Source organism: Microbulbifer sp. SE14, from assembly GCF_059834885.1.
This window is the reverse complement of sequence record NZ_JCBAJA010000008.1, coordinates 115,343-173,013: the sequence shown is the minus strand read 5'-3', so window position 1 is coordinate 173,013 and position 57,671 is coordinate 115,343. Positions and strand designations below refer to the sequence as shown.

The 57,671-nt window shown below is 62.1% G+C and carries 51 protein-coding genes (2 of these 51 running past the window's edge); 38 read left to right on the top strand and 13 right to left on the bottom strand.

The window, feature by feature from the left end:
• Positions 1–46, top strand: partial view of a 23S rRNA pseudouridine(955/2504/2580) synthase RluC gene (gene rluC, locus AC6R19_RS08340; protein WP_500579341.1) — the end only. 962 nt of this gene lie to the left of the window's left edge; only the last 46 of its 1,008 coding nucleotides appear in the window; its start codon lies beyond the left edge, outside the window; the stop codon is at positions 44–46.
• Positions 47–62: 16 nt separating this feature from the next.
• Complete coding sequence (locus AC6R19_RS08335; RefSeq protein ID WP_500579333.1) at positions 63–707, top strand: HAD-IA family hydrolase; 645 nt, start codon at positions 63–65, stop codon at positions 705–707.
• Here AC6R19_RS08335 and AC6R19_RS08330 read toward each other — a convergent pair.
• Positions 665–1,309 (bottom strand): Maf family protein, encoded by a 645-nt coding sequence (locus tag AC6R19_RS08330; protein ID WP_500579332.1) that lies wholly within the window; start codon positions 1,307–1,309, stop codon positions 665–667. The genes AC6R19_RS08335 and AC6R19_RS08330 overlap by 43 nt on opposite strands.
• A gap of 107 nt (positions 1,310–1,416) precedes the next feature.
• Here AC6R19_RS08330 and AC6R19_RS08325 point away from each other — a divergent pair, with 107 nt between their 5' ends.
• The 21 genes from AC6R19_RS08325 to AC6R19_RS08225 all read left to right on the top strand — a co-directional run bounded on the left by AC6R19_RS08325 (position 1,417) and on the right by AC6R19_RS08225 (position 19,444).
• The gene (locus AC6R19_RS08325; protein ID WP_500579331.1) at positions 1,417–1,959 is read left to right on the top strand and encodes a YceD family protein; all 543 of its coding nucleotides are present in this window, start codon (positions 1,417–1,419) and stop codon (positions 1,957–1,959) included.
• 92 nt (positions 1,960–2,051) lie between these two features.
• On the top strand, positions 2,052–2,243 hold the full coding sequence (gene rpmF / locus AC6R19_RS08320) for a 50S ribosomal protein L32 (RefSeq protein ID WP_237065110.1): 192 nt from the start codon (positions 2,052–2,054) through the stop codon (positions 2,241–2,243).
• A 3-nt stretch (positions 2,244–2,246) separates the two neighbouring features.
• Positions 2,247–3,272 (top strand): phosphate acyltransferase PlsX, encoded by a 1,026-nt coding sequence (gene plsX, locus AC6R19_RS08315; protein WP_500579330.1) that lies wholly within the window; start codon positions 2,247–2,249, stop codon positions 3,270–3,272.
• 88 nt (positions 3,273–3,360) lie between these two features.
• Positions 3,361–4,305: an ACP S-malonyltransferase gene (gene fabD / locus AC6R19_RS08310; RefSeq protein ID WP_500579329.1), complete on the top strand. Its 945-nt coding sequence runs from the start codon at positions 3,361–3,363 to the stop codon at positions 4,303–4,305.
• A 35-nt stretch (positions 4,306–4,340) separates the two neighbouring features.
• Positions 4,341–5,096, top strand: a complete 756-nt coding sequence (gene fabG / locus AC6R19_RS08305; protein WP_500579328.1) for a 3-oxoacyl-ACP reductase FabG — start codon at positions 4,341–4,343, stop codon at positions 5,094–5,096.
• Positions 5,097–5,334: 238 nt separating this feature from the next.
• Positions 5,335–5,571, top strand: coding sequence for an acyl carrier protein (acpP, locus tag AC6R19_RS08300; protein WP_067080870.1), 237 nt, complete (start codon positions 5,335–5,337; stop codon positions 5,569–5,571).
• Positions 5,572–5,765: 194 nt separating this feature from the next.
• On the top strand, positions 5,766–7,007 hold the full coding sequence (fabF, locus tag AC6R19_RS08295) for a beta-ketoacyl-ACP synthase II (protein ID WP_500579327.1): 1,242 nt from the start codon (positions 5,766–5,768) through the stop codon (positions 7,005–7,007).
• Between the two features lie 62 nt (positions 7,008–7,069).
• Positions 7,070–7,840 (top strand): aminotransferase class IV, encoded by a 771-nt coding sequence (locus tag AC6R19_RS08290; RefSeq protein WP_500579326.1) that lies wholly within the window; start codon positions 7,070–7,072, stop codon positions 7,838–7,840.
• A 51-nt stretch (positions 7,841–7,891) separates the two neighbouring features.
• Positions 7,892–8,962 (top strand): endolytic transglycosylase MltG, encoded by a 1,071-nt coding sequence (mltG, locus tag AC6R19_RS08285; protein ID WP_500579325.1) that lies wholly within the window; start codon positions 7,892–7,894, stop codon positions 8,960–8,962.
• Between the two features lie 2 nt (positions 8,963–8,964).
• Entirely contained in the window at positions 8,965–9,588 is a 624-nt protein-coding gene (tmk, locus tag AC6R19_RS08280; protein ID WP_500579324.1) for a dTMP kinase, read from the top strand.
• A 48-nt stretch (positions 9,589–9,636) separates the two neighbouring features.
• Positions 9,637–10,653 (top strand): DNA polymerase III subunit delta', encoded by a 1,017-nt coding sequence (locus tag AC6R19_RS08275; RefSeq protein ID WP_500579323.1) that lies wholly within the window; start codon positions 9,637–9,639, stop codon positions 10,651–10,653.
• 190 nt (positions 10,654–10,843) lie between these two features.
• The gene (locus tag AC6R19_RS08270) at positions 10,844–11,197 is read left to right on the top strand and encodes a PilZ domain-containing protein (RefSeq protein WP_500579322.1); all 354 of its coding nucleotides are present in this window, start codon (positions 10,844–10,846) and stop codon (positions 11,195–11,197) included.
• 7 nt (positions 11,198–11,204) lie between these two features.
• Positions 11,205–11,981, top strand: coding sequence for a TatD family hydrolase (locus AC6R19_RS08265; RefSeq protein ID WP_500579321.1), 777 nt, complete (start codon positions 11,205–11,207; stop codon positions 11,979–11,981).
• A gap of 27 nt (positions 11,982–12,008) precedes the next feature.
• Positions 12,009–12,632, top strand: coding sequence for a dUTP diphosphatase (locus tag AC6R19_RS08260; RefSeq protein WP_500579340.1), 624 nt, complete (start codon positions 12,009–12,011; stop codon positions 12,630–12,632).
• Between the two features lie 133 nt (positions 12,633–12,765).
• Complete coding sequence (locus tag AC6R19_RS08255) at positions 12,766–13,746, top strand: malate dehydrogenase (protein WP_500579320.1); 981 nt, start codon at positions 12,766–12,768, stop codon at positions 13,744–13,746.
• A 425-nt stretch (positions 13,747–14,171) separates the two neighbouring features.
• Positions 14,172–14,693 carry a DUF2244 domain-containing protein gene (locus tag AC6R19_RS08250; RefSeq protein ID WP_500579319.1) on the top strand — a complete coding sequence of 174 codons (522 nt, stop codon included), beginning with the start codon at positions 14,172–14,174 and terminating at the stop codon, positions 14,691–14,693.
• 79 nt (positions 14,694–14,772) lie between these two features.
• Positions 14,773–15,249 (top strand): thioredoxin-dependent thiol peroxidase, encoded by a 477-nt coding sequence (gene bcp, locus AC6R19_RS08245; RefSeq protein ID WP_500579318.1) that lies wholly within the window; start codon positions 14,773–14,775, stop codon positions 15,247–15,249.
• A gap of 444 nt (positions 15,250–15,693) precedes the next feature.
• Positions 15,694–16,140 carry a helix-turn-helix domain-containing protein gene (locus tag AC6R19_RS08240; protein ID WP_500579317.1) on the top strand — a complete coding sequence of 149 codons (447 nt, stop codon included), beginning with the start codon at positions 15,694–15,696 and terminating at the stop codon, positions 16,138–16,140.
• A gap of 121 nt (positions 16,141–16,261) precedes the next feature.
• Positions 16,262–16,594, top strand: coding sequence for a preprotein translocase subunit YajC (gene yajC, locus AC6R19_RS08235; RefSeq protein WP_500579316.1), 333 nt, complete (start codon positions 16,262–16,264; stop codon positions 16,592–16,594).
• 71 nt (positions 16,595–16,665) lie between these two features.
• Positions 16,666–17,676, top strand: coding sequence for a D-cysteine desulfhydrase family protein (locus AC6R19_RS08230; protein WP_500579315.1), 1,011 nt, complete (start codon positions 16,666–16,668; stop codon positions 17,674–17,676).
• A gap of 109 nt (positions 17,677–17,785) precedes the next feature.
• Positions 17,786–19,444 carry an alanine/glycine:cation symporter family protein gene (locus tag AC6R19_RS08225; RefSeq protein ID WP_500579314.1) on the top strand — a complete coding sequence of 553 codons (1,659 nt, stop codon included), beginning with the start codon at positions 17,786–17,788 and terminating at the stop codon, positions 19,442–19,444.
• 297 nt (positions 19,445–19,741) lie between these two features.
• Here the strand turns inward: AC6R19_RS08225 and AC6R19_RS08220 are convergent, their stop codons facing one another.
• Positions 19,742–21,880, bottom strand: coding sequence for a M4 family metallopeptidase (locus AC6R19_RS08220; RefSeq protein WP_500579313.1), 2,139 nt, complete (start codon positions 21,878–21,880; stop codon positions 19,742–19,744).
• A gap of 540 nt (positions 21,881–22,420) precedes the next feature.
• Positions 22,421–23,755 carry a glutamine synthetase family protein gene (locus AC6R19_RS08215; RefSeq protein WP_500579312.1) on the bottom strand — a complete coding sequence of 445 codons (1,335 nt, stop codon included), beginning with the start codon at positions 23,753–23,755 and terminating at the stop codon, positions 22,421–22,423.
• A 209-nt stretch (positions 23,756–23,964) separates the two neighbouring features.
• On the opposite strand from AC6R19_RS08215, the gene AC6R19_RS08210 reads away from it, so the two are divergent.
• The 4 genes from AC6R19_RS08210 (at position 23,965) to AC6R19_RS08195 (ending at position 29,488) form a co-directional block, all read left to right on the top strand.
• Positions 23,965–25,272: an NAD(P)/FAD-dependent oxidoreductase gene (locus tag AC6R19_RS08210; RefSeq protein WP_500579311.1), complete on the top strand. Its 1,308-nt coding sequence runs from the start codon at positions 23,965–23,967 to the stop codon at positions 25,270–25,272.
• Positions 25,273–25,440: 168 nt separating this feature from the next.
• Complete coding sequence (locus AC6R19_RS08205) at positions 25,441–27,774, top strand: TonB-dependent receptor (protein ID WP_500579310.1); 2,334 nt, start codon at positions 25,441–25,443, stop codon at positions 27,772–27,774.
• Between the two features lie 131 nt (positions 27,775–27,905).
• Complete coding sequence (locus tag AC6R19_RS08200; protein ID WP_500579309.1) at positions 27,906–28,586, top strand: TetR/AcrR family transcriptional regulator; 681 nt, start codon at positions 27,906–27,908, stop codon at positions 28,584–28,586.
• Positions 28,586–29,488 (top strand): 5'-nucleotidase, encoded by a 903-nt coding sequence (locus tag AC6R19_RS08195; RefSeq protein ID WP_500579308.1) that lies wholly within the window; start codon positions 28,586–28,588, stop codon positions 29,486–29,488. Before AC6R19_RS08200 ends, AC6R19_RS08195 begins: the two co-directional genes overlap by 1 nt.
• Positions 29,489–29,832: 344 nt before the next feature.
• Here AC6R19_RS08195 and AC6R19_RS08190 read toward each other — a convergent pair whose 3' ends face one another.
• Complete coding sequence (locus AC6R19_RS08190) at positions 29,833–30,540, bottom strand: helix-turn-helix transcriptional regulator (RefSeq protein WP_500579307.1); 708 nt, start codon at positions 30,538–30,540, stop codon at positions 29,833–29,835.
• A 69-nt stretch (positions 30,541–30,609) separates the two neighbouring features.
• Positions 30,610–31,029, bottom strand: coding sequence for a VOC family protein (locus AC6R19_RS08185; RefSeq protein WP_500579306.1), 420 nt, complete (start codon positions 31,027–31,029; stop codon positions 30,610–30,612).
• 219 nt (positions 31,030–31,248) lie between these two features.
• On the opposite strand from AC6R19_RS08185, the gene cysB reads away from it, so the two are divergent.
• Positions 31,249–32,220 (top strand): HTH-type transcriptional regulator CysB, encoded by a 972-nt coding sequence (cysB, locus tag AC6R19_RS08180; RefSeq protein WP_500579305.1) that lies wholly within the window; start codon positions 31,249–31,251, stop codon positions 32,218–32,220.
• A gap of 75 nt (positions 32,221–32,295) precedes the next feature.
• On the opposite strand, the gene AC6R19_RS08175 is transcribed toward cysB, so the two are convergent.
• The 3 genes from AC6R19_RS08175 to ppsR all read right to left on the bottom strand — a co-directional run bounded on the left by AC6R19_RS08175 (position 32,296) and on the right by ppsR (position 35,086).
• Positions 32,296–32,595 carry a hypothetical protein gene (locus AC6R19_RS08175; protein ID WP_500579304.1) on the bottom strand — a complete coding sequence of 100 codons (300 nt, stop codon included), beginning with the start codon at positions 32,593–32,595 and terminating at the stop codon, positions 32,296–32,298.
• 223 nt (positions 32,596–32,818) lie between these two features.
• Positions 32,819–34,150 (bottom strand): aminodeoxychorismate synthase component I, encoded by a 1,332-nt coding sequence (gene pabB / locus AC6R19_RS08170; protein WP_500579303.1) that lies wholly within the window; start codon positions 34,148–34,150, stop codon positions 32,819–32,821.
• A gap of 108 nt (positions 34,151–34,258) precedes the next feature.
• Positions 34,259–35,086, bottom strand: coding sequence for a posphoenolpyruvate synthetase regulatory kinase/phosphorylase PpsR (gene ppsR, locus AC6R19_RS08165; RefSeq protein ID WP_500579302.1), 828 nt, complete (start codon positions 35,084–35,086; stop codon positions 34,259–34,261).
• Positions 35,087–35,331: 245 nt separating this feature from the next.
• Here ppsR and ppsA point away from each other — a divergent pair, with 245 nt between their 5' ends.
• From ppsA to AC6R19_RS08135, 6 genes are all read left to right on the top strand, one after another.
• Complete coding sequence (gene ppsA / locus AC6R19_RS08160) at positions 35,332–37,695, top strand: phosphoenolpyruvate synthase (RefSeq protein WP_500579301.1); 2,364 nt, start codon at positions 35,332–35,334, stop codon at positions 37,693–37,695.
• A gap of 301 nt (positions 37,696–37,996) precedes the next feature.
• On the top strand, positions 37,997–38,569 hold the full coding sequence (locus tag AC6R19_RS08155; protein ID WP_500579300.1) for a L,D-transpeptidase: 573 nt from the start codon (positions 37,997–37,999) through the stop codon (positions 38,567–38,569).
• Positions 38,570–38,702: 133 nt separating this feature from the next.
• The gene (rraA, locus tag AC6R19_RS08150) at positions 38,703–39,182 is read left to right on the top strand and encodes a ribonuclease E activity regulator RraA (protein ID WP_500579299.1); all 480 of its coding nucleotides are present in this window, start codon (positions 38,703–38,705) and stop codon (positions 39,180–39,182) included.
• Positions 39,183–39,240: 58 nt separating this feature from the next.
• Entirely contained in the window at positions 39,241–40,083 is an 843-nt protein-coding gene (locus AC6R19_RS08145; RefSeq protein WP_500579298.1) for an EamA family transporter, read from the top strand.
• Positions 40,084–40,166: 83 nt separating this feature from the next.
• On the top strand, positions 40,167–42,398 hold the full coding sequence (locus AC6R19_RS08140) for an acyl-CoA dehydrogenase (protein ID WP_500579297.1): 2,232 nt from the start codon (positions 40,167–40,169) through the stop codon (positions 42,396–42,398).
• Between the two features lie 54 nt (positions 42,399–42,452).
• A complete protein-coding gene (locus AC6R19_RS08135; protein ID WP_500579296.1) occupies positions 42,453–44,660 on the top strand; it encodes an acetyl-CoA hydrolase/transferase C-terminal domain-containing protein in 2,208 nt (735 codons plus the stop codon).
• A gap of 21 nt (positions 44,661–44,681) precedes the next feature.
• Here the strand turns inward: AC6R19_RS08135 and pta are convergent, their stop codons facing one another.
• From pta to AC6R19_RS08120, 3 genes are all read right to left on the bottom strand, one after another.
• Positions 44,682–46,799 (bottom strand): phosphate acetyltransferase, encoded by a 2,118-nt coding sequence (pta, locus tag AC6R19_RS08130; protein WP_500579295.1) that lies wholly within the window; start codon positions 46,797–46,799, stop codon positions 44,682–44,684.
• A gap of 4 nt (positions 46,800–46,803) precedes the next feature.
• Positions 46,804–48,012: an acetate kinase gene (locus AC6R19_RS08125; RefSeq protein ID WP_500579294.1), complete on the bottom strand. Its 1,209-nt coding sequence runs from the start codon at positions 48,010–48,012 to the stop codon at positions 46,804–46,806.
• Between the two features lie 271 nt (positions 48,013–48,283).
• A complete protein-coding gene (locus AC6R19_RS08120; protein ID WP_500579339.1) occupies positions 48,284–48,502 on the bottom strand; it encodes a cellulose binding domain-containing protein in 219 nt (72 codons plus the stop codon).
• 421 nt (positions 48,503–48,923) lie between these two features.
• Between AC6R19_RS08120 and AC6R19_RS08115 the strand changes: the two genes are divergently transcribed.
• The 4 genes from AC6R19_RS08115 to AC6R19_RS08100 all read left to right on the top strand — a co-directional run bounded on the left by AC6R19_RS08115 (position 48,924) and on the right by AC6R19_RS08100 (position 53,682).
• Complete coding sequence (locus AC6R19_RS08115) at positions 48,924–49,829, top strand: trypsin-like peptidase domain-containing protein (protein ID WP_500579293.1); 906 nt, start codon at positions 48,924–48,926, stop codon at positions 49,827–49,829.
• Positions 49,830–50,020: 191 nt separating this feature from the next.
• Positions 50,021–51,604: an MAC/perforin domain-containing protein gene (locus AC6R19_RS08110; RefSeq protein ID WP_500579292.1), complete on the top strand. Its 1,584-nt coding sequence runs from the start codon at positions 50,021–50,023 to the stop codon at positions 51,602–51,604.
• A gap of 207 nt (positions 51,605–51,811) precedes the next feature.
• Positions 51,812–52,894 (top strand): glycosyltransferase family protein, encoded by a 1,083-nt coding sequence (locus AC6R19_RS08105; RefSeq protein ID WP_500579291.1) that lies wholly within the window; start codon positions 51,812–51,814, stop codon positions 52,892–52,894.
• Positions 52,879–53,682, top strand: coding sequence for a sulfotransferase domain-containing protein (locus tag AC6R19_RS08100; RefSeq protein WP_500579290.1), 804 nt, complete (start codon positions 52,879–52,881; stop codon positions 53,680–53,682). Before AC6R19_RS08105 ends, AC6R19_RS08100 begins: the two co-directional genes overlap by 16 nt.
• 759 nt (positions 53,683–54,441) lie before the next feature.
• Here the strand turns inward: AC6R19_RS08100 and aceA are convergent.
• Both aceA and AC6R19_RS08090 read right to left on the bottom strand, forming a co-directional pair.
• Entirely contained in the window at positions 54,442–55,776 is a 1,335-nt protein-coding gene (aceA, locus tag AC6R19_RS08095) for an isocitrate lyase (protein WP_500579289.1), read from the bottom strand.
• Positions 55,777–56,222: 446 nt separating this feature from the next.
• Positions 56,223–57,671: the 3' portion of an isocitrate lyase gene (locus tag AC6R19_RS08090; protein WP_500579288.1), read on the bottom strand. 150 nt of this gene lie beyond the right edge of the window; only the last 1,449 of its 1,599 coding nucleotides appear in the window; its start codon lies beyond the right edge, outside the window — the gene reads right to left on this strand; the stop codon is at positions 56,223–56,225.

The window sequence follows — 57,671 nt, the reverse complement described above, 5'->3', positions numbered from 1 at the left end:
CTCCGCAGAGCTGGAGTCAGTGCTGGCGGCGTTGCGCGGGCAGTAGGGTTGGAGGAGCAGTTATGTTGGTAATCCTCGATTGGGACGGCACCGTGTGCAATTCCGAAGCGCGTATCGTGTCCTGCATGCAGCGCGCGGCCGAAAGGGTGGGGCTGCCGGTGCTGGCGCCGGAGGCCATCGGCAATATCATCGGCCTGGGGCTGCCGGAGGCGATTTCGTCCCTGTTTCCGGAGGCGACCAGCGAGCAGCGCCAGCAGCTGCGCGACTGCTATTCCGAGGAGTGGATGGTCGCGCGCAGGGAGCCGTTGCCGCTGTTCGATGGCGTGCTGGAGACGCTGGACCAGTTGCTCGGCACCGGTCACCAGTTGGCGGTGGCCACCGGCAAGAGCCGCCGCGGGCTGAACCGGGAGTTCGAGGAGCACGGCATCGGCGGGTTGTTTATCGCCAGCCGCTGCGCTGATGAGACGGCCTCCAAGCCGAACCCGTTGATGCTGCGCGAATTGCTGGATGAAACCGGCTCGGCGGTGGCGGATGCGGTGATGGTGGGCGATACCGTTTACGACCTGGAGATGGCGGCTTCGGCGGGTATGGCCTCTGTCGGTGTCAGTTACGGTGTGCACAAGCCGGAGCGGCTGCAGGTCTTCAGGCCGCGGGCGATCATCGATCACTTCTCCGAGTTACTGCAGTGGCCGCCCCTCATACCTTGATGGCTGCCTTGATCCGGGGGTGCCAGCGGGCTGATTCCGAATTCCCCCAGCAAATCAACCAGTCGAATTAATGGAAGACCGATCAGTGAATTAAAGTCTGACCCTTCCATTTTTTCGAAGAGTGCAATCCCCAGGCTCTCTACTTTAAACGAACCCGCGCAATCGTAGGGCTCTTCCAGCTCCACGTAGCGTTGGATCTGCTCATCGCTCAGTCGCCGGAAGTGGACACTGAATGTCTCCACCTCGGTGCGCTGCTTTCCGCTGCTTGTGTCCAGCAGGCTGATGCCGGTGTAGAAGTGCACTACCTGGCCGCTGCAGGATCGCTGCTGTGCTATGGCTCTTTCGCGATCACCGGGCTTGCCCAGTGCGCGCCTGTTGCATTCCGCCACCTGGTCCGAGCCGATGATCAGTGCATACGGGTGTCTGTCCGCCAGCGCGCGGGCCTTCTCCTGTGCCAGTCGCCGGGCCAGCTCGGGGGCCAGCTCACCGGGCATTGCTTCTTCATCTATATGGGGGGATGCACATTCGAAGGGCAGTCGCAGCTGCTCGAGCAGGGCTCTTCGGTAGGGGGAGCTGGAGGCTAGAATCAAGGTGCGGGCCATGGATAAGGGTGTCCACTCGAGTTGTCTGGAAGGGCTGTCGGGGCCCGATACTGCGGCGGTTGATTTGTTTTGACAAGGGTAGGGCTTGTCCATAGAATTGCGCGCTTATGTCGATACCCCCCTCTAAAGCCGCGCTTCCGAAGAGCGTCGATGCACGCAAATTGGCGCAGCGCGAGCAGCAGTTGGCCGGCATACTGCCGCACGCAGGGCTCGAGCGCCTGAGTGCTGCGGTGGAGTCGGTCGACGGGGATGTCCGCGTCGAACTTGCATTCGGGCGAGACCTGCAGCGCCACCTAATGGTGAGCGGAAAACTGAATTGCAGGGTACAGCTGCAGTGCCAGCGCTGCCTGCAGCCGATGCCCGAGCAGGTCGAGGCGGAGTTCCACTGGGGGATAGTGTGGTCCGAAGAGCAAGGCAAAGCGCTGCCCAGGGATTTGGACCCGGTGGTGCAGGAGGGCGATGAGCTGAACCTGCACCAGGTGCTGGAAGATGAGATTTTGCTCAACCTGCCCATGGTGGCATACCACGAAGAGGAGTGTGTCGCCCGCGACCGCTTCCACTACGGGGAGGATACCGATGAGGCGGGTGAGCAACGGGAAAACCCCTTTAAAGTGCTGGAACAGTTGAAGGGTTCATCGAAGAAGTCCTGAGCTTGGCATTAAGCAGGGGGTTCTTGGATGAGTTTGGGCTCGCCGGTAGGCGCCCCGGTTCCAGTGTAATTTGTTGATTTTAGGAGCAAGCCATGGCTGTTCAGCAAAACAAAAAGACCCGTTCCCGTCGCGGTATGCGTCGCTCTCACGACGCCCTGGGCGCCGGTGCGGCACTGTCCGTCGATCCGACTACCGGTGAGAAGCACCGTCGTCACCATGTGACCAAAGACGGTTTCTACCGCGGTCGCAAGGTGATCGAAGTCGGCGGCTCTGAAGAAGAGTAAGCTTTGTCCAGCCAATTGCGATTGGCCGTGGATGCGATGGGCGGGGACTTAGGTCCCCGCTCTGTCGTTCCGGCCTGTGCCAGATTCCTCAAAAGATTCCCCGAAGCGGAGCTGAAGCTGTTCGGCCCCCGCACCCAGCTCCAGGCCCTGATCGACGAAGAGCACCAGCCGCAGCTCGCCTCCCGGCTGGAAATAGTGCCCTGCGAGCAGGTCATCACCCAGAGCTGCAACCCCCTCCAGGCAGTCCGCCACAAGCGCGAATCCTCCATGGCGCTGGCCCTGCAGGCCGTGGCCCGCGGTGAGGTCCAGGCGATGGTCACCTCCGGCAATACCGGCGCCCTGCTGGCGCTGTCCCGCAGTATCCTCGGCAACATCGAGGGCGTGCGCAAGCCGGCACTGGGTAAGTCCCTGCCGACGGAGAGGGGCTCCTGCTTCCTGCTGGACCTGGGCGCCAATATCGACTGCAGCGCCGAGGACCTACTGCAGTTTGCCCGTATGGGCATCGAGGCCCAGCGGGTGCACACCGGCAGGCGGGATCTCCAGGTGGCACTGCTCAACATAGGTGCTGAGGCGCACAAGGGCACCGAGGAGATACGCCGCGCGGCCGAGCTGTTTGAGGCAGACTCGAAGATCCACTACGCCGGATTTGTCGAGGGGCACGACATCTTTACCGGGGTGGTGGATGTCGTGGTCTGCGACGGCCTGATGGGCAATGTGGCAATGAAATCCGCCGAGGGCGTCATCAGACTGATGGGTCAAAAGGCGTTCACTATCGAGAAAAAGGGTGCTTTTAAGCGCTTTTTTGGCCAGTTAGCCATAAAGCTGTTGCGAAAATGGCGTACACAGGTGGAACCCGCCCGCTATAATGGCGCCAGCTTTTTAGGGGTGAAAGGCAACGTGATCAAGAGTCACGGCGGTGCCAGCAGCGAGGCATTCTACCGGGCGATGATCACCGCCAAGGAGTGCGCCGAGGCCGATCTGGCCGCGAGAGTCGGCCGCGCCATGGTGCAGACTGCCGCCGAGGCCTGAAGGTCCATCGGTGGCGGGGCCGCCCCGGTGCCTAAATCGGACCCGGAATCACCCTCCGAATACTGCCAACCAGGTTTAAGGATGTTCCATGACCAATGCAAGGCTCGCATTCGTCTTCCCCGGCCAGGGTTCCCAGCAGATAGGTATGCTGGCGGACACCGCGGCTGAATTTCCCGAGATACGCTCCACCTTCGCCGAGGCGTCCGACGTGCTCGGCTACGACCTCTGGGACCTGTGCCAGACCGGTGAACAGGCCGACATCAACCTGACCGAACGCACCCAGCCGCTGCTGCTGACCGCCAGCGTCGCCCTCTATCGCACCTGGTGCGCCAAGGGTGGCGCACACCCCGCGCGCATGGCCGGCCACAGCCTGGGCGAGTGGTCGGCGCTGGTGTGCGCCGGGGTCCTGGCCTTTACTGACGCGGTGCGCCTGGTGCGCGAGCGCGGCCGCCTGATGCAGGAGGCGGTGCCGGCGGGCGAGGGCGCCATGGCCGCGGTGATCGGCCTGGATGACTCCGCGGTGGAGAAGGCCTGCGCCGAATCCGCCCGGGGCGAGGTGGTCGCCACGGTAAATTACAACTCCCCCGGCCAGGTTGTCATCGCCGGCGGCAGTGCTGCGGTGGATCGCGCCATCGAGGCCTGCAAGGCTGCCGGCGCCAAGCGCGCCATGCAATTGCCGGTCAGCGCGCCCTTCCACACCGAGCTGATGCGCCCGGCGGCGGAAAAGCTCGCGCCGCAGATAGAAGCCACTGTTTTTCACGCCCCGGAAATCCCGGTCATCCACAATGTGCACGCCAGGCCGGAGGCGAATCCGGAGGCAATCAAGGCGCTGATGGTGGAGCAGATCTACAGCCCGGTGCGCTGGACCGCCTGTGTGCAGGCCATGGCGGCCTCCGGCACCGGTCAGTTGGTGGAGTGCGGCCCCGGCAAGGTGCTGGCCGGCCTGGCCAAACGCATCGATCGCGGCCTCGGCAGTCTCAATATCGACACGCCAGCACAGTTTCACGAGGCGCTGATCGCCACCGCCGGATAGGTGGGGGCCCTGCGCCGAAATACCCTGGAGAAACAATGACACTAACAATTTCACTGAATGACAAGGTGGCGCTGGTAACCGGCGCCAGCCGCGGCATTGGTGCCGCCATCGCCGACACCCTCGGCGGCCTGGGTGCCACTGTGATCGGCACCGCCACCAGCGAAACCGGTGCGGAAAAGATCAGCGCGCGCTTTGCAGAAAAGGGCATCAAGGGTGCGGGCAAGGTGCTGGACGTGACCAGCGCCGAGAGCCTGGCCGGGCTGCTGGAGTCCGCCAAGGGTGAGTTCGGTGCGCCGACCATCCTGGTCAACAACGCCGGCATCACCAAAGACAACCTGCTGATGCGCATGAAGGACGAGGAGTGGGATGCGGTCATCGACACCAACCTCTCCGCTGTCTACCGCGTTACCAAGGCCTGCCTGCGGGATATGACCAAGGCGCGCTGGGGTCGCATCATCAATATCAGTTCGGTGGTGGGCAGTATGGGCAACGCCGGCCAGAGCAACTACGCGGCCACTAAGGCCGGGGTCGCCGGCTTTGCCCGCTCCCTGGCGGCGGAAGTGGGCTCGCGCGGCATCACCGTCAATACTGTTGCCCCCGGCTTTATCGACACCGACATGACCAAGGTACTGCCGGAAGCGCAGCGCGAGGCACTGCTGGGCAAGATCCCGCTGGGGCGCCTGGGTGCGCCGGAAGAGATCGCCTCGGTCGTTGCATTTTTGGCCAGTGATGCCGGCGGTTATGTCACCGGTGAGACGATTCACGTCAACGGCGGCATGTATATGGCGTGAGATTTTTTTTCGAAAAATCGCCATAACTGATTGATTATTAAGAGTTTTTTATTCAAGCTAACGGCGGTGAAAGGCGGCGCATTACATCCCGAAAAAGTTGGGGTACAATGCCGCCTCGCATTAACCAGAAGCTGTGTGAGCCGGTCGTTATCTCCGCAACTCAATGCGGCCCAATCCCAAAATCAGGGAACAATAACGACTACAACAGATTTTTATCCACTAGGAGTTAAATTGAATCATGAGCAGCATTGAAGAGCGCGTTAAAAAGATCGTTGCTGAACAACTGGGCGTGAAGGAAGAAGACGTTAAGCCTGAAGCCTCTTTTGTTGAAGATCTGGGCGCTGACTCCCTCGACACAGTTGAGTTGGTAATGGCTCTGGAAGAGGAATTCGAGACCGAAATTCCCGACGAGGAAGCCGAGAAAATTACTACTGTTCAGTTGGCCATTGATTACATCAAGGAAAACCTTGGTTAATTCCCGCTGGGTAGTTTAGGGCTCGAATAGCCGTCTGCTGTTCGGGTCCGTAAATCGTGAGAGCCGTTCTATGTTGCATAGTACGGCTCTCCTTTTATCAGCGCTAAAAAAATGTGACTGCTGTATCGGACTCCGTCCGACTGTTCCGGAAGGGCGGTTGCGGCAGCGCAGGAATGAATTTCGGGGGAACACGAGTGTCGCGTAGAAGAGTTGTCGTAACCGGAATGGGTATGGTGAGTCCGCTGGGCAATACTGTGGACGATACCTGGTCCGCCATGCTCGCCGGCACCAGCGGTGTAGCGCCGATTGAAACCTTTGATGTTTCGGCATTTTCCACCCGCTTTGCGGCCACGGTGAAGAATTTCGATCCGACGCCCTATATGCCGGCCAAGGAAGCGCGCAAGATGGACGTGTTTCTGCAGTACGGCATGGTGGCGGGCATCCAGGCCGTCGAAGACAGCGGCCTGGAAGTGAGCATTGATGATGCCCCGCGGGTCGGCGCCTGCATAGGTTCCGGTATGGGCGGCATCGCCGAGATCGAGCACAATGCGATGCTGATTGCGGAAAAGGGCCCGCGCCGCGTGTCCCCCTTCTTTGTGCCGGGCGCCATTATCAATATGGTCGCCGGTAACCTGTCGATCAAATACGGCATGCGGGGCCCGAATCTCTCCACCACCACCGCCTGTACCACCGGCACCCACGCCATAGGCCTGGGCATGCGCGCCATCCAGTACGGCGACGCCGATGTGATGGTATGCGGCGGTGCGGAAATGGTCACCACCCCGGTGGGCCTCGGCGGCTTTTGTGCGGCGCGCGCCCTGTCTACCCGTAACGACGACCCGCAGGCGGCGAGCCGCCCCTGGGATGTGGATCGCGATGGCTTCGTACTGGGCGAGGGTGCCGGTGTGCTGGTGCTGGAGGAGTATGAGCGGGCCAAAGCGCGCGGTGCCAGGATCTATGCGGAGCTGAGCGGCTTCGGTATGAGCGGCGACGCCTATCACATGACCTCTCCGCCGGAAGACGGCGCCGGCGCGGCCCTGTCGATGCAGAATGCCCTCAACGACGCGGGCCTGGACCCGAGCGGCATCCAGTACATCAACGCCCACGGTACCTCCACCCCGCTCGGTGACAAGGCGGAGATCAAGGCGGTGCACTCGGTATTCGGCAGTGCCGCCGACAGGCTCGCGGTCAGCTCCACCAAGTCCATGACCGGCCACCTGCTGGGTGCCGCCGGCGCCATCGAGGCGATTTTCTCGGTGCTGGCCCTGCGCGACCAGGTGGCGCCGCCGACCATCAACCTGGACAACCCGGACGAGGCCTGCAACGGCATCAACCTGGTGCCCATCGAGGCGCAGAGGATGACCATCGATGCGGTCCTGTCCAACTCCTTCGGCTTCGGCGGTACCAACGGCTCGCTGATCTTCAGGCGCGTCTGATTCGTTGCGCCAGCCACCAGGCTTCGGCTGGGGCGGGCGCTTCTCTCCTTTTCGGGGGCACCATGTCAGCACTCCCGCGCTTTTTCCACTGCGGCAAGACCGCGACCTCCCTGCCGCCGGACGATGACTACAGCGACGGGCTCCTGGAGACGATGCGCTGTCAGTCCGGCCGCCTGCCCCTGTGGCCCCTGCATCGCGCGCGCCTGCTGCGCAGCGGGCAGATCTCCGAGGTGGAGATGGCCCGGATCGAGACCTTTTTGCCGCAGATCGCGGCTTCTTGCCCTGGGAAGTCGGCCAAGGCGCGCTTTCGCTGGGGAACTATCGATGGCCGGACGCAGTGGGACCTGAGCCTGCTGCCGCTGGAACCCACCCCCGAGCTGGAGCGGGGGGCGCGCCTCTTTCTCTGCAACACGCGGCTGCAGACTCTCGAAACTGCCAACCCGGGCTGCAAATGCCTGCAGCGCGCGGGATATAATCGCGCCAAGGCAGAGCTGCCAGCCGGAGAGCCCTGCGACGGCCTGTTACTGGACGCAGAGGGGCGGGTCATCGAGAGCCTGCGCTGCAACCTGCTGGCCTGGCTGGGCGGCGATTGGGTCACGCCGGACCTGCGCCGCTGCGGGGTCCGCGGCGTGATGCGCGACTGGCTCGGCAGTCGCATACCTCTGCGGGAGGCCGATATGGACCTCGAAACGCTGTGTGCGGCGCAAGAGGTGGCCCTGTGCAACAGCCTGCGCGGTGTTATGCCAGTGCGGGAACTGATCGGTCGTCACAGCTGGCCCCTGGGGCCTGAGACGCGCCGGTTGCAGGTGCTGGTGGCGGAACACTTGTGGTGAAGTTCGCTGTTAAGCTCGTTATCTAAGCTCGTTGTCGAAGAATGTATCGTGGTGAAAAAGAAACAAGCAAAGCCCCGTAAACGCATCTGGCGCTACCTTCTCGGTGGAGTCTTTCTGGTGCTGTTGTCGGCAGCTGCCGGCCTCTGGGCGCTGCAGACTGCCCTGGTGCAGCCGCTGGCGGTCGGCGAGGATGGCCTGCGTTTCGATGTGAGCAGTGGCAGCAACCTATCGGCGGCACTGCGGGAGTTGGAAGAGCAGGGGGTGCTCAAGTGGCGCCGCCTGGTGCTGGCCTACGCCTACTGGCAGGGCCAGACAGGCATTCACGCCGGCGAGTACCTGTTGCCCCAAGGCAGCAATGCGATGGACCTGGTGGGACGCTTGAACCGCGGCGATGTGACCCGCTACCGCCTGACCCTGGTGGAGGGCTGGACCTTCCGTCAGGCACTGGAGCAGGTGCGCGCGGGGCGCAATATCGTTCACTCCGAAGCCGGTAACAGTGTGGACAGTGCGGCCCGCGCCCTGGGTTTCGACAGCGCCAATGACGAGAGCCCCGAAGGCTGGATCTTCCCCGATACCTATATCTACCGCTCCGGCACCACGGATATCGACCTGTTGCACCAGGCCTACCAGCGCATGCAGCGGGTGCTGGACGAGGAGTGGCGGGCGCGCGCCGACAATCTCCCCTACGGCTCGCCCTATGAGGCCCTGATCATGGCCTCCCTGATCGAGAAGGAGACCGGCCAGCCGTCAGAGCGCAGCGAGATTGCCGGCGTCTTTGTACGGCGGCTGGACAGGGGCATGCGCCTGCAGACGGATCCGACGGTCATCTACGGCCTGGGCGAAACCTTCGACGGCAACCTGACCCGCGCTCACCTGCGCCAGTCCACCCCCTACAACACCTATGTGATCGACGGCCTGCCGCCCACGCCCATAGCGTTGCCGGGGCGGGAGGCCATACGCGCAGCGCTGAATCCCAAGGAGGGCAACAGCCTCTATTTTGTCGGCAAGGGCGACGGCTCCCACCACTTCTCGTCCACACTGGCGGAACACAACAGGGCGGTGCGCGAATACCAGATGAAGCGGCGCGCCGACTATCGCTCCAGCCCCGCGAAAGGAGACTGAGGGTGCAGCGCGGAAAATTTATCGTCCTTGAGGGCGGCGAGGGGGTAGGAAAGTCCACCAACCTGCAGTTTGTGACCGACTGGCTGCGCGCGCGGGATATTTCCTTCGTGCAGACCCGCGAACCCGGCGGCACGCCGCTGGCCGAGGAGCTGCGCGAAATGCTGCTGCGCAGGCGCGAGGAATCGGTGGACCCCACCGCGGAACTGCTGATGGTCTTCGCCGCCCGGGCCCAGCACCTGGCCCAGGTGATAGTGCCGGCGCTGGAGCGCGGTGACTGGGTGGTTTGCGACCGCTTTACCGATGCCACCTATGCCTACCAGGGCGGCGGCCGGGAGCTGGACCGCGAGTTGATCGCACAGCTGGAGCAGACGGTGCAGGGGGGCCTGCGCCCGGACCGGGTGCTGCTACTGGACCTGGACCCGCAGACAGGCCTTGAGCGCGCCGCCAATACGGGTGCCGCGGACCGCTTCGAGAGTGAGCAGCTGGCATTTTTCCAGCGCGTGCGCGCCGCCTATCGCGAGCGCACCGAGGTCGCCCCGGAGAGGTACGCGGTGATCGATGCGAGCCGGCCGCTCGAAGAGGTGCAGCGACAGCTGCAATCAGAACTGGAAAAGCTTCTCCCGTAGGAGCGGCCAACGGCCGCTCTTACAAACTTATAGAAAGATCGACAACCAGTGCCCGAAACCGAACATTCGACAGTCCCCTCACCGCTGCCCTGGCAGGCGGATCAGTGGCAGCGCCTCGGCGCCCAGTGGCGCGCCGGCCGATGCCCGCACGCGCTGCTGTTGAGCGGCCAGGCGGGTCTCGGCAAGCGGCGCTTTGCCGAGGCCTTTGCCGCACTGGTGCTGTGCGAACAGCCGCAGCAGGGCCTCGCCTGCGGCCATTGCCGCGGCTGCCGACTGTGGCAGGCGGGCTCCCATCCGGATTTCCTGCGCGTGGAGCCGGAAAAGCCCGGCGGCCCCCTGAAAGTGGAGCAGATTCGCCAGTTGGGCGGCTTCGTCGGCCGCACCAGCGGCCGTGAGGGCGCGCGGGTGGTGTGGCTGGCGCCGGCGGAGGCGATGAACGTCAATGCCGCCAATGCACTGCTGAAAAACCTGGAGGAGCCGGCGGCCTCGGTGATCTTCCTGCTGATTACCGATTCTCCGTCTGGCCTGTTGCCGACCATTCGCAGCCGCTGCCAGTCAGTGGGATTTCCGGCACCCAGCGAGGAGTCGGCGCTGCGCTGGCTGCGGGAGGGCGGACTGGACGGCCAGGTCGCCCGGCGCGCCCTGGCCCTGTCCGGCGGCGCGCCGCTGCTGGCATTGGCGCTGGCGGAGCCGGAAGCCCGCGAGGCCCGCGAACAGTTTCTCGCCGATCTCACCTCACTGGCCCAGGGCGGCGCCAGTGCCGTGCCCCTGGCGGGACGCTGGGAAAATCCGCCGGAGGGCGTGGAATTGAGCCAGCTGTTGCAGTTCTGGCAGCAGTGGCTGGCGCAGATGCTGCGCGCGCGCAGCTGCGACCTGACCGCCGAAGGGCAGGTGATGGCGCTGTTGCAGCGGCTGCCGGGCACGGGCGAGGAGAGCCTGCGCCCGCTGTTCAATTTCTACGACCAGCTGCTGCAGGCGCGCCAGGCTCTGGTCGGCGGCGCCAACCCGAACAAGCGGCTGTTGGTCGAGGAGCTGATGATCCGGTGGGCCAAACTGTACAAGTAGGGTGCGCCGTGCGCACCATTTGACCTTGTTGGTGCGCGCGGCGCACCCTACCCGAGTCCCGAGTCCCGAGTCCCGAGTCCCGAGTCCCGAGTCCCGAGTCCCGAGTCCCGAGTCCCGAGTCGCGGAATTCTGGACACAACCGGTACGCTCAGATAAGTTACCGTCAAATCAAGAACAACGAGGTCCGGCCATGAAAGCCATGGGTGGCGGTGCCCGCAACGGCATCCTTTCGCTGAAGATCCAGGACAAGTCCGTGCTCTACGCGGCTTATATGCCGTTTGTGAAGAACGGCGGCCTGTTTATCAGCACCGACAAGTCCTACAATCTCGGCGACGAGGTATTCCTGCTGCTGAGCCTGATGGACGAGCCGGAAAAGGTGCCGGTGGCCGGCAAGGTGGTGTGGATCACTCCGGGCGGCGCCCAGGGCAACCGCACGCCGGGTATCGGCGTGCAGTTCAGTGACAAGGACAATATCGCCCAGAACAAGATAGAGACCTACCTGGCGGGCTCACTCGAATCCAACCGCCCCACCCACACGCTGTAATGTTTTCATGCTTGTAGATAGCCACTGCCACCTCGACAGACTCAAACTGGATAAATTCGACGGCGACCTGGACGCTGTACTGGACCTGGCCCGCAGCCGCGGCGTGGGCAAGTTCCTGTGTGTGGGCATCAGCCTGGAAAACGTCGACCGGGTAGTGGAGCTGGCGGGCCATTATGGCGACGTGGTCTGCTCCGTCGGCGTGCACCCGCTGGATGTGGACTCCGGTCTCGCCGATGTCGACAAACTGCTGGAAATGGCGCAGAAGCCCAACGTAGTGGCCCTCGGCGAAACCGGGCTCGACTACTACTACAGCACCGAGACGAAGGAAGTCCAGCAGCAGAGCTTTGTCGCTCACCTGCGGGCGGCCGACCGCGCCGGGCTGCCGGTCATAGTCCACACCCGCGACGCCCGCGAGGACACCATCGAGCTGATCCGCGAACATGGCAGCCGCGAGCACGCCGGTGTGCTGCATTGCTTTACCGAAAGCTGGGATATGGCCAGGGCCGCGCTGGATCTCAATTATTATATTTCCCTGTCCGGCATCGTGACCTTCAAGAATGCCGGGGAGCTGCGCGATGTCGCGCGCAAGCTGCCGCTGGACCGACTGCTGGTGGAAACCGATTCCCCCTACCTGGCGCCGGTTCCCTACCGCGGCAAGCCGAACATTCCGGCCTACGTGCGTGAGGTCGCTGAGTTTATCGCCGAGCTGCGCGGCATGCCGTTCGAGCAACTGGCCGAGACCACCACTGAGAACTTCTACCGATTGTTCCCCCGGGCCGCCTGAGCCCGTCAACTGGATTCAACCTCGATGATGAAACAACAATTGCAGACCATGCTGGCGCTGCAGGATGAGATCAATACGCTGGTCAACAACAACTGGCGCGCACAGAACTTTGCCTGGTACCGGGCCATCTGGGTCGAGAGCGCCGAGCTGCTGGACCACTACGGCTGGAAGTGGTGGAAAAAGCAGGAGCCGGATATGGACCAGGTAAAGTTGGAACTGGTGGATATCTGGCATTTCGGGCTCAGCCTGGAACTGCAACAGGGCAGCCCGGAGCAGGTGGCGGCCCATATGCTCGAGGAGCTTGGGGCAGCACAGCGCAGCGCAGGCGATTTCCGCGCGGATCTGGAAGCCTTCACGCTGAACACGCTGGCCAGCAAGCAGTTCGACCTGGTCGGCTTTGCCCAACTGCTGGCGGACGCGGAGATGTCCTTCGACGAACTCTACCAGCGCTATGTGGGCAAGAATGTGCTTAACCGCTTCCGCCAGGACAACGGCTACAAGGACGGCAGCTATGTAAAAAACTGGGCCGGTCGCGAGGACAACGAGCACCTGGCAGAGATTGCCGGGCATTTGGACACTTCTTCGCCAGATTACAGTGAACGCCTCTACACGGCACTCGACAGCCGCTATCGCGAAGTCGCCATTGCCTGAGTCACGCCTGCGCATCGATCAATAATTGCGCAAGTGCCATCCTACGACCAGGGTCTTTAATATCGCCGCGCGAGATGAAATTTGCTCGCAAGGCTCTATAATGCGGGCCGCTTACAAACGAGGGAGAACTATCGTGAAAGCACCTGTTCGTGTTGCTGTTACCGGCGCCGCCGGTCAGATCAGCTATTCGCTGCTGTTCCGTATCGCTTCCGGCGAAATGCTGGGCAAAGATCAACCGGTTATCCTGCAGCTGCTGGAAATCACCCCGGCCCTGGAAGCGCTGAAGGGCGTTGCCATGGAACTGGAAGACTGTGCCTTCCCGCTGCTGGCGGGCATCGTCCAGTCCGACGACGCCACCGTGGCCTTCAAGGACGCCGATTATGCGCTTCTGGTAGGTGCGCGCCCGCGCGGACCGGGCATGGAGCGCAAGGACCTGCTGGAGGCCAATGCCGCCATCTTCTCCGCCCAGGGCAAGGCCCTGAACGACGTTGCCTCGCGCAATGTGAAAGTACTGGTTGTCGGTAACCCGGCCAACACCAACGCGCTGATCGCCCAGCGCAATGCGCCGGACCTGGATCCGCGCAACTTCACCGCCATGACGCGCCTGGACCACAACCGCGCCCTGTCACAGCTGGCCAACCAGACCGAGTCCAGCGTGAACGACATTTCCCATATGACCATCTGGGGCAACCACTCCTCCACCCAGTACCCGGATCTGCACCAGGCCAAAGTGGCCGGCGAATCCGCGATGGACAAGGTGGCCCAGGACTGGTACGAGAACGACTTTATCCCGACCGTGCAGCAGCGCGGTGCCGCCATCATCAAGGCCCGCGGCGCTTCCTCCGCGGCCTCCGCTGCCAACGCCGCCATCGACCATATGCGCGACTGGGCACTGGGTACCAAAGAGGGCGACTGGACCAGCATGGCCGTGTACAGCGACGGTTCCTACGGCATCCAGGAAGGCCTGATCTACTCCTTCCCCTGCACCTGCAAAAACGGCGACTGGGAAATTGTCCAGGGCGTCGACATCAATGCGTTCTCCCGCGAGAAGATGACCGCCACCGAGCAGGAGTTGGCGGAAGAGCGCGACGCAGTGGCGCATCTACTGCCGTAAAATCGCGAACTTTATCGGCTTGTCGATATAAGACCCGCACCTCGGTGCGGGTTTTTTATTGACTGGGTGTCGAGTGTATGGTGTCTTGCGGATTGGCCAGTTATTTCAGCAATTCTAGAGTATGGGAGATATATACAGCGCTCCCAAAAGCGATCTGATGATCGATAAGTGTCAATCTATTGCAGACGAATTTGCCAGGGAAGAGAGCTACATTCTCAGCATCTTCTTCTGCCGTGCTCTTACGAGCAGGAAAAACCCCTGTATCGTATAAGGCACAATATCAAACCCCGTAAACAGGCGGTCTGCGGTGGCAGTCAGGTCGGTAGTTGAACCGGCGGCGGAATAGCTCTCATTATATTTTCATATCGGGAAACAGGAGGGCCGATGCTACACTTTTAAAAGTGCAGTATCCGGACCAGCCCCCTATGGTTACTCAAGTCGGCCGCACCTCGCCCCGCAGCGCCTGTATCCTGCTGCAGCCCAATCAATCCCTGTCCCTCTCCGGCAATCTGTGGGTATTCATCTCACTGGTGGCCGTGTCACTGGGAATCAGTCTCGCCTTTGCGCTGGCCGGCGCCTGGATGATACTGCCGTTTGCCAGCCTGGAGCTGCTGTTGCTGGCGGTATTGTTCGGCTATGTGTACATGGAGGGTACCCGTCGGGAGGTGATCCGCATCAGTGGCGAGCGGGTGGTGCTGGACTGCTGCAAGGGGCATCGACAGCAGAGTGTGTATCACCGGGAGTTCGCGCGGGACAGCCTGGCGGTGCTGGTGCGCGTGGGGGGCAGTGCCACCGAGCCGGCCTCGGTGAGTTTCAGCGGCCCCGAGGGCTGCCTGGAGGTGGGGGACTTCCTGACCGACGCAGAGCGGGCCGACCTGGTGCAAAAGCTCAACCAGTGCGGTATCTGCGCCCGCCGGGAAAAGGGTTATCGGCTGCAGGAGTTTTGACTCCGGCTATCAACCCCCATTCTTTCCACACTTTTCGCTATAATCGCCCCTCATTTCGCAGCAGTTAACGGGGGGACTCATGGCATTTCCGAAAATCGGCAACCTGGCGCCGGCCTTCACTCTGACCAACCAGAATGGCGACAAGGTGTCGCTGAAGGACTTCCGCGACAAGCGCAATGTGGTGCTCTATTTTTACCCCAAGGCGTTGACACCGGGATGCACCACCCAGGCCTGCGGTATCCGCGACAGCGCCGCCGACTTCGCAAGGCTGGATACCGTCGTGCTGGGTGTGAGCCCGGACCCCGAGGCCAGGCTGCAGAAGTTCATCGACAAGCACGAGCTGAACTTTGACCTGCTCGCCGACGAGGATCACAAGGTCGCCGATAAGTACGGCTGTTGGGGCCTGAAGAAGTTCATGGGCAAGGAGTACATGGGCCTGCTGCGCACCACCTTCATCGTCGACAAGAGCGGCCGCCTGCGCCATATCATCGACAAGGTGAAGACCAAGACCCACCACGACGAGGTGTTGAACTGGGTTGCCGAAAACCTGGCCTGATCGCAGGCCGGGCTTCCCGGGCGGGGCGGCGCCGGAGCCCCCCCCCGACGCCATTTCCCTCCCGTTTCTGCGCGTAAAGCGTCATTTCATTACGTCAAAATGTACATTCGTACCATTTTGGCGCTGAACTGTCTTTGTGACAGGATCTAAAAAAACTGGTTGTCGCCCCTTGCATTCTGATTTCTTGGTCTATACTGGCTGATGTGAAGGAAAGGTGCGCCGGCATCGCAGTGGTATCCCCCTGGGAGGTTGCCGGTGCAGTTAGTGTAAAAAATGTACAGCTCTGTGAAGGATTCGATGTCTGTTTCAGGTGCATCCCCCGCACCCGGGTAGTAGCCCGCTCCTATAGAAGATGGTTTTGAGCAGGTTGAGGCGATAGGGGTTCGCAGGAGGCGGACATAGAAAAAATAACTGCGGCTCACGGAACTCAAAAGGAGCAGCTCGATGAACCAATTCCAACCCGACCAAGCCTCGCTTTCAGAAGACAAGCCGCTTCAGCAGGCCAGGATATCCGGAGATCCCAATATCCTGGACCAGTTGCTGGCACCGCCGGAGGCAACCAGCTTCGGCATTGCCGCGCGGGTCATAGACGTACTGGAGCAACGCATCGGCAAGGCGTCGCTGGCTATCCGCCCGGTGGCCTCCGACCTCAGCATGTCCACCCGCACTCTGCAGCGGCGCCTGCAGGAGCACAACCTCAGTTTTGCCTCGCTGCGCGACCATGTGCGCTTCCGCCACGCGGTGCATTTCCTGAAGGACACTGCGCTCAGCGTGGATGGCATTTCGCGGATCCTGGACTTCTCCGACAGGACCAGCTTTACCAGTGCCTTCAAGCGCTGGACGGGCATGTCGCCGACCGGCTATCGCCGCCAGGTGCGTCAGCGTTTCTGACCCCGGGCGTCGGCAGTGCGGGGTGATCACACGACCGACGATCGCCCCGTTGCGTTGCCTCGGCAGGGCAAACCCGTTAGAGTTGGGCGCAATTTTATAGGCTGACTCTTTGAGGATTTGCATGAGCTTCTTTATTCCCTCTGCTGTGGCACAACAGGCAGCTCCGGCGCCGCAGGGTAACCCTCTGGTAACCCTGCTGATGTTTGCAGGTCTGTTTGCGTTTATGTGGTTTTTCATTATCCGGCCGCAGCGCAAACGCCAGAAGGAGCACCAGGAGCTGGTCAGCGCGCTGAAGAAAGGCGACGAAGTCGTTATGACCAGCGGCATGCTGGGCCGTATCGACAAGGTGGACGACGATTACATCGTGCTGGAAGTTGCCGACAATATGTCGCTCAAGTTCCAGAAGGTAGCCGTCCACGCGATACTCCCCAAGGGTACCATCAAGAAGATCTGATGGATTGTTGCGATTAGAGATTGAAAACCCGGCAGCTGCCGGGTTTTTTATATTAGGAATAGGGAGCTACGATGGACGTCACTTATCCACCGCGGGTCGGGCTGGCCCATTTGCCTACCCCGCTGCAACTGCTGGACCGTATCACGGAAAAATTCTCCACTCCCCACGGCGGGCCGCGTATCTGGGTAAAGCGCGATGACCTGACCGAGACGGCCATGTCCGGCAACAAGCTGCGCAAACTGGAGTTTATCGCCGGCGAGGCCCGGGCACAGGGCTGCGACACATTGATCACCTGCGGCGGTATCCAGTCGAATCACTGCCGCACCACGGCTCTGGTGGGCGCCCGCCTGGGGATGCGGGTGCAGCTGATACTGCGCGGCGAGCCGGAGGAAATCCCCGACGGCAACCTGCTGGTGGACCAGATCGCCGGGGCCTCGACGGCCTTCTACCCGCCGCGCAAGTTTTTCGAAGAGCTGCCCGAGCTTTTCTCCCACTGGCAGGAATTTTATGCTGAGCGTGGCCACAAGGCCTTCTGCATCCCCACCGGGGCCAGCGACGGCCTCGGCATCTGGGGCTATATCGCCGGCGCCGAGGAGCTGCTGATGGGCTGCCGCGAGCACGGCTTCGAGCCGGAACATATCGTCTGTGCGACTGGCAGCGGCGGAACCCAGGCCGGGCTGACGCTCGGCTGTCACCTTCTCGGCTCGGAGGCCTGTGTAACCGGCTATGCGGTTTGCGATAACGCCGAGTATTTCCAGCGCAAGGTACGCGAGGATGTTCGCCAGTGGGCGAGCCTGAGCGGCAATTCCATTGACGAAAATGCACTCAATGTGCAGGTCAATGCGGACTATATAGGGCCGGGATACGGGGAAGCGGAAGAACCCGTGTACCGCGCCATCGCCCAAGCCGCCAGCCTGGAGGGCTTGCTGCTGGATCCGGTGTACACCGGCAAGGCTTTCTACGGCATGTTGCAGGAATTGCACAAGGGCAGCTATCAGGATTGCGAGAATCTGGTATTCGTCCACACAGGCGGTCAATTCGGCTTGTTCCCGCACCGTGAGATGTTCCCTTTCGTTTTATGATGGGACCATTACTGTTCTACTGTTGCGGAAACTGCTAACCTGCGCAGCAAATTACAGCTGCATCTGTATAGAAAACAATCAGAATTAATTTAGAGTAGTGGGGGTCAGTTTGGAATCCTTCAATCAACTGCTGTTATCGCTGGATGGCATGCTCGGTTCAGCGCCCTGGTTTCCCTGGGTGTTGCTCGGTGTGGGCCTCTTCTTCACCGTTTATCTTGGCTTCCCGCAGATCCGCTACTTCGGCCACGCGATAAAAATCGTTCAGGGCAAGTACGACAAGCCCGGCGATCCCGGCGATACCTCCCACTTCCAGGCGCTCTCCACCGCGCTGTCCGGCACCGTGGGCACCGGCAATATCGGTGGTGTGGGGCTGGCGATCTTCCTCGGCGGGCCGGCGGCCCTCTTCTGGATGTGGATGACGGCCTTCCTCGGTATGACCACCAAATTCGTCGAGGTGACCCTCTCCCATAAATACCGTATCAAGGCCGCCGACGGCTACTACGCGGGCGGGCCCATGTTCTATATGGAGCGCCGCCTGAACATGAAATGGCTGGCGGTGCTCTTTGCAATCGCTACCGTAATCAGTTCCTTCGGCACAGGCAGCCTGCCGCAGGTGAACAATATCGCCCAGGCCATGCACGACACCTTCGGCCTGGACAAGATGTTGACCGGCGGCGTCTTGGCCATTCTGCTGGGCATGGTGATCATCGGCGGTATCACCCGTATCGCCAAGGTCACTTCGACGATAGTGCCGGTTATGGCGGTGTTCTATATCATCGGCGCACTGGCGGTGATCCTCTACAACTACCAGAACATCATCCCCTCCTTCCTGGCCGTATTTGAGAACGCCTTTACCGGAAGTGCTGCGGCTGGCGGCTTCCTCGGTGCCACCTTCGCCTACGCCTTCAACCGCGGTGTCAACCGCGGCCTCTTCTCCAACGAGGCGGGGCAGGGCTCGGCGCCGATTGCGCACGCCGCGGCACGCGCCGACGAGCCGGTTTCCGAGGGTATGGTGTCCCTGCTGGAACCGTTTATCGACACCATCATCATCTGTACCCTGACCGGGCTGGTGATCCTGTCTTCCGGTGTCTGGACAGAAAAGTTCATGAACAAGTTTGAGCGCGCCGACCTGTTCGCCGTGGCTGGCAGTTACAGCGACAAGGACCCGGAAGACGTACAGGCACTGTTCAACTACCTGAACGGTCGCGAGAGCGATGTGAAGCCTTACAGCGGCTCAGTGGTCGTGGCGGACGGCCACGCGCTGAACCAGAAGGAGTTCACCCTGATTCACGCGCGCTCGGTGGCGGAGGATCTCGAATTCCGTGTTGGCGGTGACAATTTCAGCGGCGTGCTGACAGTGGTGGACGGCAACTTTGCCAACCCCAATGTGGATATCTGGGGCAACTCCCTGGTGCACTCCGTGGCCCTGACCAACAAGGCCTTCCAGCGCGGCTTCTTCGGCGATTACGGCAGCCTGATCGTAACCCTGGGGATACTGTTGTTCGCCTTTTCCACGGCTATCGCCTGGTCCTATTACGGCGACCGCTCGATGATCTACCTGTTCGGGCCCAGGGCGGTAATGCCTTACCGCCTGGTCTATGTTGTGGCCTTCTTCTGGGCCGCGATCGAGGACACTACCATCATCTGGAACCTGTCTGCGGTGGCGATTGTGATCATGACACTGCCCAACCTGTTCGGCATCATGGTGCTGCACAGGGAAATGAAGGATACGGTGAAGGAGTACTGGAAGGATCCCAGCCATAAATAGAATGATGACAAATTTGTCGGGAACAAATTTGGACAGCCCGAGGCTGCCCGCGAAGCGGGGGAGGCGCAGGGAAGTGCCTCATCAATGCGGAATGATGAATGCGCCATGAGGTGAGGCCCTGCTACCGGTGGCGGCTGGCAAATGTTTACCGATCAGGTTTTTTGCCAGCCTGCCACCGGTGGCAGGGCCGGGCCGGAGCTCTCAGCAGCGTGGATTCCGCAAGCATTGATAGGTCCGCACTTCAAAATGAAAGGGGCAGCCGATTGGCTGCCCCTTTTTTGTTGCATCAATTTAAAGTCACGGATTTGCCTGGGCCTCCAGGGTCACTCCCGAGTAGGAGGAGTAACCGCGGATGCTGATATACCAGGTGCCCGACTGCGGGTTGCTGAAGCTGCAGGTCTCGTCGTTGCCCCAGCGGTACGGACGGCAGTCCCAGCTGGAGGTCGTGGGCTGGGCACCGTAGCGCACATAGAGATCGCCGTCACCGCTGCCACCGGACATCTGCACGTCCAGGGATGACATGCCTGAAGACACGTCCAGGGTGAAGTGCTGCCAGGAGCCCTGGCTGCCGGAGAGGTTGGTCTCCACCCAGCCGTCGCCGCTGCCGCCACCGTCTTCATCGAAGCTGCCCACCAGGCTGACGCCGGAGAAGCTGCTGTAGGCGCGTACCATCACATAGTAGGTGCCGGCCTGGACGTTGGAGATGTTGCAGGTCTCGCTGTTGCCGTTCAGGTAGGGGCGGCAGTCGTAGCTGGAGGTGGTCGGGGCCGAGCCGAAGCGCACGTAGAGATCCGCGTCTCCGCTGCCGCCGGAGATCTGGAAGCTCAGGTTGCTGGCGCCGGCGGGCACCTCCAGGGTGTAGTGGATTTCGTCACCGGTGCTGCCGGACAGGTTGCTCTCCGCTACGCCGTTCTCAAGCTCACCACCCCCCGGGTTGCCGCCACCGCCACAGTTGGCAGTCGAGACGCCCACCGTATCGAAGGCGGAGGTTACCGCGGCCTGGTCGTAGCCCAGATCGCTGGTAGCGGAGAGAACACCGCAGGCGGCATCGATATAGTCGGAGGTTGAGCTCCAATACATCTGGTTGGCGAGCACGAAGATATCGAAGGCCTTGTGCGTATCCCAGCCGCTGGTGTTGGCGATCAGGTAGAAGGCGCGGTTGTAGACCCCGGAGCTGTAGTGCACGTCCATGCCCGAGTAGTAGTCCGAGGCGTGGCCGATGGACCTGCCGTCCCGAGTGGGATCGTCCATATAGCGCAGGGCGCCGCTGGCCTTGTAGATATCCGCACCCACCATCCAGTCGTTGCTGCCGCGCATATAGAACTCGGCCGCCTCGCCGGCGATATCGGAGAAGGCCTCGTTGATACCACCGGGCTGCGCCGAGTACTGCAGGTTGGAGTTCTGCTCGGTAAAGCCGTGGCTGACCTCGTGGGCGGACACGTCCAGGCTGACCAGCGGGTGGAAGGTGCTGCCACCGTCGCCGAAGGTCATCTGGGTGCCGTCCCAGAAGGCGTTTTCATAGTTGTTGCTGTAGTGCACGCGCATACGCAGCTTCTGGGTCAGCGGTGCAGTGCTGTACCAGTCACTGTACATGTTGAAGACCACATTGCCGAAGAAGTGGGCATCGTTCAGCGGCGAGTAGGCGCCGTTGATCGTCTTGTAGTCGTTGTACGGACAGGTGAACTGGAAGATGCTGCCGCCGCTGGTGGCGTGGTTCATGTCCACCGTTTCCACATTGGCCGTGTCCATGCGGCAGCTGTCGTCGACGGTCATCACCGGGTAGTCGGTGCCGTACTCGTAGAGACCTGTCTTCTGGTTGCCGCCGGGGCCGGTGGCATCCTGGGCGTGGGCGATGCCGTCCCAGTGCTCCAGTACTTCGCCGGTCAGCGCGTCGATGAAGTAGAAGGGGCGGGAGGGCTCATCGCCGTACTCGACCCAGTTCACCAGGTAGGCGAGACGTGCACGGTCCTGCTCATCCACGTGGATATAGAGCTGCTGGTGCTGGTTCTTGGCCGCCAGCTTCAGTGCGGGAACCGAGAGGGCGCCCTGGATCAGGCCCTGCTGGGCGCGCTGGTTGACCAGGTGGCCCATGGCCCTGTCCAGGGCATTGTCGGCCTTGATGGAGGCGCGGACAGACGGCACCTCCAGGCTCAACCCTGTGAGTACTTCGCCTTTCACCTCAGCGGCAACTCCCTGGCCGCTACTGGTGATCGTCTGACCCCAGACCGGAAGACCCTGGTGAGTCTGCCGGTAGCGGGTGACAACTTTGCCATTGGGGAGGGTGCGCGAGCGCACCTGCTCCAGGGCGATATCTGAACCCGCGACAGCGGTGAGCGCCTGGGGCGAGAGCATGTCCGGGGTTGCCGGAACCCGATCCGCCGCCTGGGCGCTGACTGCCATGGCCAGTGTGCAGGTAAATCCTACTAGATGCTTCATTGCTAGCTTTTCCTTATTGCTTTTATCTAGAAAGCGGCCGTGTATCGGCGAGGGATTGCCTCGGCACAGGGACCGCCGCAGCGGCGGCAACTGTGTGATACAGGCCGGGCGTCGTTGGATGGTCAGACTGCAGAAGATGGCCGGGCGCCGGAGGTGGGACCGTCTGCACGGTATGGCGCACCGCTTTCTCAAACCGGGTGTCCGGGATTGCCGGACGAGTCACAGAGTACAGCTTGTACTCCGGCAGGCAATAAATAGGTGATGGGAAGTTTAATTAATTAAAAAGTTTTGATCTTGTTTGCGCCATTTGTCACAAAACTGAGATAGTTGTCCTATCCAATTGGTACTGGTGAGTATGTTAGCCGGTGTGTTTGCACACAGGCAGGGTAGAAGGCGCCGTGAATACGTGGAACGGCTGGACCAGCCGTCATACACAGCCGAAGGCTGCCCGCAGGGTGAGCGGCTCGGCGTTCCGAGCCATGGATGATCCGAATGAAAAAGCCCCGATGACGGGGCTTCTTCCAGAACTTGCGAAGGGCACTATACGTTCAACAGCAGGTATTCCCTCTCCCAGGAACTGATCACCCGGTTGAACTCCTCGTATTCGTCGCGCTTGATGGCGCTCCAGGCGCGGACGAACTTCTCCCCGAACATCTCCGCCGCCTCTTCGCACTCCAACAGCAGGCTGAGGGCGTGCTCCTGGGTGCGGGGCAGGGTAATCGGCTCCATGGAGCAGTCGCCCTTGTAGGGGGCGCTGGGGTTCACCTTGTTGATCATGCCCAGGTAGCCGCAGGCGAGTGACGCAGCGATCGCCAGGTAGGGATTGCAGTCTGCACCCGGGAAGCGGTTCTCCAGGCGTTTCCCCTGGGGCGAGCTGTCCGGTACGCGCAGACCCGTGGTGCGGTTGTCGTAACCCCAGTGCAGGCTGGTCGGCGCCGCCATTTCCGGCGTGAAGCGGCGGTAGGAATTCACATTCGGGGCGAAGAAGCTGATAAAACCCGGGGTGTATTTCTGCATGCCGCCGATAAAGTGCATGAAGGTGTCATTTTCCCTGCCGTCGTCATCCACGAAAATGTTCTTGCCGGTCTCGGCATCAACGATGCTCTGGTGGAGGTGCAGCGCACTGCCGGGCTCGTCCTCCATCGGCTTGGCCATGAAGGTGGCGTAGATGCCGTGGCGCAGGGCGGTCTCGCGCACCGTGCGCTTGAAGGTAAACACCTGGTCGGCGAGCGTGAGCGGGTCGCCGTGCAGGAAGTTGATCTCCATCTGCGCGGTGCCGGACTCGTGAATCAGTGTGTCCACGTCCAGGCCCTGGGCCTCGCTGAAATCGTACATATCCTCGATGATCGGCTCGTATTCGTTGGCCGCGTCGATGCTGTAGGACTGACGGGTTTTCTCCGTGCGACCGGAGCGGCCAACGGGGGCGGAGAGCTTTTCGTCCGGATCCAGGTTGCGCTTGACCAGGTAGAACTCCACCTCCGGTGCCACTACCGGCTTCCAGCCCATGGCGTAGTACTTGTCCAGCACGAACTTGAGGATATTGCGCGTGCTGATCGGGTGGGGCTTGCCGTCGCGGGTGTAGCAGTCGTGAATGATCTGCGCCGTGGGCTCGTTGGCCCAGGGGTTCAGGCGAATGGTGTTTGGGTCGGGTTCCAGCAGCATATCGGTGTCCGCCGGGTCCACCAGTTCATTGTGTTCGTCTACGTACTCGCCGGTAACCGTCTGTACCAGGATGCTCTCCGGCAGGCGGCTGTCTTCGGTCAGGAACTTGTCCGTGGGGGTAAACTTGCCCCGCGCATTGCCGGACATATCGGGCACCAGACACTCAACCTCTGAAATATCGTGATCTGCGAGCCACTTTGTAATCTTGTCCATTTTGCACCTTGATCGAAAATGATCTTTCCCCGTTTGGGTTGCATTAGTATACGCCCGGCCGATATCCGGCGGGCCTGTGTCATCGAGTGGGGATTGCCCGATCACAGGCTTTGATTATGACAAGAAACCGAATTATTATTCAATATAAATTGAATGATTATTCGGTTTTTCGGGCGCGGGTCCGGGAGACCTCATCGGGAGACGTATCTATGACTGCCACTGGCACTGTAACCAAGCTCGTCGGCCACACCGACTCCTACTATGCGTCGAGTGCCAATCCGGCGCCGGTCTACCCGGCGCTGGATGGTACCGTCGAGGCGGACGTCTGCGTGATCGGCGCCGGCTACACCGGCCTGTCGACGGCGCTGCACCTGGCGGAGCGTGGCTACAAAGTCGCGGTGCTGGAGGCGGAGCGCATCGCCTGGGGCGCCTCGGGCCGCAACGGTGGCCATGTCGGGGTAGGGCAGCGCAAGGGGCAGGAGGACCTGGAGAAGATGCTCGGCCTGGATACCGCGAAAAGACTGTGGGACATGAGCGTCGAGGCGGTGCAACTGGTCGAGGGCCTGATCGACAGGCACAACATCCAGTGCGACCTGAAGCGCGGCATCATGCACCTGGCCGCCAAGCGCAGCCACAACGAGGACCTGAAGGAGGAAGCGGAACTGCTGCGGGAGCGCTACGGCTACGAGCAGATCCGCTATGCGGAGGAGGCTGAGGTCCGCAGCCTGGTCGGGTCCGAGCGCTACTTCGGTGCGCAGATAGACAGTGGTTCCCTGCACCTGCATCCCCTGAATTACGCCCTGGGACTGGCCGACGCGGCGGCCGCGGCCGGGGTCGAGTTTTACGAGCACAGCCGCGTCACCAGGTACAGTGGCGGCTCCCCCTGTGTCGTCGAGACCGCGAAAGGGCAGGTGAAAGCAAAGAATGTGGTGCTGGCCTGCAACGGCTACCTGGGTAAACTCGAACCGCGCATGGCCGGCAAGATAATGCCGATCAACAACTTCGTGCTGGCCACCGAGCCCTTGCCGGAGTCCCTGGCAAAAGAGCTGATCGCCAACGACTATGCGCTCCAGGACACGTTGTTCGTGATCGACTACTGGAAGCTCTCCGGCGACAACCGCCTGATCTTCGGCGGCGGCGAGAACTATACGTCCAGGTTCCCGCCGGATATCCGCGGCTTCGTGCGCAAGTACATGCTGCGCGTCTACCCGCAGCTGGCGGACACCCAGATCGACTTCGGCTGGGGCGGCACCCTGGCGATCACCCTGAACCGCATGCCGCACCTGGGGCGCCTGGAACCCAATGTCTATTACAGCCAGGGCTACTCCGGCCACGGGGTGCCCACCGCTACCCTGGCCGGCAAGCTGATTGCGGAAGTGGTGTCCGGTACCGAGGAGCGCTTTGATATACTGGCGCAAATTCCGACACCGACTTTCCCTGGCGGCACACTGCTGCGCTGGCCCGGCCTGGTGGCGGGAATGCTCTATTACAGCCTCAAGGACAAGTTGGGCAGCTGACGGCTGCCCTCCGCAAGCGCATTTCCGGGGCGGCAATTAGGAGCAAATTTTCATATTTGAATAATTGTTCGGTTTGTGGGATAACAGACTTTCCACTTCATTCGCTGGGGTGAAGCCATCGGCGGTATCGGATGAGCAACCCTGATAAAAAAAACGACGGGGGCGACCATGCCTGAATCAACCAAAGCTCTGCACAACAACAAGCACGCGCTGGCCGCGGCCATAGGTGCGGCGGTAATCGCCGTCAGCACCGGCGCCGCGGCGGCGGAAATCGAAGAGGTGACGGTGACGGCGCAGATGCGTGCCGAGTCCCTCAAGGATGTGCCCATGGCGGTGAGCGCCTTCACCGGCGACACGGTCAAGAACAGCAACCTGAACGATTTCAAGGACCTCTTCGCGCTGACGCCCGGCGTGTCCGGCGAGACCAACGATTCCTTCTTCGACGCCGTCTCCGTGCGCGGCGTCAACAACAACAGCTTCGGCAGCGGCAGCGATCCGGCCCTGGGCGTATTCCTCGACGGCGTCTACCAGAGCCGCACCGGCGCCACCCCGAGCATGTACGACCTGGAGCGGGTCGAAGTGGTCAAGGGCCCGCAGGGCACCCTGTTCGGCCGCAACACCGCCTCCGGCGCCATCTCCATGGTGTCCCGCAAGCCCGGCGACAGCTTCGCCGGCGAGGTCTCCGTGGGCGCAGGCCAGTATGGCCGCCAAGAATTCGAGGGCAGCCTGGACATGCCCCTGGGTGAGAACCTGGCGGTGCGCATCGCCGGCATGCACCAGCAGGAGGACGGCCATGTGGAGAACCTGGCCGGCGGCCGCGACCTGGGCGCCAGCGAGACGGATGCGATGCGCTTCACCGCCGTCTACGACGGCCTGCAGAACACCACCGTCACCCTGATGGCCCAGTACGAGGACCGCGTCAGCGACGGCACCATCTACCGCGCGCTGGATACCGGCGGCGACTACGACCAGGTGTACAACGACGTGCAGGGCCTGGACGAGTCCGGGATAGGCGACGTCATCCTGACCGTGGAACACGACCTGGCCGGCGGCAGCACCCTGACTTCCATCACCGGCTACAAGACCCACAATTACACCTACGTCGAGGACTTCGACGGCACCGCCGATCCCGTCGACACCTATGTGCGCGATCAGAGCGGCGACTTCTTCAGCCAGGAGTTCCGCCTGACCTCCAACAACAGCGGCATGTTCAACTATGTCCTCGGCGCCTCCTACTACCAGGAGGACCTGGAGGCCTTCTTCGCCGGCATCGACCACGAGGACTTCATCTGCGACGGCATCTACGCCGACGAGTGGGAAGAGGGACTGGGCAGCTTCGACACCTGTGCCAGCCTGCCCCAGGACGTGATCGACGAGGCCTTCGGTTTCGAGGGTGAACCCTGGGAGTATGCGCCGGGCATGCTGTCCATCGAGGCGGCGGACACAGTCGGCGACTACTCCGGCTGGGGCGTCTTCGCCAATACCACCTTCGATTTCACCGACACCACCAGTCTCGGCCTGGGTCTGCGCTACACCCGGGACGAGAAGACCTACAGCGTCGATTCCCCCTGGCCGGATACCTGGACCGGCGGCTGGAATTACCAGTCGATGTACACCGACGGCCCCATTACCGGCGAAAACACCTGGAGCAACGTCTCCGGCCGCGCGACCCTGACCCATCACTTCAACGATGCGGTCACCGCCTACGCCAGCGTCGCCACCGGCTACAAGTCCGGCGGTTTCGACTACCTGTCCTACCACATCACCGACCCGGCCTACGGCAGTGATGAAGACAGCCAGTACGAGTGGCTGGACGAGCAGGGCTACGAGGTCAACGCCGACAACGCCGAGCCGAGCCGCTTCGACGAGGAAAACGTGTTGTCCTACGAGCTGGGCCTGAAGGCGCGCCTGCTGGACAACCGCCTGGCCCTGAACGCCGCGGCCTTCCAGTACACCTACGACGATTTGCAGCAGGCCTTCTTCGTCGGCGCCGCGGCCATCACCCGCAATGTGGGCGAATCCCAGGGGCAGGGCCTGGAAGTGGACGCCCGCTGGCTGATCACCGACAACCTGGACCTGTATATGGGGCTGGCATGGCTGGACACCGAGTTCACCGGCGCGCCTGCGGAATTCTGTGAAGGCTGTGATGGCAACGAGATGGCCTTCTCGCCGAACTTCTCCTCCGCCACCGTGCTGACCTACCACCAGCAGACCGGCCTCGGCGAGATGACTTACTCCGCCGAGTACACCTTCACCGGCGAGCAGTGGTCCGACCTGGAAAATACCGAGGCGGTGAAGCTGGACAGCCGCGATACCTTCAATTTGCGGGTTGCGCTGACATCCGCCGACGACAGCTGGACCGCCGGCCTCTACGCGGAGAACCTGTTCAACGAGGAATACTACAACTGGGGTTACGCCGAAGCGCTGTACAACCTGCCGGCCACCAAGACGGATCCGTCCCGCGGCCGCGTGCTGGGCGCGAACCTGGCTTACCGCTTCTGATTTTTGCCATCTCACAGGATGGACTCCGGAAACCGGCGCCCTGCGCCGGTTTTTTTATGGCCGGAATCATGCGCGGAAAGCCGGTATCAATTGGTGGTAAACTGGCGCCAGTCCAGAAAAGGGAAGTGACCTTGTCCAACGCCGAACAGAGAAAACGCAAGAGCCAGTTGACCCCGCGTCGCGAGCCGGTGCAGGCCCGCGCCCGCGAGCGCGCGCGGCAGATTCTCGACACCACCGGGCGCCTGCTGGAAGAGGTGGGGCTCAACGACCTGACCACCATCCTGATCGCCAAGGAGCTGGGCGTGTCCGTGGGTTCCCTGTACCACTACTTTCCCAACAAGCACGCGATCCTCTACGCGATGGGCGAGCAGTGGCTGGCCAGCATGACCGCCGCCCTGGAGGAGCTGGCCCAGCAGGACCTGGAGCAGATGTCCCTGGAGACCTTTATCGCCGAGTTGCTGGAGCGGCTGCTGGCGGTCTACCGCGAGCAGCGCGGCCTGCTGCCGCTGGTGCAGGCCATGTGGGGCATCCCTGAACTGCACGAGCTGGACGAGCGCCACGACGAACTGGTGATCAGCCACCTGACCGCCATGTACAAGCGCCTCGGCTTCGTCTGCCCGCCGAATGAAATGAACCGCCTGGCCCGCGCCACCCTGGAGACCTGCCACGCGCTCTTCCTGGTCATCGTGAACCAGGCGGGCGTGCGCTCCGATCGCACTCGCGACGACCTGCAGCAGATGTTGTTCACCATGCTGAACGCCCACCGGGACGAGGCGCGCCCGTCCGGCCTCGACGACGTGGAGGCCCCCTGATGGCACAGAGGCCCGACAAACTGGTGATCGCCATCTCCTCGCGGGCGCTGTTCAACCTCCAGGACAGCCACCGGGTGTTCGAGGAGCAGGGACTCGATGCCTTCTCCGCCTACCAGATCGAACATGAAAACGACGTGCTGGAAAAGGGCGATGCCTTCCCGCTGGTGGAGAAGTTCTTGCAGATCAACCAGCGCCTGGAGGGCGATCCGCGGGTGGAGGTGATACTGCTGTCGCGCAACAGTGCCGACACCGGCCTGCGGGTGTTCAACTCCATTGAGCACTACGGGCTGGATATCACCCGCGCCGCCTTCTGCAACGGCGAGAGTCCCTATCGCTACATAGCGCCCTTCGGCTGCCACCTGTTCCTGTCCACCGACGGACTGGATGTGCGCCGCGCGCTGGAACAGGGGGTGGCCGCGGCGACCCTGGTCGCCGGCGGCGCCCGCGAGCGCCGCGACGACACCCTGCGCTTCGCCTTCGACGGCGACGCGGTGATCTTCTCCGACGAGGCGGAGCAGATCTTCAAGCGCGACGGCCTGGCCGCCTTCGCTGCCGCCGAGCGCGCCTCGGCGCAGCAACCCCTGGGCGGCGGCCCCTTCAAGGGTTTCCTCGAGGCGCTGCAGCAACTGCAGGCGGAATTCGGCGCGGACAGCTGCCCGATCCGCACCGCCCTGGTCACCGCCCGCTCGGCGCCGGCCCACGAGCGGGTGATCCGCACCCTGCGCGCCTGGAATATCCGCATCGACGAATCGGTATTCCTGGGCGGCCTGCCCAAGGGGCAATTCCTGCGCGCCTTCGGCGCTGATGTCTTCTTCGACGACCAGCCCAGCCACTGCGCCTCGGCCGCCGAACACGTGGCTACCGGCCATGTGCCTCACGGCGTGGCGAATGAGGTGGAGTAGGGGGCGGCCCAAAGCTCCTGTAGCCATACGAGTCCTGAACGCCGACGACACCACGCTGCCGCGGCCTGAATAACCACCGGCCGAGGAACCTCCGCACCCGACGTGTCGGGGCGAACTTTGTGTTCGCCCGAATTTCGGGGTGGCACACAGGCATGGGGTCCCCCCCAGCACACTCGGTGGCGGCGCCGCCAGCGGTAACGTCTTGCGGGACACGCCGTGAATACATCCCTGTAGGCTTGTCGGCGAGGTCCCTCTCGCCAACAGTCCCGCAAGACGTTACTGCTGTCGACGCCTTCGCATTAGCTTTCGGGGCCTATTAAACAGTGCGAACACAAGGTTCGTTCCTACACAAACGCCCTGTCGACAAACTCCGGATCGTACTGGCGGATATAGGCTTCCAGGGTCTGATGGTTTTCCAACTGGAACTGCTGTCCGGTCATTTTCAGGTCGAGGATGCGGTCGAGGCGGAACATGCGGTGGTCGTCGCGCAGCCGGCACCAGGCCAGCAGCGTCCAGGCCGCGCCCCAGTAGATGAGTCCCAGCGGGTTGCCCTCCCGCTGGGTCTGGTTTCCCTGTTCATCCCGGTAATCCAGCCACAGGGTCTGGCGCTCCTTGATGGCGCGGCGAATCAACCCGCTGTAGCGGGCCCTTTCCCGGCGATGCGTATCCGGCACCAGGAAGGTGGCCCGCTGCCGTTCCTGGTCCTGCAGCATCTTGTCCGGTAGCACCGAGCGTATCTTGTGCAGTGCCGAATCCGCGGCGGCGCCTATGTCCTCGTCGCCCCAGCCCTGCACCATGCGTACGCCCAACAACAGCGCCTCTATCTCGTCCTCGGTAAACATCAGCGGCGGCACAAAGGAGCCCCGGCCGAGTCGGTAGCCGACGCCCGCCTCGCCGTCGATGGGGACGCCGGACAGGGTCAGGGACTGGATATCGCGGTAGAGAGTGCGTTCGGATACGCCCAGCCGCTCCGCCAGGGCGCGGGCGGTGACGGCCGTGCGGCGGGCGCGCAGCAGGGTCAGCAGTTGCAGCAGTCGTTCGGATTTGTTCATCGGATTGGCGGCCGGAGTTTTCCCGGGACCATACCGGATCGGCTGGCCCCGGGGTAGCGGTGGATGGAATCAGGCCGGATGGCCGGCCAGGCTCTCGTTCCAGTGCATGACCTCAATCTTGTGGCCGTCCAGGTCGCGCACAAAGCAGCCGTAGTAGGCGTCGCCATACAGGGGCCTGGGGCCCGGCTCGCCCTCGGGCAGGGCGCCGGCGCGAATGGCCGCGCTGTAAAACTCGTCGACCAGGTCGGTATTTCCGGCCAGGAAGGCGAAATGGGTGCCATTGCCAACGCTGGCCGCTTTGCCGTCGCAGGGCGGGTGTACCCAGAACTCCGGAAACGCCCGGCCGTAGGCGACGGCTTCCGGCCAGTCGAGAATCCGCTTCACACCGAGCGTGGCGAGTACCTCGTCGTAGAAGGCGGTGGCCTCGCTGAAGCGGTTGGTGCCTATGGACACGTGGCTCATGATCGAGGGGTTTTCATTCTGAGACATATTCCCTTCTCCAGTGATTGTTGGGTCGGGTCAGCCTAGCCGTGGCTGCTGTCAGTTTGTGTCAGGAGAAGACAATTCACGATTTGATTTGCTTCCAATTGGCTCCCCGATGGTTTCACTGCTATTCTTTTCCCGCATAAACTTAGACGGTTTTTATAACTATCGGGGAAGCCGCGGCCCCTCGCGCCGCGGTGGCACTCTAGGGAGCAGGGAGAATCTATGAAGCTGCAGCAGTTGCGCTATATCTGGGAAGTGGCCCATCACGACCTCAATGTTTCTGCGACAGCACAGAGCCTCTATACCTCGCAGCCGGGGATCAGCAAGCAGATACGCCTGCTGGAGGACGAACTCGGCGTGGAGATCTTCGCCCGCAGCGGCAAGCACCTGACCAGGGTCACCCCCGCCGGGGAGGCCATCCTGAAGACCGCCGGCGAAATCATGCGCAAAGTGGAGAACATCAAGCAGGTTGCTCAGGAGTTCAGCAACGACAGGAAGGGCAGCCTGTCCATCGCCACCACCCACACCCAGGCGCGCTACGCGCTGCCGCCGGTGATCAAGTCCTTTATTTCCCGCTACCCGGAGGTGTCCCTGCATATGCACCAGGGCACGCCGATGCAGATCTCCGAGATGGCCGCCGACGGCACCGCGGATTTCGCCATCGCCACCGAGGCGCTGGAACTCTTCAGCGACCTGGTGATGATGCCGGTCTACCGCTGGAACCGCTGTGTGCTGGTGCCGAAGGATCACCCGCTGTGCCAGCTCGACAAGCTGAGCCTGGAGGAGGTGGCCAAGCACCCGATAGTGACCTATGTGTTCGGTTTTACCGGTCGCTCCAAGCTGGACGAGGCCTTCCTGGAAAAGGGCCTGTCGCCGAAGGTGGTGTTTACCGCCGCGGACGCGGATGTGATCAAGACCTATGTGCGGCTGGGGTTGGGGATCGGCATTGTCGCCGACATGGCGGTGGACGAGGAGGACGAGGACCTGGTGGCGCTGGATGCCAGCGGTCTCTTCGAGTCCAGCGTCACCAAGATAGGTTTCCGCAAGGGCATCTTCCTGCGCGGCTTCATGTACGAGTTTATCCAGCAGTTCGCGCCGCACCTGGACCGGGACCTGGTGGACCAGGCGGCCCATGCGGCCTCCAGGGCGGAGGTGGACGAACTGTTCGCGGACCTCGAATTGCCCGTCTATTGATTCTCCAAAGGTTCGATAAAAACAGAAAACGCGGCCAGAAGCCGCGTTTTTTGTTTCGATTTTTTCGCAGTTAGATCAGCTCGCCTGTTTCGATTCACTGATTTTCTTCTGCAGCACTTCCTTGGCGAACTTGAAGTAGACGGTGTAGATCTCCGGCTCCTGTCCGTCCCCCTCCACCAGGAAAAAGGGTGCGCGGTCTACATTGTACTCGCGTGCAATCTGCATGCCCGGGCTCTGCTCGTCGCGCACATCGGCGATTAGCGTCTGGTCGATAAAGCGCAGTTGGTCGTTCTCCTCAAGCTTCTGCTGCACATCCCGGCACTTGGCGCAGGGGGAGCCGTCGGCGAGTATTTTCTTGACCAGAGTAATTTTCACGGCAAATCCCTATCTCGATCCCAGCGGGAAGCCCTCTGGCTTCCCCATTGGCGCAGAATCTAGCAAAGCGCCTAATAACTTTGAAATATCAATAGTGGATAGGTTTATAACTTTCTGATGGGACTGGAATCCTGTAGGAGTGGCCCATGGCCGCGATCGGATTCCGGAGAGCCCGGAAAGATCGATTGCGGCCATGGGCTCGCTCCTACAGAAAGAAGAGAAATCAGGCCAGGAACTGCTCGACCGTCTGCAGCAGCAACCGCACCTTGGCCAGGCACTCCTCGTACTCGGCGGCCGGATCCGAATCCGCGACTATGCCGCCGCCGGCAGCACAGGTGATGCGGCCGTCGCTGGCGGCGAAGGTGCGGATGGCAATATTGGTGTCGGCGCGGCCGCAGCTGCTGATATACCCGACGCTGCCGCAGTAGGCGCCGCGTGGGCTAAGCTCCAGCTCGCGGATGATCTGCATGGCGCGCCGCTTGGGTGCGCCGGTGATGGAGCCGCCGGGAAAGCAGGCCCCGAGCAGCTCGGCGAAGCTGTGCTCCTCCGGCAACTCCCCGGTAATGGTGCTCACCAGATGGTGCACATTGGCGAAACTGGCCAGTTGGAACAGCTGCGGCACCCGGACGCTGCCGCGCCGGCACAGCTTGCCGAAGTCGTTGCGCAACAGGTCCACGATCATCAGGTTTTCCGCCCTGTCCTTGGCGCTCTGCTGCAGCGTCGCCGCGGCGCGCACGTCCTCGGCGGGGTCCGCGCTCCTCGCGGCGGTACCCTTGATCGGCTCCGTCTGCAGGCTGCTGCCGTCGGCCAGGACAAAGCGCTCCGGCGACAGGCTCAGCAGGTTGCCCTCGGCCAGGGCCATATAGGCAGAGAAGGGGCCGGCGACGCGGTTGCGCAGGGCCAGGTAGGCGGCGAAGAGGTCGCCTTCGTAGTCGGCGGAAAAGCGCTGGGTGAAGTTGGCCTGGTAGATGTCGCCGGCGGCGATGTAGTCCAGCACTCTGGCGATCCTGGCCCGATACTCGTCCGGCTCGAACTCGTGCTCGAAGGCGGACAACAGCCTGAACTCGCCCTGGCGCGGCTCTGTTTGCCAGCGCACGGAAGTAAAACGCGCCACGAGGTCGCGCATCTGCACCCGGGTGCAGGCCGGGTGGAATACCAGGTGGCTGGCGCCCAACTGGTGATCGACGATCAGCGCCCAGCTATAGAGACCGAAGAAGCCCGCCGGCAGGCCGGTCGGGCGCTGGTCGATCGGCAGAAAATTGCCCCGCATGCCGAGCTCGTAGCCGGCGTAACCGATGACGCCGCCGCAGAAGGGCAACTGGGCGTCGCTGTCCTGGGGGCAGAGTTCGCACAACAGGTCGCCCAGCTGCACAAATGGGTCTTCGCTGTCCGCTTCCAGTCTCAGCGTCTGGATCGGGTCCGCGCTGACAATGTCGTAGCGGCCACCGGGCGCCAGTGGCCGGCCGCTGTCCAGCCAAACGGGCGCGGGCAGATCGGCGATGGCCTGGAAGGCCACGGCGGTGTTGATGGAGTAGGGCAGGGAGACGATTTTCATTTCATTCGGCGGCAATCGCGGGACCGGCACCCTACACGCTTGGCAACCGCAAGGAAAGCCCCCGGCAATTCATGAGCTGCTTACCACTGCACACTGATCACCAGCCACTCAATCGATTCGCCGCTCGATGCCAGCCTGGGACATCAGCCGCGTGGCCAGTTCCTCTACCGACAGCTGTGTCGCATTGAGGAAGGGCACCTGCGCCCGTCGCAGCATCTGCTCCACCTGCCGCACCTCGAACTCGCACTGTTCCATTGAAGCGTAGCGGCTATTGGCTCGGCGCTCCTGGCGGATCTGCATCAACCGGCGCGGATCTATGGTCAGGCCGAACAGCTTGTCGCGATAGGGGCGCAGGATTTTCGGCAGCGCGGTGGAATCCATATCCTCTTCGGTGATCGGGTAGTTGGCCGCGCGCAGGCCGAACTGCAGTGCCAGGTAGAGGCAGGTGGGGGTCTTGCCGGAGCGGGACACGCCGACAAGAATGACATCGGCGCGCTCGAACTCGCGCACCCGGCGGCCGTCGTCGTTGTCCATCGCAAAGTGCACCGCGTCTATGCGCTCGCTGTAGCGGCGGTCGTTGGCGATGCCGTGGGATATACCCACGGCCTGGGAGGGCCCGCTGCCGAACAGTTTGGCCAGGGGGGCCAGGTAACTCTCGAACACATCCAGCATCAACGCCGAACTGCGGTGCAGTTGCTGGCGGATCTGGTCGGAGACGATGCTGGTAATGATAATCGGCTGCAGTCCGGACTCCGCCGCCGCCCGTTCAATCCTGGTCAGGACCTGCTGTATCTTTTCGGTGGAATCTATGTAGGGCAGGGTGACCTGTTCCACCTGCTGGTCGCGAAACTGCGCCAGAAGGCTGTGGCCGATGGCCTCCACCGTCAGGCCGGTGCCGTCGGAAATAAAAAATGCGGTGCGCTTGTCTTTTGCCATTCTGCTACCAAATCGATCCCGCCGAGTTCTGTAGGGTGGATAAGCGCTAAGCGCATCCACTGATTCCGGTGCCGATTTTGGTGGATGCGCTTAGCGCTTATCCACCCTACACCTTTTCCCCAAATGTGTCGCCGCCCCATTCTTGTAGAAAATTTACAACATTTCGATCGTTTTCTGCGGGCTATTTTTTACAAGCTCCATCCTTATAATCGGCGCCCTCAATTCCTGCTGCAGAGGGCCTTCACTTGACGAACTTCACCATCGAATTCGCACAACTGGGCATGGGGGATGTCGACAAGGTCGGCGGTAAGAACGCGTCGCTCGGCGAGATGATCTCCTCCCTGGCCGGTGCCGGCGTCAGAGTGCCTGGCGGTTTTGCCACCACGGCGGAGGCCTTCCGCGCTTTCCTGGCCCACGAGAACCTGGAGTCGCGTATCGCCGAGCGGCTACTCGAGCTGGACGTGGCCGACGTGACCGCGCTGGCGAAGGCCGGTGAGGAGATCCGCGGCTGGATACTGAATACGCCTTTCCCGGCACAGCTGGAGCGGGAGATCCGCGAGGGCTACGAGGCCCTGGGCGGCGGTGAGACCGCCGTGGCCGTGCGCTCCTCGGCGACCGCCGAGGACCTGCCGGACGCCTCCTTCGCCGGCCAGCAGGAGACCTTCCTGAATATCCGCGGCATAGACGCGGTACTGCAGGCGGTGCACGAGGTGTTCGCCTCCCTCTACAACGACCGCGCCATCGCCTACCGGGTGCACACGGGCTACGCCCACGCCGGCGTGGCCCTTTCCGCGGGCATACAGCATATGGTGCGCAGCGAGACGGGTGCCGCCGGGGTGATGTTCACCCTGGATACCGAGAGCGGCTTCCGCGATGTGATCTTCATCACCGCCGCCTTCGGCCTGGGTGAAACCGTGGTGCAGGGCGCTGTGAACCCGGACGAGTTCTACCTGTACAAGCCGGCCCTGGACGCCGGCCGCCCGGCGATACTGCGCCGCAACCGCGGCAGCAAGGCGATCAAGATGGTCTACGACCAGAGCGGCGACTGCGGCCGCTCGGTCAAGACCGTGTCGGTGCCGGAGGAGGACCGCCTGCGCTTTGCACTGTCCGAAGAGGAGCTGACCAGCCTGGCGCTGCAGGCGCGCAGGATCGAGGAGCACTACGGTCGCCCGATGGATATCGAGTGGGCCAAGGACGGCGACACCGGCGAACTGTTCATCGTACAGGCGCGCCCTGAAACCGTCCGCTCCCGCGATGGAGGCAACAGTATCGAGCGCTACCATTTGCGGGAAAGAGGCGAGGTGCTCTGTGAGGGCCGTGCCATCGGCCAGCGCATCGGCGCGGGCGTGGTGCGGGTGCTGGAGTCCGTCGAGGATATGGCGGCGATGCAGGACGGCGAGGTGCTGGTCACCGATATGACCGACCCGGACTGGGAGCCGGTATTGAAAAAGGCCAGCGCCATTGTCACCAACCGCGGCGGCCGCACCTGCCACGCGGCGATTATCGCCCGCGAACTGGGCATTCCCGCAGTGGTCGGCTGCGGCGATGCGACGGAAAAACTGGCCAGTGGCACGCCGGTGACAGTTTCCTGTGCCGAGGGCGATACCGGTTTCGTGATGGCCGGCGAACTGAACTTCGAGCGCGAGGAGACAGAAGTCAGCGAAATGCCGGAGCTGCCGTTCAAGATCATGTTGAATGTGGGCAACCCGGACCGCGCCTTTGCCTTCAGCCATATCCCCAACCAGGGAGTCGGCCTGGCGCGGTTGGAATTTATCCTGAACCGCATGATCGGCATTCATCCCAAGGCGCTGCTGGAATTGCACAGCCTGCCGGAGGATCTGCAGCGGGATATCCGCGAGCGCATCGGCGGCTACGCCTCCCCGGAGGATTTCATTGTCGAGAAGCTGGTGGAGGGCATCGCCACCCTGGCCGCGGCCTTTGCACCGAACCGGGTTATCGTGCGCCTGTCGGACTTCAAGTCCAATGAATACGCCCACCTGGTGGGCGGCCAGCTGTACGAGCCCAGCGAGGAGAACCCGATGCTCGGCTTCCGCGGGGCAGCCCGCTACCGCTCGGCGGATTTCCGCCAGTGCTTCGCACTGGAATGCCGTGCACTGAAGAAGGTGCGCGACGAAATGGGGCTCACCAACGTCGAGATCATGGTGCCTTTCGTGCGCACGCCGGAGGAGGCCGCGGAAGTCATCGATCTGTTGGCGCAGAACGGTCTGGTGCGCGGCGAGGGCGGGCTGAAAATCATCATGATGTGCGAACTGCCGTCCAATGCCCTGCTGGCGGAGGAGTTCCTGCAGCACTTCGACGGCTTCTCCATCGGCTCCAACGACCTGACCCAGCTGACCCTGGGCCTGGACCGGGATTCCGGCCTGGTGGCGGACCTGTTCGACGAGCGCAACCCGGCGGTGAAGGCGCTGCTGTCCCGCGCCATCCAGGCGTGCAAGAAGGCGGGTAAATACGTGGGTATCTGTGGCCAGGGCCCGTCGGACCACAAGGATTTCGCCCGCTGGCTGATGGACGAGGGGATAGACAGTGTTTCCCTGAACCCGGACACGGCTGTCGATACCTGGCTATTCCTTGCCAATGAAGAAGGCTGATATTTCGGCAAAAGCGGTCCCCCTGGGGCCGCTTTTTCTCTTCAACCTTGTCTTTGTCATTTCGGATAATCACACAGATTGCACAATACCGCCGGGCTGTTTTGTAGATTCCTGTTGCAGAGATATATAGAAATTGCCCGATTTTATCCTGCCATTTCTGTGGCCGACCCTCCGGCCGCACGCTAAGTTCAAGCTCCATCCCAATAACACTGTTTTCGCAGAGAATAATTCAATCTAAGCAGCCCCATCTCTCTCAATAAAATCGAATTAGTCTTGCAACGGAGAGTATTTGAGGTGAGCTATGTACTCGAACAGACGAAACAGGAGCCCATCGCTATACGCCAGTCTGGTATTTCTTCTGGTTGCACTACTGGGAGTCCCATCCGCCTGGGCCAATCCCCGGGGCGTCAATTGGTTCGATGACGAGGCCGCGTTTAATTCTTCCGGATCGCCATCGATCAGGATCAACCTCAGCGAGCAGCGCGCCTACTTCTACAAGGGCGGCAGGCTGATCGGTGTTTCCAAGGTTTCTTCCGGCAAGAAAGGCTACAGCACGCGCCCGGGGCACTTCCGGGTTTTGTCCAAACATCCGCACCACAGATCCACCATCTACGGCAGCTTTGTGGATGCAAGGACCGGCCGCGTCGTCAAGGCGGACGTCAACACGCGCAAGCACCGCCGCCCGCCGGGTACCTACTATCGCGGTGCCAAGATGAATAACTATATTCGCTTCAATGGCGGTATCGGCCTGCACGCTTCCGGCCATGTGCCCAATTATCCAGCCTCTCACGGCTGCGTGCGCATGCCGCCACATATGGCACAGAAGTTCTTTCAACACGTCCGTGTCGGTACACCGGTCAGGGTCACTTACTAAACAGAACAAAATTTCTTTGATACCGGGTGTTATCCATAGGGATGATACCCGGTATTGCCTTATCAGACTGCAGCTCGCCGAGGGAATCGCTATTATCACCTTCCGGTGACAAATCCATTCCAAGAGGGAACCCATGGCAATTTCCACTCCCGATCTCTGCGACGCCCACCCGGAACTGGTGCAGGCGGTGGAGCCGATGTTTATCAACTACGGCGGGCGCGAGCGTTTCGGCGGACGGATAGTGACCATCAAGTGCTTCGAGGACAACTCCCTGGTGCGCGAACTGGTGGCGGAGGAGGGCAGGGGCAAGGTACTGGTGGTGGACGCCGGCGGTTCCATGCGCCGCGCCTGTCTCGGCGATATGCTTGCGGAAAAAGCCTGCGCCAACGGCTGGGAGGGCATCATAATGTATGGCTGCATCCGCGATGTGGATGCCATTTCTGGACTAGAGTTAGGGGTACAGGCGCTCGGAACTCACCCGATGAAGACCGACAAAAAAGGGATCGGCGAGAAGAATCTGGCCGTGACTTTTGGCGGGGTGACCTTCCGCCCTGGCGAATATCTGTACGCAGACAATAACGGCGTTATCGTTTCCCCGCAGGCCCTGATCTGACGGCTCCCTGTCCGAGAGGTAAACCGGCGCCGAGACCAGAAAAGTTGAGCATTAGAACTTGGTAGTACCGGAATCACTCATCTACGGGCTGGTCCTGCTCTCGGCGCTGGCCCACGCCGCATGGAACGCGGTGGTCAAACACAGCGCAGAGGGGTTTCTGCAGCTGGCGATGATCCGCAGCGTCGGTCTCCTGATCGGCATACTACTCGCGACGCACCTGCCACTGCCGGAGCCGGAAGCCGTGAGATTCCTGCTGGGCGGCGCCCTGTTCCAGTACCTCTACTTCTTCCTGCTGACCCGCTCCTATCGCGCCCTGGATTACGGCACGGCCTATCCCATAGCCCGCGGCGTCACGCCGCTGCTGGTGGCTCTGGCGGCACTGCTGTTCCTGGATGAGTCCCTGCTGCCGCTGCAGTTGACCGGGGTGCTGCTGGTGAGTTGCGGTATCTTTGCCTTGATCCTGAAGGAACTGCGGGTGTCGCGGGCGGGGATACTGCTGTCCCTGGGTACCGGCGTCGCCATCACCGGCTATACCACACTGGGTGCCGCCGGCGTGCGCGCCGTGGCCAACCCGCTGAGCTATGTCGCCTGGCTGGAGATATTGTCCGGCGCCGGTATTCTGCTTGCGGTGCTGCTGACCCAGCCGCTGCGCGGCTTCGCCTTCGCCCGTTCCAACCTCCTGCGCGGCTCCGCATCCGGGGTATTGGCCACCGGTGGTTTCGCCGTAGCCCTCTGGGCCACATCGGTGATGCCCGTCGCCGCTGTGGCCGCAACCCGGGAGGCCAGCATTCTCTTCGCGTCGGTGATCTCCGTCTATCTGCTCGGCGAGCACTTCTCCCTGCGTCGGTTGATTGCGGCGCTGATTATCTTTACCGGTATCGGCGCGCTGGCATTCGCTTGAATTCGTCACCTATCATTGTCTGCTGATGCCTGCCAGCCTTTCGCGGCGCATTATTCCTTGCACTGCGGCAATCTGTCACATGGATGGTGAAAATGAGCGACCTGCGCAAAAAATGGATAACCGCCCCGCTTCTCAAACTGATTAAAAACATCCTGCCGCCCATCTCCGAAACGGAACGGGAGGCAATGGAGGCCGGCGAGGTGTGGTGGGATGCCCAGTTGCTGTCCGGCAAGCCGGATTGGGAGCAGCTGCTCAGCATGGGGCCGCCGAAACTGAGCGAGGAAGAGCAGGCGTTCCTCGACGGTCCGGTCGAGGAACTGTGCCGGATGGTGGACGACTGGAAGATCACCTTCGAGGACCGTTGCATTCCGAAGGATATCTGGGACCACCTGAAGAAGGAGCGCTTCTTCGGCATCATCATCCCCAAGGAATACGGCGGCCTGGGTTTCTCCCCCACGGCCCACGCGGAGATAGTCACCAAGATCTCCACCCGCAGTACCTGCGTCGGCGTCACCGTGATGGTGCCCAACTCCCTCGGTCCCGGCGAACTGCTGCTGGCCCACGGCACCGACGAGCAGAAGGACTATTACCTGCCGCGACTGGCGGACGGCCGCGAAATCCCCTGCTTCGGATTGACCAGCCCCGAGGCTGGCTCGGACGCCGCCGCCATGGTGGACAGGGGCGTGGTCTGCTACGGGGAGTACAAGGGAGAGAAGACCCTCGGCATGCGGGTCAACTGGCACAAGCGCTATATCACCCTGGGGCCGGTGGCCACCATTCTCGGCCTGGCCTTCAAGCTCTACGACCCGGACCAACTCCTCGGCGACAAGGAAGAGCTGGGTATCACCGTGGCCCTGGTACCGACGGATACCGAGGGGGTCACCATAGGCCAGCGCCACCTGCCGGCCATGCAGGCCTTCCAGAACGGGCCCAACTGGGGCAAGGATGTATTCGTGCCCATGGAGTGGATCATCGGTGGCCGGGAGAATGTCGGCCGCGGCTGGCATATGCTGATGAGCGCCCTGGCCGCGGGGCGGGGCATCTCGCTACCGTCCCTCTCCACCGGCGGTGCCAAGATGGCGGCGCGCACCACCGGCGCCTATGCGCGCATCCGCGAGCAGTTCAGTATTCCCATCGGCAAGTTCGAGGGAGTGCAGCGGCGCCTGGCGGAGATAGCGTCAATTGCCTATGTACTCGACAGCGCCCACAAGACCACCACCCGCGCCCTCGACGAGGGGCGCAAGCCGGCGGTGATTTCCGCGATCATGAAATTCCACGCCACCCAGGGGTTGCGCCAGGCGATCAACGACGCGATGGATATCCACGCCGGCAAGGCGATCATGGACGGCCCGCTCAACTATATCGGCAATGTCTACCGCGCCGTACCAGTGGCCATCACCGTGGAGGGGGCCAATATCCTCACCCGCAGCCTGATGATCTTCGGCCAGGGCGCCATCCGCTGCCACCCCTACCTGCTCGAGGAGATGATGGCGGCGGAGAATCCCGATACGGAAGCGGGCACAGAGGCGCTGGACAAGCTGTTGCCCAAGCATATGTGGTTCCAGTTCAAGACCTTCGCCCGCGCCTTCTTTCACGGCTGGACTGGTGGGCTCTTTGCCAGCAGTCCCCGGGGCGTGGGCAAGGCGGCCAAGTACTACCGACAGCTGAACCGCTATTCGGCGGTGCTGACCCTGGTGACGGAAATGGCACTGATGTCCCTCGGTGGCGAACTGAAACGCAAGGAACAGATCTCCGCGCGTCTCGGTGACGTACTGAGCGATCTGTACCTGCTCAGCTGCACCCTGAAGCGCTTCAAGGACGACGGCAGCCCGAAGGAGGACAGGCCGCTGCTGGAGTTCGCGATGCGCGCCGGCCTGCACCGGATCGAGGCCAGCCTGCTGGAGGTGTTCCAGAACTTCCCGCACCGCTTCCTCGGCCAACTGATGCATTTCCTCACCATGCCCTGGGGCCACAGTATCAACCCCGCGTCGGACCGCCAGGCGCAGGCCTGCGCAGAACTGCTGATGGAGCCGTCGGATACCCGCGATCGCCTGACCAGGGGCGTCTTCCTCGGCAACCCCGGCGACGGCGTCGACCTGGTGGAACAGGCCTTCAACAAGGTCTGTGCCACAGAGGAGGCCAGGGACAAGCTGAAGAAAGGCGGCATCCGCACCCTCAATCGCCAGAGCATCGACGAGGGACTGGAGAAAAAGCTGATCAACGAAGAGGAGGCCGAGCAGTTGCGGGACGCCGCCGACGCGGTGGATATGGCGATCCAGGTGGATCACTTCGATCATCTCGGCAAAGCCCCGTAACAAGCTCCCCTCTCCCGCTTGCGGAAGAGGGGCCGGGGAAGAGGGTTCCATCCGGTGGCACTGAATTCCGACGAAAAAACCCAATACTTCGACTGCGCCGAAAAGTGCGTGGACGCGGTGTTGGAGAAAGTGGGCAAGCGCATAGTGCTCGGGCTGCCACTGGGCGTCGGCAAGGCCAATCATTTCGCCAACGCCCTCTACGCCCGCGCTGCCGCCGATCCCTCCATCTCCCTGACCATTTTTACCGCGCTTACCCTGGAGCGGCCCATCGGCCACGGCGAACTTGCTCGCCGCTTCGTACAGCCGCTTCTGGACCGCCTCTACAACCGCTATCGGGACCTGGGCTACACGCCGGCGCGGCACAAGGGGATACTGCCGGACAATATCGAGGTATGCGAATTCTTTATGCAGCCCGGCAGCTACCTGGGCAATGGCCCGGCCCAGCAGAGCTATGTGAGTTCCAATTACACCCATGTGCCGCGGGACCTGCTGGACCGCGGCGTCAATGTGATTGCGCAGATGGTGGCGCCAAATGCCGGGAGCGACAGTTACAGCCTCAGCTGCAATCCGGACCTGACGATTCCAGTACTGAAACTGGCGCGCGAGCGGGAAAACTACCAACTGCTGCTGGTGGGGGAGGCCAACCCACAGCTGCCCTATCTGGGCGGCGACGCGGAAGTTCCGTCGAGCGAATTCGCCTTTATGCTCGAGGGCGAAACCTTCGACACGCCGCTGTTTCCGGCACCTTCGCTGCCGGTCGGTTTCACCGATTATGCCCTGGCTTTCCATATCGCCAGCCTGGTGGCCGACGGCGGCACGCTGCAGGTGGGCATTGGCGCCCTCGGTGATGCCATCTGCCACGCGCTGCGCCTGCGGCAGACGGACAATGACGAATACCGCAATATGGTGCGCGACCTGACCAGTGACGACTCGCTGCAACTGCGCCAGAAGCTGCCGCCGCAACTGGAGCTCTTCCGCCGGGGGCTCTACGGCGCCAGTGAAATGGTGCCGCCGGGCTTCCTGCACCTGCGCCGCGCGGGGGTGCTGAAGCGGGAAGTCTACCCGGATGCGGCCCTGCAGCGGCTGCTGGACAGCGACGAGATCTCCACCACGGTCAACGAGGAGATACTGCTGGCGCTGAAGAACTGCGGCCGTATCCACTGCCCGCTGACGCCGACGGATACTCAACTGCTGCAGCAGCTCGGCATTGTCGATCCCAGCTACAGCTGGCGCGGGCACAAGCTGCTGAACCCCCAGGGGGAAGAGGAGGAGTGCGACCTGCACAGCGAGCACGGGCGCCGGCGCCTGCTCGGCAGTTGCCTGAACAAAAAACTGCGCGGCGGCACCTGGCTGCACGGCGGCTTCTATCTCGGTCCCGAATTCATGTACCGGGAGCTGCGCGAACTGCCGGAGGACGAACAGGCCGGCATCAGCATGACGTCCATCGACTTTATCAACGACCTGCAGGGAATGCGCGAGCTGAAAGTTGCCCAGCGGCAGAAGGCACGTTTTGTGAACTCGGCGATGATGGTGACCCTGAGCGGCGCGGTCATCTCCGACGGTCTGGCGGACAACCAGGTGGTCAGCGGGGTAGGGGGCCAGTACAACTTCGTCGCCCAGGCCCACGAGCTGCCCGGCGGTCGCTCGATTATCGCCCTGCCAAGCACGCGCCTCAGCGACGGCGAGCGCAAGAGCAATATCGTCTGGGAGTATCCCCACTGCACCATCCCCCGGCACCTGCGCGATATTGTCGTCACCGAATACGGCGTCGCCGACCTGCGCGGCAAATCCGACCGCGATGTGATGACGGCGATGCTGTGTATCTGCGACTCCCAGTTCCAGGGGGGACTGCTGGAAAAGGCCAAGAGCGCAGGCAAGGTGGAGAAGGATTACGCGATTCCACTGGAATTCACTGCCAATACACCGGATAGGATTGACGCGGCCTTCAATGAAGAGAAGCGCCTGCAGCTGCTGCCCTATTTCCCGCTGGGCAGCGACTTTACCGACGAGGAGGCGCTGCTCGCCATAGCCCTGAAGCAGCTGAAGGCCGGCAGCAAAAAATGGTGGAAGATACTGCCGCTGGTCCGGGAGGGGCGCCGCGCCTGGAAGGATCACTCAGAAGGGAACGCCTGGATACACCGCTGCCTGGAGCGGATGGAATTCGAACGCACCGATACCTTCGAACACCGCCTGGAGGCCTATACAGTGGCGGGGGCGCTACGCCGGTATGTCGACCGGCGCCGGCCGCTGCGGTGGGATTGAGCGAGCGATCGGAGCTTTCTATCATGCGGCCTGGATGGCGGTCAGGGCGATGGTGTAAACAATGTCGTCGACCAGCGCGCCGCGGGAGAGGTCGTTGACCGGCTTGTTAAGCCCCTGCAGCATCGGGCCTATGCTGACCAGGTCCGCGCTGCGTTGCACCGCCTTGTAGGTGGTGTTGCCGGTGTTCAGGTCGGGAAAAATCAACACCGTCGCGCGACCGGCCACCGAACTGCCGGGAGCTTTCTCCTGCGCCACGTTTTCCATCACCGCCGCGTCGTACTGCAACGGCCCGTCGATCACCAGGTCGGGGCGTTTGTTCCGCGCCAGCCGCGTGGCTTCGCGCACCTTCTCCACGTCCGAGCCGGAGCCGGAACTGCCGGTGGAATAGCTGATCATCGCCACCCGCGGCTCAATGCCGAAGTATTCCGCCGAGTCCGCCGACTGTATCGCTATCTCCGCCAGTTCCTCCGCATCCGGATCCGGGTTGATGGCGCAGTCGCCGTAAACCAGCACCTGCTCCGGCAGCAGCATGAAGAATACCGAGGACACCAGCTTGGCACCCGGCGCCGTCTTGATCAGTTGCAACGCCGGGCGGACGGTGTTGGCGGTGGTGTGTACGGCGCCGGATACCAGGCCGTCCACCTCGCCCTGGGCCAGCATCATGGTGCCCAGCACCACATTGTCCTGTAGCTGCTCGCGGGCCACCACTTCGGTCAGCCCCTTGGCCCGGCGCAGGGCCACCATCGGCTTGACGTACTTTTCCCGCACACTGGCCGGCTCGATGATCTCCACCTTGTCACCCAGCTGCAGCCCCTGCTGTTCCACCACCCGGTGAATGTCCCGCGCTGAGCCGAGCAGTAACGGCCGCGCGATGCCTCGCTCGGCACAGGTCAGCGCGGCGCGTATCGTGCGCGGCTCTTCGCCCTCCGGCAGCACTATGCGTTTGTTGGCGGCGCGCGCCCGTTCACTCAGGTAGTAGCGGAATGCCGGTGGCGACAGGCGTTTGGGTCTGGTGGACGCCTCGCCGAGGGATGCCAGCCAGCGGCTGTCCAGGTGGCCGGCGATAAAATCCTGCACCCGCTCGATGCGCTCCGGGTCGTCGGCGGGGGTCTTGTTGTTGAACGACTGCAGCTGCAGTGCGGTCTGCCAGGTATTCCTGTGCACCAGCATCACCGGCAGTCCGGTCTCCAGTGCCGGCGCGCAGAGCCTGTGCACCATCGGCTCCAGCCGGTAGCCGCCGGTCAACAGCAGGCAGCCGATTCCGACGCCGTTCATCGCCGCCAGGCAGGCGGCCACTATCACGTCCGGCCTGTCGCCGGATGTCACCAGCATGGCGCCCGGGGTAAAGTGGTAGACCATGTTGCCGAGTGAGCGGGAGCAGAAGGTGATACTGCGCAGGCGACGGCTTTCCAGTTCGCCGTAATTGACGATCTCGGCATCGAAATGATCCGCCAGGTCCCGCGCCCGCGGCGCCAGTAGTTCCGCCTCCCAGGGAATTGCGCCGACGATGCGCAACGGGCTCTCGCCATAGAGCGCTTGGATGTCCAGGTCGCCGCGGCGCCGTTGCGGGCCCTCGAAGACGCCGGTGATATCGGCACCGGGCGCATCGGGCAGCTGCGGCGGCGCCCCCACCTTGTTGATGATACAGCCCACCACCCGTTTCGAGACGCGGCCGCCGAATTCGGCGGCGGCGTATTCCAGCCGCTCCTTTAACTGCAGGGCGGAGTCGCGCTGGGGCGACGCCACCAGCACCAGTTCCGCGTCCAGGGCCTTTGCCAGTTGGGAGTTGAGGTTACCCGCGTAGTGGTTCTCCGCACTCGGCGGCAGCCCCTCTACGATGATCACATCCGCGCTGCCGGCGACTTTGCTGAAGCGGGCCAGTATTTCCTCCAGCAGTTCGGCCATCTGGCCCCTGGAAATCATCGCCTCCACATGCTGGTTGCCGAAGGCGTTCGGAATATCCAGGGACGACACCTTGCGCAGTATTTCCGTCGAGCGCTCGCCGCCGGGGGCTTCGGTAATCGGCTTGAAGAAGCCCGCGCTGACCCCGTTGCGCTCCAGCGCGCGAATGATTCCCAGGGTGACGGAAGTGATGCCGACGCGGGCACCGAGGGGGATCACCATGATGGTGCGCGACACGACACTAGCCCCGCGCTCTCGCCAGCTCGGCCGCATCCCGCGCGATGATCCACTCCTCATTGGTGGGGATCACCAGGGCCACGGCGCAGCCCTCGGCGCTGATCTTTCCCTCTGCACCATCACAGGTTCGCTCGTTGCGATTGCGGTCGAGGACAAACCCCAGATGCGGCAACTGCTGCAGTACCCGACCGCGCACCAGGGTTGAGTTCTCGCCGATGCCGCCGGTGAATACCAAAGCGTCGACCCGCTGCAGTGGCACCGTATAGGCGGCGATGTATTTGGCCAGGCGGTAGCAGAAAATTTCCAGCGCCAGCGCTGCGCCGCGGTGGCCGTCGGCGGCGGCGCGCTCCAGCTCGCGGCAGTCGTTACTGAGTCCGGAGATACCGAGCAGGCCGCTTTCGCAGTTGAGAAGGCGGTCGATCTGTTCCATGTCGAAACCCAGCGACCGTGCCAAGTGTATCAGGATACCCGCGTCCAGGTCGCCGCAGCGGGTGCCCATGACCAATCCTTCCAGTGGCGTCAGGCCCATGCTGGTATCGACGCTGCGACCGTTTTTCACCGCAGCCAGCGAAGCGCCGTTGCCCAGGTGCGCAGAAATGATATTTGTCTCCCGCAGCGGTTTTCCGAGCAGCGCGGCCGCGCGCTCGCTCACGTAGCGATGGCTGATGCCGTGCATGCCGTAGCGGCGGATGTGCTGCTCGCGGTAGAGGGCGTAGGGCAGGGCGTAGAGATAGGCGCACTCCGGAAGGGTGCGGTGAAAGGCGGTGTCGAACACCGCCACCTGGGGCAGCGCCGGAAAGGCGGACACAGCCGCGCGAATCCCCTGCAGGCCGGCGGGGTTGTGCAGCGGGGCCAGTGCCGAACACTCCTCGATCGCGTTGATGACTCCTTGGTCGATCAGGACCGAACGGGCAAAATGTTCACCGCCGTGCACCACCCGGTGCCCGACCGCGATAAGGTTGGCCTTGAATTCGGGAACCTCCTCCAGCAAGTCCCCGACCAGCAGTTCGACCAGTGCTTCGTGGCCGGTGCCGCTGTCGAGACCGCGGCACCGGCTGTGCCCGCGGTACTCCCATTTCAGTCGCGGTTCCACGGTGCCGAGGGATTCACCGATACCGCCCAGGTACTGTTCGCCGCTGTCGGTATCCAGCAGCGCAAACTTCAGCGAGGAGCTACCGCAGTTCAGGACCAGGATACAGCCGGAATCAGGCATGGGATGCGCCAAACATAGTCAGCCATGCTTTATAGGCTAGACCAGTCCGGCGCCTTCTTTTCAGCGGAACAAAATAAGGGCCGCAAAGCGGCCCCGATATGATTGCAGGAACATAAGGCGATTCCTGCCTGAGTGGCTCTCCCGCTAGTTCCCCCTCTCCGGCACAAACTTGGACAGCAGGCGGATATAAGCCACCTGATAATTGTTGCGGTTCTCTGTTACCGCCCAAGAATTCAGCGGTCAACTGGTCCTGAAATCGAGATTGTAGTGGTCAAGTGGTCAGGAAGCCGATGCTGACCTGGCCATCGACACCGATGGTGCCGTTGTAAGCCGCCGGCCCCACCACATAGTAACTGCCCGAGTGGGAATTCATGATGCCGTTCCAGATCTGGGTGATCTCGGCGTCCAGGTTGAGCTCCACCGCCCAATCGGAAAGCGGTGCCGGCTTATCATTGAGCAAGAAAATCTCAGCCTGGGCGCCGCCCCCCAGTCACTGACGATACTCATGTTTGCCTGGGCGGCGAATACAGATGGCGCCGCAAGGCACAAACTGAACAACGTACAATTCGGCGATAACTGCATGATTCCGGTCTCCTTTTTTGGCCGAACGGGGCGGGGGTCACGAATGGGCGATGGGTGTGCCGCTTACTACCGGCGCAACGGAATTGATGCCAACTGAGTCGATGCCACCGGAAGTAATTGGTGTGCGGCATGTGGACCACCGACCTTTATAGGAAAATAATTTCAAGTATCAAATCAAACCATGTTTTCGTACCAATAAAAATGCAATTTTCGGGTATTTTTTTATTGTGTTTTTGCCGGCTTTGGGTTTAGCTGATGCTCCTGCCAGCGCACTCGAAAGCGCCGAGTTGAGCAGCTAACCGCAAACAAAATACCAGGGAGGTGACCCCATGGGTTTGACCCGCCAGGATGTGGAACCGCTGTTGGAAACCGTCAGCCCCTGGCTGTCGAAGCCGAACATTGTCGGCCTGCATGTCGGCCGCAAGGAGGTGGGCGGCCAGCAAACCGAAGACTGGGCTATTGTGGTCCACGTCATCGAAAAGAAAACTCCAAACCAGCTCGGGGCAGGGGATTTTCCCATTCCTTCCTCGGTGGAGTTGCATCTGCCCCGCAGGGACGGCGGCGTGAACGTGGTCCAGGTGCCCACCGATGTGGTGGAAAGCGGACCTGTCGAGAGCCAGGTGCTGGATCAGAAGAAAAGGCCTTGTCCCGGCGGCTTCCAGATCCAGGGCAGCGGCATTGACGGTACTGGCACCCTGGGGGTCAATATCGTCTGGGGCGGGCGCTATCGACTTCTTACCAACAATCACGTCATCGCCGACAACGGCGCCGCCGGTAGTACTGTGTGGCAGCCCGTGGACGATTTGGGCAACAGCCTGGCAAAACTTACCAGCTATATACCTGTCACCGTCTATCAGAACCAAAACCAGAACAACCCGGTGTTCAATACCCACGACCTCGCCTGGTGCGACATCGAGCCCGATGCCGGAGCGGCCAGTATCTATTACCTGGGGACTCCCACAGGCGTACGCGCCCCTCGCCTCGGCGAGCGAGTGCGTATGGTGGGCAAGCAAACCGGGGAGATGCGCCACGCCCATATCCAGAGTCTCACCTTCCGTGTGACGTTGGCGGATTTTGGGGGCTGGGTCTGGTACAAGAACCAGGTACAACTGGATGCACCGATCTCTCAGGCCGGGGACTCAGGATCGGCCTACGTGGGGGACGACGGTATGGTGGTCGGCCTGCATGTTGGCAGTAGTGCGCTCAACTCTTTCGGCTGCCCACTTGTCTTTTAATGAGTTTCCTCATCATCTGTATTGGCGCTGCCCGTGCCTGAAGTGGGTCGCATATGTGTCGTGTGATTAGGGTAGTAAACCGTACCTCGCACAAAGAGGAGCCTGAGTTCCCGGCCAGGGCGGAATAACAAAACGAGGTAGCTATTTTAAATCGGGGGGATTACCGATCTTGCAACAACAAGGAGCAGGTTATGAACTCGATACCCGGATCCGATGTGCTGGGGTTTGGATTTAATATTTTAGGCGAGTACGATACTTCGTCTATCACTTCAAAGCTGTTTGTGCATCACAATCAGGATGCCTCGGAATATACTTACCCACCCACCGGTATCAGCTACCAGGTGCCGGACAATACCTCGGTAGTGGAATACACCCATACCACCGGCGGCACCCAGGTATTTACTACCCGCCAGCAGTTCCAGAATTACTTTTCCACCAGGGCGGGGGTCAGCGCTTCCTACGGGGCCTTCAGTGGCGAGTTTAATATGGCTTACTCGCAGACCTTCAATACCGATAAATCCTATTACTACGGTTTATCTGAATCCGATTTCACCGCCTGGCAGCTGATACTCGAGGACCAGTCATCCAGCTGGCTCTCGCCGGAGTTTACCGACGATCCGACGGTGCAGAATCTGCCGGCGGAATTCACGCCGGAAAACCAGGCCGACTTTTTCGCCATGTTTAGAAAGTTCGGCACCCACTTTATCAGTAAGGTGATCGCCGGCGGCAGTATGGATTACTTCGTCGCGGTGGAGAAGTCCTTCAGCAGCAGCGAATACACCGTGGAAGCGGATGTCAGCCTGGAATACAAGGCGGTATTTTACTCCGCCAAAGCTGAGGCCGAGGCGGAATGGCAGCAGCTGGGACAGAGCTGGGCCGATAGTCGTATCGTCAAGGTGGATGCATCCGGCGGTGATACCAGTGTCCTGAACGCGCTCTCGCCGGGTTATGGCGATAGCGACAGCGATGTATTCAACAGCTGGTCCCAGTCGGTGATGCAGAATCCGGCTGTCGTGAATTTTGAGCTGCGTCCACTATCAGTGCTCTTTTCCGGAAACAGGGCGGAAGCCGTCAACGAAGCCCTGGAGGCCTATACCAACGGCGCCCTGTTGGGCACCGCCCGCGCCGACTACACACCCGGGCACGGTCCCGACGGGGGCAACTTCACCACTTCGTCGAGTATCCTGATGTGCGGAAACGTGATCAGGCCCAATCCGCCGGTGAACCCGCCGTCGCCCACCGTGTGGCACTGGGGCAATGGCCAGGATGTGGTAGTGCCGGTTAGCGGCTTCCAGATAGCCCTGTTCGATCCGGACACCCTTGACGTGATCATGAGCCACATCTACTACCTGGATAACGAGAGCCTCGAGTGCGAACAGCGGATATACCCGGAGATCATGCGGGATATAACCGGTGTGTCCCAGGACAACTATATTTGTGCAGTGACGGCTTTTGCCGTGGACCTGATGAACTACCCCTCCGAAGACTTCGCCACCTGGTTGGCCTCCTGTGGTGCATCTCTGTCGGGCTGGAGAAAATACATCGGTTTCACCGGTTCGCCGGGCATGGTGTCCTACGTGTGTATTGGCAAACGGGGCCTGATGCCGGGCAATGCGGTGGAGAGCTTCGCCATGACCACTGACTGGGCGGACGCCCCCTGGACGGTTGGGAATATCGATGCCACTGCTGAGGTCCTGTTATACGCCAACAGTCACTTTATCGAACAAGAGACTGCGACGGAAACAGCTGTGGTGGAGGCAGAGCCCGTCGTCTGAACGGCGTCGCAGTGGGGGCCGGCGCCCCCACTGCGCGCAAATTCCTTGTCCGAGCTGGTATTCATGCCCGATACTCTATTAATTGTCGGCCAGGCCGCCCAACCGACCGGCTTCGCTCGGGTGACTCGCGCCCTGGCCGATGGCCTCGCAGCGCACTTTCGAGTCCAGGTCCTCGCCATAGACAGCCCATGCCCCGGGGATGTATGCGTGGCAGGCCGACGCTACCGGCTGCACCACAACCCCCATGTTCACGACGTCTTCGCCGAACGCCGCCTGGCCGAGCTGGCGGACCTGATACGCCCGGATGCGATATTGGTATACCACGACCCCTGGTTTATTCCCCGCTTTGCTGCTGCTGCCCATCGCGCCAGGCACCGCTGCCCCCTGATCGGCTACACACCGGTGGACGGCGGTATATTGCGGCCGGATGTGATCGATGGCCTGGCGCAGCTGGATGCGCTGGTTACCTATACGGAATTCGCCCGCGGGATTCTTATAGGCTGTGCCCGCCGGCGCAAGCTTGAAGCCGCGCCGCCGTTTCGCCGGCTGGAAGTGATTCCCCACGGCGTTGCCGAAAGCGATTTTTTCCCCATCGGCGACGCGGCTGGCTGCTCCCGGCGGGAGGAAGCCAGACGCCGGTTGTTTCCGTATCGACCCGACCTGTGGCGTGGTTTCTGGGTGCTGAACGCCAACCGCAACCAGCCGCGCAAGCGGGTCGACCTCACCCTGGAGGGTTTTGCGAGGTTTGCCCGTGACAAGCCTGCGGACCTGCGTCTCTACCTGCATATGGAGCCCCGGGGAAGCGTTGATCTGCGCCGTGTTGCGGCCGATCTCGGAATTGGGGAGCGATTGATACTCTCCTCAGACGCGGCAGAGCACCCGGCGGTGGGATGCGACCGCCTGAACCTGATCTACAACGCCTGCGATCTAGGGGTAAACACCGCCCTGGGGGAAGGTTGGGGGCTGGTGAGCCTGGAGCACGCGGCCACCGCCGCCGCACAGGTAGTGCCCGACCACAGCGCCTGCGGGGAGATATGGAGCGGCGCGGCAGACTTATTGCCATGCCGCACAAAGGTGCACAGTAACGGACTGCTACAGGGCGGCCAGGTCAGCTCCTCTGACCTCGCCGCTACCCTGGAGCGTCTCTATCGGGACCGCCGTTGGCTGCAAGAGCGGCAGAAGCGCTGCTACCACCGGGCGCTCCGCAAAGACTACCGCTGGAGCCAGATCTGCGAACGTTGGGCCGGACTGATCCACCCCTTGGTATCTCGAGAATGCGCCGCTTCGTAAAACAGTACGGGGAGCGCCGCACCGGCACCAATCTGTTGCGGTTGATCCTTACAACACAGTTCACTGGGTTGGAGGTACTGATGCACAGCCTGGGGGACAAGCACCAAACAGCCCTGGGCCATGGGGAGCTGTGCGCAGCGGCGGCTGGCGGCGCAGGTTGGTTGGAGGAGGTGGGGCGCCGGCGGCCGGCCCAGGGGAGCACGGCACCCGATCCCCGCCGCCGGGCATACTCGGCGAGAATTGAGGGCGAGCTCAAACAGGCTTTGTTGCAAGAGCGTCTGCAATATCTGGTGTCCATCAAGGACCCCTATGCCTGGGCCTGCAGCCGTCTCAAGCAATGGGGTTGGGGGTTACCGCGACCATCTCGCGAGCCATCCTTCTTTGCAGAGCGCCTGGAGTTCGCGTTGGAGTCTTTCAACAGCAACTACAGCAATTGGCTGGCGCTGGTTCGGCGACACAAGGACAGGGCCCTGGTGATTCCCTTCGAGGCACTTCTGCAAAACCCTGAACAGGTACTGTGCCGGCTGGCAGAACACTTCGGACTCAAGCGGACCTCAGTCGAGCCCCCGGTGGTGGAGGGCATAGTGTTGCCCACCGCTTGGGACGGTTGCGTTACCCGGGCCCATTTCGAACCCTTTGATGCGAATTTCTATAACGAGCGGCGTTATTTGGTACAACTGGGCCCGGATCTCGTCCGTCTTGTGCGCCGCCGGATCGATTGGAAGCTGCTGGCCCCCATCGGCTACACGCCGGATGGCCCGTGGCAAAATCCGCTTAGCCGAACTTAGAACCTGTTTGAGATCTTTTAAAAAACCGGCCTGTGCCGGAGCCGGGTGGGGTACTGCTTTCGAGGCAGGAAGAAGCCACCGCCACCCTCCTGTATACTCCCCCGCCCACCCGTCGGCCCAATTCTCTCCATGACCAGCCGTTTCCTACAGCGCCTTCGCCGCGGGCACAGCCTTCCCCGGGACTACCTGGCCCTGGCCTGACAGCGACTGGCCGGCGCCGGCCCTGTGGCACAGTCACAGGCGCGAGTCGGCCCTGCTGGTGTGGTGCCGCCTGTTCGAGGCGGCGCCGAATTTGCCGAGGAATCGGCGGAGGGCGATTGCGGGCCTCTGCGGGGCCTCTGCGGGGCCTCTGCGGGGGCCTCTGCGGGGGACTCTGCGGGGGCCTCTGCGGGGGACTCTGCGGGGGACTCTGCGGGGGACTCTGCGGGGACTCTGGCGGGACTTCTGTGAACTGCCGGAGGAGCTGCCCGCGAAACATTTCCCCCCCTGGCTGCTGCTGCGTGAACCAAGGCTGGCGCATCGCTTCGAGGGGGCGGAATTCCCCACTCCGCGCGGCCAGGCGACGGCCACGGTGCGTCGGCTACTGACCTTGCGCGCCCTCGGAGAGCCGGAAACGGCGGCGCGTCAGTCACTACAGGCCGAGGCTCCAGAGCTGCTGAAAATCTACTTGCGGGGCGCCTGAGCAAGGGAGCCCCATAAAGGGCCGCAAAGCGGCCCGAACAATGAGTGAAAAAGGGATATTCAAGCCTCTATTGAGCCTTACTTGAACTGCTCTTCCTCGGTGGAGCCGGTCAGTGCGGTCACGGAGGACTGGCCGCCCTGGATGACGTTGGTCATGTCGTCGAAGTAGCCGGTGCCCACCTCCTGCTGGTGGGCGACGAAGGTGTAGCCCTTCTCGGCATCGGCGAACTCCTTCTCCTGCAGGCGCACGTAGGCGGACATGTCCTCGCGGGCGTAGTCGTAGGCCAGGTTGAACATGCCGTTCCACATGTTGTGGATACCCGCCAGGGTGATGAACTGGAACTTGTAGCCCATGGCCGACAGTTCGCGCTGGAACCTGGCGATGGTGGCGTCGTCCAGGTTCTTCTTCCAGTTGAAGGACGGCGAGCAGTTGTAGGACAGCAGCTGCTCCGGGTGCTCCCTGTGGATGGCCTCGGCGAACTTCTTCGCCTCCTCCAGGTTGGGAGTGGCGGTCTCGCACCACAGCAGGTCCGCGTAGGGCGCGTAGGCGAGACCGCGGGCGATGGCCTGGTCGATGCCGGCCCTGACCCGGTAGAAGCCCTCGGCGGTGCGCTCGCCGGTCACGAAGGGGGCGTCGTAGGGGTCGCAGTCGGAGGTCAGCAGGTCGGCGGCATTGGCGTCGGTGCGCGCCAGCACTATGGTGGGCACCCCTTCCACGTCGGTGGCCAGGCGCGCGGCGATCAGCTTCTGCACCGCTTCCTGGGTCGGTACCAGCACCTTGCCGCCCATGTGACCGCACTTTTTCACGGACGCCAGTTGGTCCTCGAAGTGCACGCCGGAGGCGCCGGCGCGGATCATGCTCTTCATCAGCTCGTAGGCGTTCAGCACGCCGCCGAAACCGGCCTCGGCGTCCGCCACGATCGGCGCGTAGTAGTCGATATAGCCGGCATCCCCCGGGTTCAAACCGCTCTTCCACTGGATCTGGTCGGCGCGCTCGAAGGCGTTGTTGATGCGGCGCACCACGGTGGGTACGGAATCCACCGGGTAGAGGGACTGGTCCGGGTACATGGTCTCGGAGGTGTTGGCGTCGGCCGCGACCTGCCAGCCGGACAGGTAGATGGCCTGTACGCCGGCCTTGACCTGCTGTACCGCCTGGCCGCCGGTCAGGGCGCCCATGGCGTTGACGAAGTCCTTGTCCGGACGGAAGGGCGGCCGGCCGCCCTCGTTGATCAGCTGCCACAGTTTCTCGGCGCCGCGTTGGGCGATGGTGTTCTCGCGCTTGATGGAGCCGCGCAGGCGCACCACGTCGGAGGCAGAGTAGTTGCGCTTCACGCCTTTCCAACGCGGGTTCTCGGCCCAGTCTTTCTCGATGGCTGTGATTTCGACCTTGCGGTCGTAGTTGCCAGTAGTCATACCCTGTTCCCTCGAGGCGGCCACAGAGTCCGCCGAATAGACACCCTCATTCCCTAAGGCTAGATGATTTGCGTGCGACATCTATTCCTGGCAGTAACTACTCGGGGCTCGGGACTCGGAAAAGAATGCCAGAGTCTGATGCGAAGGTGCTGATGCCGAGGGAAGTTTGCGGGACTGTCGGCGAGAGGGACCAAAGGCGCCGTGAATACCTGGAGCGGCCGGGCCACCTCGCGGCCAAGCCTACAGGGACGTATTCAGGGAGGCGCCCAGCCCGTGTCCCGCAAACTTCCCCCGGTAGCAGGGCCGCCCAGGACTCTCTTACTGGCAACAGGGGGCTGGTTCGACCGGGCAAAAAAAGGGGCCACAAAGTGGCCCCGGAAGTGAGTGAATGAAGTGCAGGAGTCGGCAACTCTCGATCTGCGTGAACTCCTGTTTGCCGGCTGTCCTTAGCCGAACTGGTTCATGGTGTTGTCTTTACCCGCGGCTTTCAACGCGGCCTCCCCGGAGAAGTACTCCTTGTGGTCGTCGCCCAAGTCGGAGCCGGCCATATTCTGGTGCTTCACGCAGGCGATTGTCTGGCGGATCTCCTTGCGCTGCACGCCTTCCACGTAACCCAGCATGCCCTTTTCGCCGAAGTACTCCTTGGCCAGGTTGTCGGTAGACAGGGCCGCGGTGTGGTAGGTCGGCAGGGTGATCAGGTGGTGGAAGATGCCGGCTTCGCGAGAGGCGTCAGCCTGGAAGGTGCGGATCTTCTCGTCTGCCGCCCTGGACAGTTCGGAGTCGTCGTACTCGGCGCTCATCAGGTTGTCGCGGTCGTACGCGGAGACATCCTTGCCTTCTTCCTTCCAGGCATCGAATACCTGCTGACGGAAGTTCAGGGTCCAGTTGAAGGAAGGGCTGTTGTTGTACACCAGCTTCGCGTTCGGAACCTGCTTGCGAATCTCGTCCATCATGGCGCCGATCTGGCCTACGTGGGGCTTCTCGGTTTCGATCCAGATCAGGTCTGCACCGTTCTGCAGGGAAGTCACGCTGTCGAGGACGCAGCGCGCCTCGCCGGTACCCTTGCGGAACTGGAACAGGTTGGAAGCCAGGCGCTTCGGACGCAGCAGCTTGCCGTCACGATTGATGATCACATCGCCGTTTGCCAGATCGCCCGGCGCTACCTCTTCACAGTCCAGGAAAGAGTTGTACTGATCACCCAGGTCGCCCGGCTCCTTGGTGACGGCGATCTGCTTGGTCAGGCCGGCACCCAGGGAATCGGTACGGGCGACGATTACACCGTTATCCACGCCCAGTTCGAGGAAGGCGTAGCGAACTGCGCGTATCTTGGCCAGGAAGTCCTCGTGGGGAACGGTCACTTTACCGTCCTGGTGGCCGCACTGCTTCTCGTCGGATACCTGGTTTTCGATCTGTATACAGCAGGCGCCGGCCTCGATCATTCTCTTTGCCAGCAGGTAGGTGGCTTCCGCATTGCCGAAACCCGCATCGATATCGGCGATGATCGGCACTATGTGCGTTACGTGGTTGTCGATTTTCTCGATGACTGCATTCTCCGCGGCCTTGTCGCCGGCTTCGCGGGCCGCATCCAGTTCGCGGAACAGGCCGCCCAGTTCGCGTGCATCAGCCTGGCGCAGGAAGGTGTACAGCTCTTCGATCAAACCGGAGACCGCGGTCTTCTCGTGCATGGACTGGTCCGGCAGGGGGCCGAATTCGCTGCGCAGGGCGGCCACCATCCAGCCGGACAGGTACAGGTAGCGGCGGTCGGTGTTGTTTTCAAAATGCTTCTTGATGGAAATCATTTTCTGCTGGCCAATAAAGCCGTGCCAGCATCCCAGGGACTGGGTGTACTTGGTGCAGTCCCGGTCGTAGGCCGCCATATCCCTGCGCATGATATC

Coding starts and splice junctions, on each gene's coding strand:
- bcp (WP_500579318.1), top strand. CDS start 14,773: ATGGCATTTCCGAAAATCGGCAACCTGGCGCCGGCCTTCACTCTGACC.
- AC6R19_RS08220 (WP_500579313.1), bottom strand. CDS start 21,880: ATGAAGCATCTAGTAGGATTTACCTGCACACTGGCCATGGCAGTCAGC.
- AC6R19_RS08215 (WP_500579312.1), bottom strand. CDS start 23,755: ATGGACAAGATTACAAAGTGGCTCGCAGATCACGATATTTCAGAGGTT.
- AC6R19_RS08270 (WP_500579322.1), top strand. CDS start 10,844: ATGAAAGCCATGGGTGGCGGTGCCCGCAACGGCATCCTTTCGCTGAAG.
- AC6R19_RS08250 (WP_500579319.1), top strand. CDS start 14,172: ATGGTTACTCAAGTCGGCCGCACCTCGCCCCGCAGCGCCTGTATCCTG.
- AC6R19_RS08110 (WP_500579292.1), top strand. CDS start 50,021: ATGAACTCGATACCCGGATCCGATGTGCTGGGGTTTGGATTTAATATT.
- acpP (WP_067080870.1), top strand. CDS start 5,335: ATGAGCAGCATTGAAGAGCGCGTTAAAAAGATCGTTGCTGAACAACTG.
- pabB (WP_500579303.1), bottom strand. CDS start 34,150: ATGAAAATCGTCTCCCTGCCCTACTCCATCAACACCGCCGTGGCCTTC.
- rpmF (WP_237065110.1), top strand. CDS start 2,052: ATGGCTGTTCAGCAAAACAAAAAGACCCGTTCCCGTCGCGGTATGCGT.
- AC6R19_RS08330 (WP_500579332.1), bottom strand. CDS start 1,309: ATGGCCCGCACCTTGATTCTAGCCTCCAGCTCCCCCTACCGAAGAGCC.
- AC6R19_RS08230 (WP_500579315.1), top strand. CDS start 16,666: ATGGACGTCACTTATCCACCGCGGGTCGGGCTGGCCCATTTGCCTACC.
- AC6R19_RS08325 (WP_500579331.1), top strand. CDS start 1,417: ATGTCGATACCCCCCTCTAAAGCCGCGCTTCCGAAGAGCGTCGATGCA.
- AC6R19_RS08190 (WP_500579307.1), bottom strand. CDS start 30,540: ATGAACAAATCCGAACGACTGCTGCAACTGCTGACCCTGCTGCGCGCC.
- AC6R19_RS08240 (WP_500579317.1), top strand. CDS start 15,694: ATGAACCAATTCCAACCCGACCAAGCCTCGCTTTCAGAAGACAAGCCG.
- rraA (WP_500579299.1), top strand. CDS start 38,703: ATGGCAATTTCCACTCCCGATCTCTGCGACGCCCACCCGGAACTGGTG.
- fabD (WP_500579329.1), top strand. CDS start 3,361: ATGACCAATGCAAGGCTCGCATTCGTCTTCCCCGGCCAGGGTTCCCAG.
- cysB (WP_500579305.1), top strand. CDS start 31,249: ATGAAGCTGCAGCAGTTGCGCTATATCTGGGAAGTGGCCCATCACGAC.
- AC6R19_RS08290 (WP_500579326.1), top strand. CDS start 7,070: ATGTCAGCACTCCCGCGCTTTTTCCACTGCGGCAAGACCGCGACCTCC.
- AC6R19_RS08195 (WP_500579308.1), top strand. CDS start 28,586: ATGGCACAGAGGCCCGACAAACTGGTGATCGCCATCTCCTCGCGGGCG.
- AC6R19_RS08115 (WP_500579293.1), top strand. CDS start 48,924: ATGGGTTTGACCCGCCAGGATGTGGAACCGCTGTTGGAAACCGTCAGC.
- AC6R19_RS08210 (WP_500579311.1), top strand. CDS start 23,965: ATGACTGCCACTGGCACTGTAACCAAGCTCGTCGGCCACACCGACTCC.
- AC6R19_RS08205 (WP_500579310.1), top strand. CDS start 25,441: ATGCCTGAATCAACCAAAGCTCTGCACAACAACAAGCACGCGCTGGCC.
- AC6R19_RS08185 (WP_500579306.1), bottom strand. CDS start 31,029: ATGTCTCAGAATGAAAACCCCTCGATCATGAGCCACGTGTCCATAGGC.
- AC6R19_RS08260 (WP_500579340.1), top strand. CDS start 12,009: ATGAAACAACAATTGCAGACCATGCTGGCGCTGCAGGATGAGATCAAT.
- AC6R19_RS08100 (WP_500579290.1), top strand. CDS start 52,879: ATGCGCCGCTTCGTAAAACAGTACGGGGAGCGCCGCACCGGCACCAAT.
- AC6R19_RS08125 (WP_500579294.1), bottom strand. CDS start 48,012: ATGCCTGATTCCGGCTGTATCCTGGTCCTGAACTGCGGTAGCTCCTCG.
- AC6R19_RS08140 (WP_500579297.1), top strand. CDS start 40,167: ATGGTGAAAATGAGCGACCTGCGCAAAAAATGGATAACCGCCCCGCTT.
- AC6R19_RS08265 (WP_500579321.1), top strand. CDS start 11,205: ATGCTTGTAGATAGCCACTGCCACCTCGACAGACTCAAACTGGATAAA.
- fabG (WP_500579328.1), top strand. CDS start 4,341: ATGACACTAACAATTTCACTGAATGACAAGGTGGCGCTGGTAACCGGC.
- aceA (WP_500579289.1), bottom strand. CDS start 55,776: ATGACTACTGGCAACTACGACCGCAAGGTCGAAATCACAGCCATCGAG.
- ppsR (WP_500579302.1), bottom strand. CDS start 35,086: ATGGCAAAAGACAAGCGCACCGCATTTTTTATTTCCGACGGCACCGGC.
- AC6R19_RS08335 (WP_500579333.1), top strand. CDS start 63: ATGTTGGTAATCCTCGATTGGGACGGCACCGTGTGCAATTCCGAAGCG.
- AC6R19_RS08155 (WP_500579300.1), top strand. CDS start 37,997: ATGTACTCGAACAGACGAAACAGGAGCCCATCGCTATACGCCAGTCTG.
- yajC (WP_500579316.1), top strand. CDS start 16,262: ATGAGCTTCTTTATTCCCTCTGCTGTGGCACAACAGGCAGCTCCGGCG.